Origin of the sequence: Vreelandella neptunia (assembly GCF_034479615.1) — a bacterium.
Classification (GTDB): Bacteria; Pseudomonadota; Gammaproteobacteria; order Pseudomonadales; family Halomonadaceae; genus Vreelandella; species Vreelandella neptunia.
In genome coordinates, this window is the sequence record NZ_CP140255.1 from 3557358 (window position 1) to 3615028 (window position 57671).

The 57671-nt window shown below is 50.9% G+C and carries 32 protein-coding genes, 1 pseudogene and 1 other annotated feature (2 of these 34 cut by a window edge); of the genes and pseudogenes, 15 read left to right on the forward strand and 18 right to left on the reverse strand.

Going from position 1 to position 57671, the window contains the following annotated elements; genetic code table 11:
- A protein-coding gene (locus SR894_RS16560; RefSeq protein ID WP_223289134.1) for a hypothetical protein crosses the window boundary here: on the reverse strand, positions 1-507 show its 5' portion. Its footprint begins 213 nt before the window's first position; only the first 507 of its 720 coding nucleotides appear in the window; its start codon is at positions 505-507; its stop codon lies beyond the left edge, outside the window.
- A gap of 522 nt (positions 508-1029) precedes the next feature.
- Here SR894_RS16560 and recC point away from each other — a divergent pair.
- The 8 genes from recC to SR894_RS16600 all read left to right on the forward strand — a co-directional run bounded on the left by recC (position 1030) and on the right by SR894_RS16600 (position 14736).
- The gene (gene recC, locus SR894_RS16565; RefSeq protein ID WP_223289135.1) at positions 1030-4674 is read left to right on the forward strand and encodes an exodeoxyribonuclease V subunit gamma; all 3645 of its coding nucleotides are present in this window, start codon (positions 1030-1032) and stop codon (positions 4672-4674) included.
- Positions 4674-8447, forward strand: a complete 3774-nt coding sequence (gene recB / locus SR894_RS16570) for an exodeoxyribonuclease V subunit beta (RefSeq protein WP_223289136.1) — start codon at positions 4674-4676, stop codon at positions 8445-8447. The genes recC and recB overlap by 1 nt, the downstream gene beginning before the upstream one ends.
- Positions 8447-10489, forward strand: a complete 2043-nt coding sequence (gene recD / locus SR894_RS16575; protein WP_223289137.1) for an exodeoxyribonuclease V subunit alpha — start codon at positions 8447-8449, stop codon at positions 10487-10489. The genes recB and recD overlap by 1 nt, the downstream gene beginning before the upstream one ends.
- A gap of 121 nt (positions 10490-10610) precedes the next feature.
- The gene (locus SR894_RS16580; protein WP_223289138.1) at positions 10611-12728 is read left to right on the forward strand and encodes an AAA family ATPase; all 2118 of its coding nucleotides are present in this window, start codon (positions 10611-10613) and stop codon (positions 12726-12728) included.
- Positions 12729-12769: 41 nt separating this feature from the next.
- Positions 12770-13141, forward strand: a complete 372-nt coding sequence (locus tag SR894_RS16585; protein WP_246638307.1) for a gamma-glutamylcyclotransferase family protein — start codon at positions 12770-12772, stop codon at positions 13139-13141.
- Positions 13142-13158: 17 nt separating this feature from the next.
- The gene (locus tag SR894_RS16590) at positions 13159-13359 is read left to right on the forward strand and encodes a poly-gamma-glutamate hydrolase family protein (protein ID WP_223289139.1); all 201 of its coding nucleotides are present in this window, start codon (positions 13159-13161) and stop codon (positions 13357-13359) included.
- A complete protein-coding gene (locus tag SR894_RS16595; RefSeq protein WP_223289140.1) occupies positions 13319-13786 on the forward strand; it encodes a poly-gamma-glutamate hydrolase family protein in 468 nt (155 codons plus the stop codon). Before SR894_RS16590 ends, SR894_RS16595 begins: the two co-directional genes overlap by 41 nt.
- A gap of 44 nt (positions 13787-13830) precedes the next feature.
- Positions 13831-14736: a 3'-5' exonuclease gene (locus SR894_RS16600; protein ID WP_223289141.1), complete on the forward strand. Its 906-nt coding sequence runs from the start codon at positions 13831-13833 to the stop codon at positions 14734-14736.
- A gap of 444 nt (positions 14737-15180) precedes the next feature.
- Here the strand turns inward: SR894_RS16600 and SR894_RS16605 are convergent, their stop codons facing one another.
- From SR894_RS16605 to SR894_RS16655, 11 genes are all read right to left on the reverse strand, one after another.
- Positions 15181-17301 (reverse strand): UvrD-helicase domain-containing protein, encoded by a 2121-nt coding sequence (locus SR894_RS16605; protein ID WP_223289142.1) that lies wholly within the window; start codon positions 17299-17301, stop codon positions 15181-15183.
- A 1-nt stretch (position 17302) separates the two neighbouring features.
- Positions 17303-23752, reverse strand: coding sequence for a DEAD/DEAH box helicase (locus SR894_RS16610; protein ID WP_223289143.1), 6450 nt, complete (start codon positions 23750-23752; stop codon positions 17303-17305).
- An 87-nt stretch (positions 23753-23839) separates the two neighbouring features.
- Positions 23840-25741: a tetratricopeptide repeat protein gene (locus SR894_RS16615; protein ID WP_223289144.1), complete on the reverse strand. Its 1902-nt coding sequence runs from the start codon at positions 25739-25741 to the stop codon at positions 23840-23842.
- Positions 25738-28623, reverse strand: coding sequence for an ATP-dependent DNA helicase (locus SR894_RS16620; protein WP_223289145.1), 2886 nt, complete (start codon positions 28621-28623; stop codon positions 25738-25740). The genes SR894_RS16615 and SR894_RS16620 overlap by 4 nt, the downstream gene beginning before the upstream one ends.
- Positions 28620-29828 (reverse strand): hypothetical protein, encoded by a 1209-nt coding sequence (locus tag SR894_RS16625; protein ID WP_223289146.1) that lies wholly within the window; start codon positions 29826-29828, stop codon positions 28620-28622. Before SR894_RS16625 ends, SR894_RS16620 begins: the two co-directional genes overlap by 4 nt.
- A gap of 226 nt (positions 29829-30054) precedes the next feature.
- Entirely contained in the window at positions 30055-32028 is a 1974-nt protein-coding gene (locus SR894_RS16630; protein WP_223289147.1) for a DUF262 domain-containing protein, read from the reverse strand.
- Between the two features lie 3 nt (positions 32029-32031).
- Positions 32032-37092, reverse strand: coding sequence for an Eco57I restriction-modification methylase domain-containing protein (locus SR894_RS16635; RefSeq protein ID WP_223289148.1), 5061 nt, complete (start codon positions 37090-37092; stop codon positions 32032-32034).
- Between the two features lie 30 nt (positions 37093-37122).
- A complete protein-coding gene (locus tag SR894_RS16640; RefSeq protein WP_223289149.1) occupies positions 37123-40053 on the reverse strand; it encodes a DEAD/DEAH box helicase in 2931 nt (976 codons plus the stop codon).
- 259 nt (positions 40054-40312) lie between these two features.
- Positions 40313-40981, reverse strand: a complete 669-nt coding sequence (locus tag SR894_RS16645; protein ID WP_223289150.1) for a hypothetical protein — start codon at positions 40979-40981, stop codon at positions 40313-40315.
- 204 nt (positions 40982-41185) lie between these two features.
- Positions 41186-42886, reverse strand: a complete 1701-nt coding sequence (locus SR894_RS16650) for a hypothetical protein (protein ID WP_223289151.1) — start codon at positions 42884-42886, stop codon at positions 41186-41188.
- Between the two features lie 19 nt (positions 42887-42905).
- Positions 42906-44372: a hypothetical protein gene (locus SR894_RS16655; protein WP_223289152.1), complete on the reverse strand. Its 1467-nt coding sequence runs from the start codon at positions 44370-44372 to the stop codon at positions 42906-42908.
- Between the two features lie 308 nt (positions 44373-44680).
- Here SR894_RS16655 and SR894_RS16660 point away from each other — a divergent pair, with 308 nt between their 5' ends.
- Together SR894_RS16660 and SR894_RS16665 are read left to right on the forward strand one after the other, a co-directional pair.
- On the forward strand, positions 44681-46678 hold the full coding sequence (locus SR894_RS16660) for a DEAD/DEAH box helicase (protein ID WP_223289153.1): 1998 nt from the start codon (positions 44681-44683) through the stop codon (positions 46676-46678).
- 407 nt (positions 46679-47085) lie between these two features.
- Positions 47086-47256, forward strand: coding sequence for a transposase (locus tag SR894_RS16665; RefSeq protein ID WP_223289154.1), 171 nt, complete (start codon positions 47086-47088; stop codon positions 47254-47256).
- Between the two features lie 365 nt (positions 47257-47621).
- Here SR894_RS16665 and SR894_RS16670 read toward each other — a convergent pair whose 3' ends face one another.
- Entirely contained in the window at positions 47622-48530 is a 909-nt protein-coding gene (locus SR894_RS16670; RefSeq protein ID WP_223289155.1) for a DUF4116 domain-containing protein, read from the reverse strand.
- A gap of 99 nt (positions 48531-48629) precedes the next feature.
- Complete coding sequence (locus SR894_RS16675) at positions 48630-48764, reverse strand: hypothetical protein (protein ID WP_275951338.1); 135 nt, start codon at positions 48762-48764, stop codon at positions 48630-48632.
- A gap of 349 nt (positions 48765-49113) precedes the next feature.
- Here SR894_RS16675 and SR894_RS16680 point away from each other — a divergent pair.
- Positions 49114-50330, forward strand: a protein-coding gene (locus SR894_RS16680; RefSeq protein ID WP_159342931.1) for an IS3 family transposase whose coding sequence is annotated in 2 segments (ribosomal slippage) — positions 49114-49399 and positions 49399-50330 — 1218 coding nt in all. Because the reading frame shifts where the segments join, the coding sequence is not laid out codon by codon here.
- Positions 49389-49505 (forward strand) — a sequence feature (AL1L pseudoknot). It overlaps the preceding gene by 117 nt.
- Positions 50331-50599: 269 nt before the next feature.
- Here SR894_RS16680 and SR894_RS16685 read toward each other — a convergent pair.
- From SR894_RS16685 to SR894_RS16695, 3 genes are read right to left on the reverse strand one after another with little or no spacing between them, the layout of a single operon-like run.
- Positions 50600-51100 carry a GreA/GreB family elongation factor gene (locus SR894_RS16685; RefSeq protein WP_223288985.1) on the reverse strand — a complete coding sequence of 167 codons (501 nt, stop codon included), beginning with the start codon at positions 51098-51100 and terminating at the stop codon, positions 50600-50602.
- Positions 51101-51102: 2 nt separating this feature from the next.
- Positions 51103-51678 carry a nucleoside/nucleotide kinase family protein gene (locus SR894_RS16690; protein ID WP_223288984.1) on the reverse strand — a complete coding sequence of 192 codons (576 nt, stop codon included), beginning with the start codon at positions 51676-51678 and terminating at the stop codon, positions 51103-51105.
- Between the two features lie 4 nt (positions 51679-51682).
- Positions 51683-53251, reverse strand: a complete 1569-nt coding sequence (locus SR894_RS16695) for a hypothetical protein (protein WP_223288983.1) — start codon at positions 53249-53251, stop codon at positions 51683-51685.
- A gap of 327 nt (positions 53252-53578) precedes the next feature.
- On the opposite strand from SR894_RS16695, the gene SR894_RS16700 reads away from it, so the two are divergent.
- From SR894_RS16700 to SR894_RS16715, 4 genes and pseudogenes are all read left to right on the forward strand, one after another.
- Entirely contained in the window at positions 53579-54469 is an 891-nt protein-coding gene (locus SR894_RS16700) for a BrxR family helix-turn-helix transcriptional regulator (RefSeq protein WP_223288982.1), read from the forward strand.
- Positions 54469-55473, forward strand: coding sequence for a hypothetical protein (locus SR894_RS16705; RefSeq protein WP_223288981.1), 1005 nt, complete (start codon positions 54469-54471; stop codon positions 55471-55473). The genes SR894_RS16700 and SR894_RS16705 overlap by 1 nt, the downstream gene beginning before the upstream one ends.
- Before the next feature lie 231 nt (positions 55474-55704).
- Positions 55705-56187 carry a HEPN domain-containing protein gene (locus SR894_RS16710; protein ID WP_223288980.1) on the forward strand — a complete coding sequence of 161 codons (483 nt, stop codon included), beginning with the start codon at positions 55705-55707 and terminating at the stop codon, positions 56185-56187.
- Positions 56188-56789: 602 nt separating this feature from the next.
- A pseudogene (locus SR894_RS16715) lies at positions 56790-57026 on the forward strand (integrase core domain-containing protein); the annotation flags it as partial.
- A 447-nt stretch (positions 57027-57473) separates the two neighbouring features.
- Here the strand turns inward: SR894_RS16715 and SR894_RS16720 are convergent.
- A protein-coding gene (locus SR894_RS16720) for a GTPase (protein ID WP_223288979.1) crosses the window boundary here: on the reverse strand, positions 57474-57671 show its 3' end. It continues 1347 nt past the right edge of the window; the window shows 198 of its 1545 coding nt (coding positions 1348-1545); the start codon falls outside the window, past its right edge — the gene reads right to left on this strand; the stop codon is at positions 57474-57476.

A 57671-nucleotide genomic window follows, 5' to 3' on the forward strand; every position in this document is an offset into this window, starting at 1 on the left:
CTCGTTGAGCGTCACATATGGCACAATAAAAGTAGCTGCATACCTGTGGTTAGCTTCATAGACCTGTAATTTCCCAGCGTCATCCCATGCTTCTTCCAGACCAATCCCCACATTAGCCCAACCTGAAGGGCTTTGACGACCAATAGATTGCCAGGCCTGTTTAGCTTCAAATGCGAAAGAGGTATTTTTGTTGCTAACGTACAAGTCACAGCGCCCAAGTCTATCCCTTGGATAATCGGGCTCCACCCCCCCTTCTTTTTCTTCCTTAACCGAGTGATGTTTGTTAGCAATAAATTCTTCCAGCGCTACCCAGGGACCTAACTTCTTTTCACCTCTCCATGCAGCCCCCGCCAATATGCTGATTGAAGCCCGTTCGTTGTGCCACCAGCAATTTTCTTCGTGCTTATGAACCTCACAATAGTCATGAATGGCATCTATCCATGATTCAAGTAGAGGTTTCAGTTGCATGTACTCTGCTTTGCTCTCGATTTTAACCAAGTTATCCACTCAACATCTCTCTCAATTATTATGTTTTCGATACAGCACCACGACTGCTTAAGGTACATCTTACCTGCCAAAATTTAATGAGCCAGGACTAAGTTGCAAACATTTTGTAAAGAGTGAATAGACGCGTATGCGTACGCAATAGATAAAAGGTTGCATCAGAATATTTCCAGCCACCACGCATTCTGAAAGATTAGGGCGTGGTTTTCTGGTTCGGAATTACTTCGTTGTGTCCGCAAAATTCGGCATAAGAAAACGCACCTGTAACAGGACCATGACGCCCTGCGCGAACAGCAGAATGCATCCATAGTCTCTCCCAACAGATGTAGTCCAGCCAGAACCCGCCGCCTTGGTCAAAGAGCCAAAAAGGCCATTAATCAGGCCCGCCGGCTGTCCCAGCGCTACGATGTGTAGTCGTATTGACGACACCCTTTGTCGCACAACACACTTAAGCTAAAGATCTCATTAGGCTTAGTTTTTCGATAAACTGTTTGCCTTCTTATTTTTCTTAGCAAGGACGTGTGTATGCCTGCTCCTGCAATCGGTAGTGCCAATCATGAAAAAACCCAGGGGCTCATCGTCCTTCAAGGCAATCGTATGGAAGATCTCCGCGATGTCACAATGGCTTGGCTTGCCCACCGCCCATTGCACCCGCTGGAAAAAACTACTTTTTTAGTACAGAGCAACGGGATTGCTCAATGGCTAAAAATATCGATGGCAGAAACGCAAGGCGACGCCGGGCGCGGTATCAGTTTGGGAGCAGATGTAATGCTACCGGCACGGTTTCAGTGGATAGCCTACCGGCAGGTGATTGAAGCAGTTGAAGGTGAAGGAAGCGTGCCCTCCCATTCGCCTTTCGATAAGAGCCAGCTACGTTGGCAGCTACTTAACCTACTGCCGGAGGTGCTTGATGACCCGCGATTTGCGCCGTTGGCGCGCTATTTAGAAGATGATCCGGATACGCGCAAGCGCTACCAACTTGCCGAGCGCATTGCAGATTTATTTGATCAGTACCAAGTCTATCGTGCCGACTGGTTAAACGTGTGGGAGTCAGGCAAGGATACGCTGACTCGCTCCTCTTTTAATACCGCCGGAGTGGGTCAGGCACTGGACGAAGAACATCTGTGGCAGCCAACACTTTGGCGAATGCTGGGCGACGAGATTGCAAAGCGCCTGGGTGAAACGGCGCGCCAAAGCCACCGCGGCGCGGTGCATCAACGCTTTAAAGCGGCGGCGGCCCAGCTGACCGAGCGGCAGGATGGGCTGGCTCAGCGCTTGGTAGTGTTTGGTATTTCCTCATTGCCACAGCAGATGCTAGAAGTGCTCGCCGCGATCGCGCCGACTACCGAAGTAATATTGTGCCTACTCAATCCCTGCAAGCACTACTGGGGCGATATCATTGAGTCCCGAGAGGTTTTACGACGCCATCATCGCCAGCGGCGCAAACAGGGAATGCCCGCTGATCTTCAAGCGTCGCCTGAAGCACTCCATTTGCACGCGCACCCGCTTCTCGCCGCTTGGGGCAAGCAAGGACGAGACTACCTTCACCTGCTTGGAGAGCATGACGATACCGAGCGCCACCTCGAAGCCTTCGCAGCTCTTCAGCAACCGGTGGATTGCTTCGTAGCACCGGATACGCGCTACCTACTGGGTCAACTGCAGGATGATATTCTTGACCTGCGCCCGCTGGCTGAAAGCCGCCATTGTTGGCCAGCCTTAATGCCGGATGATCGCTCCATTGCCTTTCACGCCTGTCATGGGCCGCAACGTGAGCTTGAAGTGTTGCACGATCAGCTGCTAGCGGCCTTTGCTGAAGATGCCACCCTGCAGCCGCGCGACATTATTGTAATGGTGCCTGACATCAACGATTACGCCCCCTACATTGAGGCCGTCTTCGGACAGTTTTCCCCCTTTGAAGAGCGTCACCTGCCCTACCACCTTGCCGATCAGCAGCGTCGCCATCGCGAGCCGCTCCTGGTAGCACTGGAAACGCTACTCTCGCTGCCACAACTGCGCTTTCGGGCCAGTGAGGTACTGGATCTTTTGGACATCCCGCCGCTACGCAATGCATTTGGCCTAGCAGAAGGCGATATGGCGGCGCTGCAACGTTGGATCCACGATGCCAATATTCGCTGGGGGCTTCACGCCAAGCAGCGCACATCACTTGGACTACCGGAACACGACGACCTGCACACTTGGCGGTTCGGTTTAGAACGGATGCTCATGGGCTACGCCGTAGGTGAACCTGACTTACAGGGTGACGACTGGGAAGGCATCGTACCCTTTGATGAAGTCGCCGGGCTGGATGCACGACTTGTCGGTTCCCTCTACCGCCTGGTGCGCACGTTGGACACCTACCGCGAAGACCTGGACGTCACCCAGGGCGCCGAGGCATGGGCGTCCACCTTGAGCCAACTGCTAACTGACACGCTCGCCCCGACAAGCCCGCGGGAAGAGCAACTTTTAGGGCAGGTGCAAGTAGCGCTGGAAAGCTGGCAGCAAGAAATCCAAGAGGCCGATGTCACACTAGCGCTTAATCTCGCTATCGTGCGTGAAAGCTGGCTTGATCGCATAGATGAGCCACAACTGGCTCAGAACTTTATGGTCGGGCGAATCACCTTCGCCACGTTAATGCCGATGCGCGCAATCCCTTTTCGTCAGGTCTATATGCTGGGCATGCAAGATGGCGCCTACCCACGTAAAAGTGAAGCACCCGATTTTGATCTGATGGCTATTCGCGGGCATTACCGCCCTGGCGACCGTTCACGGCGCGATGATGACCGCTATCTCTTTCTTGAGGCGTTACTTTCCGCCCGAGAACGGCTGGTGATCAGCTGGTGCGGTTTCAGTTCCCAAGATAACAGCGAGAAGCCACCCAGCGTGCTGGTCGGCCAATTACGCGATCACCTAGCCGCAGGTTGGCAACTGCCTGCCCAGCCCGACCCATCCATGCTGACGTTTAGCGAGCGCGAAAAACACAAGCAGGCATTACTGGCCAAACTGACCTCAGAGCATCCGTTACAGCCTTTCGGACATGCCTACTTTGACGCCGCATCACCGCTTTTTACTTATGCGCGCGAGTGGCAAGCAATCCGTCACGGTATCCACAAAGACACTGCCCAAGAGAACGCACCACTGCCGCTATGGCAGCCGGAAGGCTGCATCACTCTGAGTGCCTTAACCGGGCTTTTGCGTGATCCTGTCAGTGCTCTATTTCAGCAACGTCTTTCTACCACCATGCGAGACGAGCGCGCCGATAGTGAAGATGACGAACCCTTCGCCTTTGCAGGGCTAGCCAAATGGCAGCAGCGAGAGGCAATGCTGCAACCGCTCGGCCAACGCGCTGCCAGCGACCGCGAAGTGGATATCGACACGTTATTTAGCCAAGTCGAAGACCAGCGCCAGCGCGCCGGTGACTACCCCCCTGCCCCGGTCGGGCCGATCATGCGCCGCGAGTTATTAGAACGCCTACCTGAGACGCTCAGCACGTATCGTGAGCAGCTCGCACGCTTTCCTAGCCTCATGCAACCGGCTCCAGCCGTCACACACGCCTGCCAGGTATCTCTACCGAACCACACTGACGCTATCCACATCAGCCTCGAAGACACTCTCGATAACGTCTACTGCAATGAAACCGAGGTAGCGCGAGTGGTATTACTCACCAGCCAAGTGCATCAAGGCGATCACTGGCACTGGGCACAAATCACCCGGCACTGGCCCGCGCATTTGGCACTGCAGATAACACACCCGAATGCCTCAACGCTTTTGGTATCTCCCAGCGGCACGCTGGAAATTCCTGGCATGCCCACCGAAAAGGCCATGGCCTGGTTAGATACGCTTATCGAGCAATGGCTTGGCGCCATGCAAGCACCGCTGCCTACCTACCCGTCGTTGGCATTTGCGCTACTTGATCACCTGAAGCCCAGCACCGATTGGCCTGACATCGATACATTGCGCGAGGACCCCGATCTTATGGAAGCGTGGAAAGAAACGTTCGAGACACTCACCGAGCGCAGCCCGCTCACTCTTCGTGAGCTGCCCACGTTAGAGACATTTTTCGACTGCGCTGACTTTTTGCCCGCCTGCCAAGCACTTTATGGTGATCTACACCGCTGTATCACCAATGCCGCAGCGGCAAACAATACCGCCAACGCTGAGGAGAACACCTGATGCCGCCATCCACCACATCATCTTCATCCGCGGCCTCTCAGTCGTCTTCACGCCCTCTCGCGCTTGCGCTACCGCTGCGTGGAAGTCAGCTGATAGAGGCCAGCGCCGGTACCGGTAAAACCTTCACCATTGCCCTTTTGTATGTGCGTCTGGTGCTGGGTCACGGCCAACCCGATGATGATAGCCATCCCCAAGTTAACGGCTTTCATATGCCACTAGTGCCACCGGACATCCTAGTGGTGACGTTCACCGAAGCCGCCAGCCAGGAGCTTAAAGACCGAATTCGTGCGCGGTTGGTACAGGCGGCCGAAGCATTTCGCCCGCATAACGAAAGCGAAGACTTAAGCCAAAGCGATCCTCTACTTGCAGAGTTACGCAACGACTACCCTCGCGCCACCTGGCCTCACTGCGCCCGCCGGCTAGAGGTCGCCGCCGAGTGGATGGATGATGCCGCTATCTCGACCATCCATAGTTGGGCACAACGCATGCTCAAAGAGCATGCCTTTGATAGTGGCAAGCTGTTCCAACAGGAAGTCGTCAAAGACCTTGCCGAGATGACCCAAGAGGCGGTCTTCGACTACTGGCGTACGCGCGTCTACCCTCTCAGCGAATCGCTAGCGGCCGCCATGGTGGCGCTGTTTGCTTCGCCCTTTCAGTTACACAAGGCGCTGCGTCCATTACTGCAACGACGCGATGCCACGCTATGCTTGGGCGGGGAGCCCTTGCAAGCGGGCGATATTCAGGCCCAACTGAACGCGCTGATTGAGCGGCGCGAAGAACGTCAAAGAGCCGTGGCAAAAGCACGTAATACCTATTTAAAAGACGCCAATGCCATCCATCAGGCACTCCGCGATTTGCGCGGCCAGCTCAACGGCAACACCTTCCGGGATAAAAAAGACGACGCCAAATTTGATAGTTGGCTAGAGGAACTAGCGGCCTGGGGACGTGGTGAGTTAAACCTGGATGACACCAGCTTCGTGCCCAAACTAGCCACTAGCCGTTTCAAACTCAATAGAGGCGCCACCCCGCCTACGTTTGAGCTTCATAGCACACTAGAAGAATGGTTAAGTATCGATACATCGGTTAATGAGCAGGCTCAGACGCTCAAGCCCCACGTTTTAGCCGACGCACGCGAGTGGGTCTCCACGCGGCTTGCGGAGCAGCTCGCTCAGCGTGCGCAAATGGGCTTTGACGATATGATTCAAGGGCTGGACAAGGCGCTCAGCGGCGATGGTGGCGAAACACTGGCTAATCGGCTGCGCGGGCAATTCCCCATTGCGATGATCGATGAGTTTCAGGACACCGACCCCGCGCAGTACCGTATTTTTGATGCCATCTATCGGCTCAGCGATAACGATCAAGCCTCTAGCCTGATCCTAATTGGAGACCCAAAACAGGCGATCTACGGCTTCCGCGGCGGTGATATCTACACCTATCTCGATGCCCGCCGTGCCACTTCCCCGCGCCACCACACTCTCGCTACCAACTTCCGATCTAGCGAGGCCGTTGTCGCTTCTGTCAATCAGCTGTTTAGGCATGCTGAAGACACCTTCCCCCGTGGCGCCTTTCGTTTTGCCGTGGAAGGAGGCGAAAGTGATAACCCTATGCCGTTTCATTTTGTGGAAGCTAACGGTCGGGCAGAATCGCTCCTGCTCAATGGCAATCCCTCCCCCGCGCTAACGACATGGCTGGTGGGCGATGATGACGAACCCATTAACACGGAGCGTTATCTTGAACAGGCCGCGCGTCACTGCGCCAATCAAATTGCGACGTGGCTAAACCAGGCATCTCACGATGAAGCGGGGTTTCAGCAGGCGGATAAACCATTCAAGCCGCTAAAGGCGAGCGATATTGCCATTTTGGTACGTGACCGCAAGGAAGCTGCGGCCATCCGTGACGCGCTAAGCGCACGCGACCTAGCCAGTGTGTATCTCTCAGATCGTGACAGCGTCTTTGCAACGCCAGAGGCCAGCGACCTCTGGCGTTGGCTGAAAGCAATCGCGGAGCCGGATGTGGTTTCTACACTACGCACTGCGCTGGCGACACCGACGCTCGGGCTATCGCTTTACCAACTCGACAACTTACAACGCGACGAAATGGCCTGGGAAGCGACTCAAGAGCGTTTCGCGGGCTATCGCACCCGCTGGCAACAACGTGGTGTGCTTCCTGCGCTGCGCCAGCTGATGCACGACTACCAAGTGCCCGAACGATTGCTGGCAAACGCTAAGGGCGAGCGTCGTCTTACTAACCTGCTGCATCTGGCCGAGTGGGCACAGAATGCTAGCGACGCGTTGGACGGCGATCACGCGTTGATTCGTCTACTCGGCGAACAGATTGATGAGCCCGGCGGGGATGAACAGATCCTTCGCTTAGAAAGCGATGCTGAGCTGATTCAAGTCGTGACCATTTTTAAGTCTAAGGGGCTCGAATACCCTATCGTCGCGCTGCCCTTTATTTGTTCGTTTAAGGAGATCAACGGCAAGTGGGGTACACCACTGTTCCATAGCGATGATGGCCGGCCGCTGCTAGAGCTTTCACAAAAGAAAGATGAGGCAAAAGCTAGCTTTGAGGCTGCCAACGACGAGCGCCTTTCCGAGGAGATGCGCCTACTCTACGTCGCGCTTACGCGAGCCCGGCACGCGACGTTCATTGGCCTAGCACCGCTTAAAGTGGGCAATAGTAAAACGGCCCAGCTGGATAAATCCGGCATCGGCTACTTGCTCGCCGGTGGTGCAAAAATTGCTGATTTGTCGGCCGTAAAAGCTGCCTGGCAGACGCATACTAAAGCCTGCCCGGGGATTACGCAGGCAACCGCGGACAGCGACGATGTCCTCTATCAACCTCCGGTAGGTACTCAAGCGCTCAAGTCGGCGCTGGCGGCCAATCATCGTGCCTTTACGCCGTGGTGGATTGCCAGTTACTCATCGTTGCAACAAAAAGGGGCCAATGCGCCAGAAACGCCCCAAGCCGAAGTAGAGAGTGAAGAGCACCAGCCGGTACGCCCCGCTCCTCTTACTGGCACGCCAGAAGTAGCTACGTTGCACGCCTTCCCCCGCGGCCCCAACCCCGGCACTTTCCTGCACGGTGTGTTAGAAACGCTCGCGAATGAAGGTTTCAACCTTGCCGAGCGTGATTCATTGGTGATTGCCCGTATGAAACAGGGTTGCATTGTGCGCGGTTGGGAAACGCACGCGCCCGTACTGGAAGCCGGTATCACAGCGTGGCTCAACACCCCGCTTGCGGCACAAGGCCACGATGGCCCGACGCTTTCTTCGCTTACCCATTACCGTGCTGAACCGGACTTCTGGTTTGCTACTGCAAATGCCAAGACGCCGGTGCTCGACAAACTGGTTAAGCAAACACTTTTTCCCGGTGAATCACGCCCCTCGCTGGGGTTTCAGCAGCTCAACGGTTTGATGAAGGGCTTTATTGATCTGCTGGCAGAATATAACGGTCAATACTACGTCATTGACTGGAAGTCGAACTGGCTAGGACCGAATGACAGCGCCTACACCCAGGACGTACTCATGCGCGCAGCCCTTGATAAGCGTTACGACATGCAGCTTTCGGTTTATCTGCTGGCGCTGCACCGTCACTTGCGCCAAACCCTGCCCAATTATGATTACGACAGGGATGTAGGCGGCGCGATGCTGGTATTTCTGCGCGGCATCCATGCACCGAGCCGCGGCGTACTCAACATCAAACCGCCGCGTACCTTTATCGAACGCCTGGACGCCATGATGGCGGGCGCCAGCGACAAGGAGGTTTCCTGATGAGTGTTGCCTACATCAATGACCGCCAGGCACTACTGACACTGCTGTTCCAATGGAGCAGTGCAGGCTGGATTCGCGACCTTGACGCTGCGTTTGCCGATCAACTCGCTCAGCTCACCCCAGAGGCGGATACCACCTGCCTGCTCGCGGCCGCGCTTGTTAGTCACTTGGCAGGGCAAGGCCACCTGCTACTTGATCTTCAGCAACTGCAGGCACACCCGCGTTCTCTGATTGCAGTACAGCCGCAAGAAGCTAAGAATGACCTCGCCACACCGGAAAGCTTTATCGCTGCACTCGCTGCTCACGACTGGGAAAAAGAGCTCCGCCGTTGGACCGCTGTCGGTGAAGGTGACGGTAACGAGCCACTCGTGCTTGACGGCTCCCGCCTCTACCTTCGCCGCTACTGGCGTCACGAACAGCGCATCACCGCTAAAATTGAAGCCCGAGTTACGCAAACTACTGAATGGGCCGCCGAAGACACCCGTGCCCTTCTTGACTGCCTTTTCCCGCGCGATGACACCAATGCCAGTGAGGCCCGCTGGCAGAAAATTGCGTGCGCTTTAGGGGCTCGCTCACCGTTTGCAGTCATCACCGGCGGCCCTGGCACGGGGAAGACCACCACGGTCATACGACTCTTGGCACTGCTGCAGAGCCTGAATATCAAGACGGGCAATCCAGCTTTGCGGATTGCCTTAGCAGCCCCAACGGGTAAAGCCGCTGCGCGGCTGAATGAATCTATTGCCAAGCAGGTTGAAGCACTCAGTGAACTTGCATTGCCTGAAGGCGCACAGGCGACGATTCCCAAAGAAGTCAAAACGTTACACCGGCTATTGGGGGCACGCCCGGACACCCGCCATTATCACTATCACGCACGACGCTCACTACCGTTTGATATGGTGGTGGTCGATGAAGCCTCGATGGTGGATATCGACATGATGGCCGCCCTGCTTGATGCATTACCGCCGCACGCGCGATTGGTGCTACTCGGGGATAAAGACCAACTTGCCTCCGTCGAGGCCGGTGCTGTGCTGGGCAATTTATGCCAACGCGCGGACGTTGGTTATTACAACGACGAGATCGCGCACTGGATCGAAACCACCACAGGCTTCGTGTTAGAAAACGATTACCGAGATACCCGCGGGCGCGCCTTAGACCAATCCGTCGCCAAGCTACGCCACAGCTTCCGGTTTGATAGCCAGAGTGGTATCGGCCAGCTCGCTCATGCCGTCAATGCAGGCGACGCATCTCAAGCGCTCAAGGTTATTAAAGACCAGACATATACCGACCTCACCCACATTAAGCTCTCAACAAAGGCGCCATATCCAAAACTGACGGCGCTTGCCGTGGCAGGCCGTAAAGATAACGCGAGCGCACTGGGACTAAGCCACTACTTGCAACGCATTCATCGTCAAGAGACACGGCCTGCTATAAGCGCTGGTAAAGCACGTTGGGATGCCTGGGCAGCCGATATTCTTGATGCTCACACCGCCTTTCAGCTGCTGACACCGTTACGCCAGGGACCTTGGGGAGTCGAGGCCCTCAATGAACGCATTGAGCAAGCGCTGATGCGCGACAACCTGATTCATAAAACGGAGGACACCAGCCATTGGTACGAAGGCCGCCCGGTGCTTGTCACGGGTAACGATTACGGACTAAAGCTAATGAACGGCGATATCGGCATTACGCTCAACGCGCCGCGCCAATTCGATACGCAAGCCACAAGCGAGACGACAGACGATAGCGGCCTCACCCTTCGTGTTGCTTTCCCTGACGGCCAAGGCGGTATCCGCTGGGTGTTACCTAGTCGGCTGCAGCGTATCGAGACGGTCTACGCGATGACCGTGCACAAGTCGCAAGGCTCGGAGTTTGCTCACACCGCGCTGGTGATGCCCGATACTCTGTCTCCAATTCTTACCCGAGAGCTGATTTACACCGCGGTCACCCGGGCTAAGAGCACGTTTACACTGCTCGATGCCAACGAAGGCCTGCTAGCGCATGCTATTGAGCGGCGTATTCAACGCCATAGCCGACTATTTGCGTAGTACCACTATTTGCATCGTTTCACTATCAACATAGCTCCCCTCAGTCACCACGCCCTAGTGCGACATAGAACGTCGCACTAGGGCGTTATGATGAGACGAGTGGGCAACGAAGGAGTCGGCCATGCAGTGGGAACACATCTTAGACGTGAATGCAGCATCCGCAGCCGATACGAACAACGATCCGCAGGAGCGCCTCCTGGCACAATTAATCACAGTGCGAACGGTGATGTTTCAGGGCAAGGATTGCGGGTTGGATGACATGGACTGGCAGGGCCTCTTTAGTTGGCTAGGCATCAAAGTACCCAAAGACGCCGAAGGAAGCCATCACTATGGTGATTACTCTCCCACCCTTAAACGCTGGTGGAAGCGCACCTCGGCTGCGCTGGATACAACAACACCTGTACACAACGCGCTTACCCTCCTATGCGAACATATCGCTGATCTACTGCAGCTCGGTGTGTTAGAAACACGCTTGCTAATGCTCACCTGGCTGAGACTGCGCTACCCGCAGATGAACCCGGTGCTAGCGTGTGTAGAACACACGCGAACCAAAAAACTGTTGGCACAGCTGACAGGTCACAACAGCGATGAGGTTCATTTATGCTTACAGGAGCACGGTCGCCTATTAATGTTGGGGCTACTTTCTTATCAGCATAACTTACGCGCGTTGGATCTCGATGACAGCCTAACAGCAGGCCACATGCTGCTCAGCCTGGCGCCGCTGGTCAACCACGATGTCAAGGCACTCTCATCCAGCGCGCTGCGGGGCTATATCACTGAGCGTTTGATGAGCCTGTGCCCCACACAGCCGCCAGGGGCATTCACACTAGCAAGCTTTGACGCCGTTCCCCTGCGCCAATTGACCGTTGATTATTTACGCCAGGCGCTTGATACCCAACAAGCGGGCGCTAACGTGTTGATCTATGGCGAACCCGGGGTGGGTAAGACCGAGCTGGTAAAAGCGTTAGCGTCGCTGTTGAGTGTGCCGCTTTACGGTGTGCCAGTGGTCGACAATAACGACGAGATGCTCACGCCAAGTAAGCGTTTAAGTCGCTACCAAGTAGTGCAAAAGCTTATCGATCGGCGACCTGGGCTGATCATGTTTGATGAGATTGAGGATGTCATCAACGATGAGGAGGCGCTCCCCAAGGGCTGGATGAACCAACTGCTGGAGAACAATTCCACACCTGCCCTGTGGGTGAGTAACAGCGTGCACTGGCTTGATCCCGCTTATCTACGCCGTTTTGACATGATCATCGAGGTAAAAGCCCAGCACGGCGAGCAGGCCAAAGCCCACTATTGCCAGTTGCTCAACGAGCTACCGGTGACCCCTCAAGGGCGCCAGCAGCTGGCGCTACAACCTTGGATGACCCCCGCTGCTGCTGATCAACTATGCCGTTTAGGGCGCTTGTTCAACCCACGTACACCAAAGCGTAACGAGCAGCATATCGACACCCTGATGACACATCGCCTGCGTGCGTTAGGAAAATCGCTTTCGCGTACTCAGAACGATAAGACACTTGCCACAGGCCCCACTATGCCCGCGTACCGCATTGAGTGGCTGAATACGCGCCCAGGGCTTGAAAACATTGTGCAGCGCCTAACCCGACGCCAGCGTGGCCGCTTGTGCTTGCATGGACTACCCGGCAGCGGCAAGACAGCACTGGCGCAGCACTTAGCCAAGATTCTAGGTTGCGAGCTGATCACTGCCCATGCCAGCAGCCTGCTAGATAAATATGTGGGTGGTACAGAAGAGAAGCTTGCTGCGCTGTTTGCCCAGGCGCGTGAGAAAGGAGCCGTACTGCTGCTAGATGAAGTCGACACCCTGCTCATGCAACGCGACAACAGCATGCAGAGCTGGGAAATTTCTCACACCAATGAGCTATTGGTACAGATTGAGAATTTTGACGGCATTTTGCTGGCCACCACCAACCGCGTGGATAGTCTGGATCGTGCCGTCATGCGCCGCTTTGATCTTAAGGTGGAGTTTCTGCCACTAGCACCCGAGCCATTACGTGATTTGCTCAAGGAAGTGCTACCCGCGCGTGACCATCAGCGTCTGGCGACCATTCCAAATAGCCACTTAGCACAAAGATCCCTTACTCCAGGGAATGTGCGCACCGCGCTAGACCAACTCGACCTGCGTGGCCTGCCCATCCGTTTGAACACACTGATGGACGCCCTGGCCCTGGAAGAGCGTGAACAGCACGGCAAACGCCAGCCAATAGGGTTTGTGTAACGAAGCCGCTGATAAGGGAAGGAGACAACACCATAGATCACTTGCAACGCGATATACAACGCTGCCCTCGCGTCGCTGTATATGGCACGCTCAAGCAAGGTTGCCACAACCATTATTGGCTTGACGGCGCGACCCTGCTCGGCCGTGACCGCCTAACCGCTCTCACTCTCTATGACCTTGGCCCTTACCCAGGGGCCAAAGCGGAGGTGTCAGCTGGTGCGGTGGTCGAGGTCTACGCCATCAACGCCAAACAACTGGCCTTACTGGATCAGCTGGAAGGCTACTTCGCGCATGCCCCAGGTCAAGGGCTATACAACCGCGCAATTTTTCCTACCCAACACGGCGAGGCGTGGTGCTACCTCTACAACGCCGAGACTAAGAACGAGGCACGTATCGAGGACGGGGAATGGTAAGGAAGCGTTTACAGCCCATGCTCGGACACGTGACCGTTTGGCTAGGCCGAAAGGGCTGGATTCGCCAGCATGGCGACCGCTATGACAGCTTTGTGGCGTTGGAAAGCGAGCAACCCAACGGGGCTTTTTCGATTGAGACTGCAGATCGAGGCTCACCGATCACCATCATGGCCATCCATGGCGGCAAAAATAGAGCCGGGCGCATCGTCACTTGCTAAGCGGATCCCAGGTAATACGTTTAATTATTACAATTTTAACGGACAAAAGAGGCGTCACAACTGGTATTTGCACAGCACCAGCACCGAGTTTGACGAGCCAATCGCCTTAGCGTTTGCAAGCGGCTCAACGGTAGCAGTAACGCTTTATGGTTGCATGGGTCGAGGCGCTATTGCCTATAACCGAGGCGACAACGTTGAACTCCGACACCAGCTTGAAATTAAGTTGAAACGCACCGGTATGAAAAGCCGCCCGCATCCTATGTTTCACGGCTGTGGAAGGCACAATATTTGTAACCGGGGCCAGCGCGACCTTCAGCTTGAGCTAACCCCGCGGCTACGCCTCTGCCCTTTTGCCTGGGGCAAACGGCGCGTCTTCATTGATCGTGTGCGGAAAGTGCTGGGCGACGATGATAATCTAGACAGCTAGGCTTCAACCCCCGAGCCACCGACCAATTGACAAGTGAGGCTGGTATGTCATTACCCGAGGCATTTCCACTAAAAGATATTCCCCGTATCGAGGCCAGCCCCGACGACTACCGGCTGATTGAGCGCGTTCCGTTTACTAAGCCCGATGCTGCATTTCCATTAACGTTACACCCGGCCGTCGGAGATGAACGAACCTTCGTTGTAGCCGATGTGGAAACCACCGGGCTAGATACGGAAGCAGATAGTATCATTGAGTTGGGCTTAGTCCGCGGTGAGTATAGCCCCAGCGGCGCACGTATAACGTCTATCACTGATGCACTCAGCCGCTTTGAAGATCCTGGCAAACCAATTCCTAAAGAAATTACCCAAATTACCGGTATCACCGATGCTGATGTCGCCGGCCATCGTATTGATGATGAGGAGATTGCTACGTGGTTTGAGGGAGACCCACTGGTCATTGCACATAATGCCCGGTTTGATCGTCCCATAATGGATCGACGATTTCCCTTTTTAGCAGAGCGCGGTTGGGCATGTACGGCCAGTGGTATTCCATGGAAAACGCTTGGGTACGAAGGACGCAAACTGGAATACCTGCTGCTGAAGCATGGTTATTTCTATGGTGGACATCGCGCCGAAGTGGATTGCTTAGCCACCGCTTGGTTGATGCATATTAATCAGGAAGCGTTTTCACAACTACTTACCAGCGCGCGCCAGCGCACAGTAGTTATTCGGGCGTTTGGTGCGCCTTTTGATGTAAAAGACACGCTCAAAGCCAGAGGGTATCGCTGGCATTCGGGCGATAAAGGGCCTAATAAAGGCTGGTGGACAGAAGTGGATGCCAATGCTATCGAAGAGGAGCAAGCATTTCTAAATGCCACCTACTCCCAAGGGTCGGAGCATGCGCACTATGAACCACAGACAGCTCGCACTCGCTTCAAAGGTATGAAGTAAAATGGAACTGCCTACTCAGTGAAATTGTTATCCCCTATATCATGACTACCTCATCGCGTTCGTGCTCTAAACCTGGGAATTGCGAAACTGACCATGCTGCGCGCTGCGTTCAGCATAAGATTTAGAGGTCGATACTATTCACAATGCTTCGACTACAGGAACTAAAAAAATCATAGTGTTCCGAGACAGAAGGCATGCTCTCGTATTACAACCAGCAGGCCTTATCCGCAGCAGAGAGTTGCGCTCAGGCTTGCGTAGTGTTGCCAAGGACGTGTGGCACATATGGCCGTGTCAGTAGACGCCACTCCAAGCCTTTTGGCACTGACCTCATCGGCCAATTCATTCTTCACCGACTTTATCACTGAGTCGTGCCTAATCAGATGCTCGCGTTCGATACAGCAGGTATTATGAAAAGAGCTTTGAAATAAACGTGGTATCGCAGCATCAGGCGAACCAGGGGCTCATGTGACCATATCCAAATACGAATGCTAGCTTACGCGCCCGAGTTAGGCTCACATAAACCAGAGCTCGCTCTTCATTCTCTCGCTGGCGGCGGGTAACGGCATCTGACGCAGCGCTCACTACAAAATCGAGCGGAAGTAGTCCTCGGTTAACCGAGGCGATGAATACTGCATCAAACTCAAGACCTTTTACCCGGTGCATAGTGGCTAAGTTCAGAGCGCCATCGGGTGTGCGCGTGCTGCGGCCATCTAACAAGTGACAACGCTGTTGACGGCTTTCTAACGCATGTTTTAGTTCTGTGACTTCTTTGCGTGTTCGCGCAATCACACAGCAGGCCTCTGGTACTAAAGCATTATCTTCTATGGACACTAATATCGCCTCGGCTTGCTCGTCCATGCTATCGAAGCAGCGTATTTCTGGCGCAGGCCCGTGCATCAAAGAGTGATAAAACGCCTGGGTATCTTCACCGCCATCTAAGTCATCAACGGCGACACCTTCTAATACGCTCACTGCTAGTTGACGCGTTTCATCAGTGGTGCGGTAATTCACTTTTAACCGCGCACTGCGGCCTCGAATGTTGATTCCACACTGGCCTAGCACCACTTTGTTTTTGCCGTAAATCCGCTGGTGACCGTCGCCCACCATAAACAGATCATTTTTACCTTCAGGCACTAATGCTCGCAGTAGCATAAACGCCTGAGTGCCCATATCTTGGGCTTCATCAACAATCACGGAACTGATGGCAGGCCGCAGATCAGGGTTAGCCTCCAAGAGCTTGCGCGCGTCGCGGTAAGCATCATCAGCTTCTTTGAGATGGTTACTGGCCAATAAATGACGATAACGTTCAAACACTGGCCAAATCTCCGCTCGCTGCTGGCGATTCAGGCGCGTACCACGCCCCAAGCGTGATGCTTTTTTATAAACCTCTACCGTCGTCACTGACTGAGGCTGAACCACCCTGGCCCACTCTTCTTTGAAAAATGCCACCGTCAGGTCTGAGCTAGCGGGCTTTTCGGCGTAGGCATCATTCCACAACCTGTTTTCTTCTTTAGCATTCATCAACAGGCCATAGTCATAGCCCACTTTTTTGAGAAAGCTAACTACCCACGCATCTAAGTTCACCACCTCGATATGTTTTAGCACTGCCTGTGAACAAATCTTATTTAAATTTTGCTGAATATCGGCGGCCAAATTACGGGTAAAGGTGGTGAATAAGACTTGACCCTCGCTACTCCCTTGCTTTTCAGCAAGTTGCTCTGCCAACCATTTAGCACGGTGCATCGCGACGACCGTTTTGCCGGTACCCGCACCGCCTAAGACACGCACTGGGCCGTTTTTATCGCCAGTAGACAAACGCCGCTGGGCTGGATGCAAGAAGACACGCCATTTTTCCAACGACTGACTTAGCACTTCTTGCAAAGCTTGTTCATTATCGGCCACCGCGAAATGTGCCCGCGATTCCGGCCGCGCTAATGCGGTACTGAAGTCCTCAATGTCCACCTTATCAGGAACTGTTGGCACGGTTTCTTGATACGCCTCTTCAAAACTCGCCCCGGCCATCAACATGAATAGGCCTTCGTAAGCATCTGGAGGGAGCTGGTCATTATCGCGAGCAATCTCAAGATCTGCTTCAATTTTCATACTGCGTATTAAAGGAATCGTTTCTTCCGGCACGCCTAGCTGCATCAACTGCCTATCACGAATCGCATCAAACAGACCAGCTTGCACTGGGGGCATGGGTTGATGGGCAGGGTTCTGTAAAACTCCTTCTTCAACGGTAAACATCTGCAAGCTGCCGGTATTGGGGTTAACTTCCACCTTTCGCTTTGCCGCCCACGTATAAGCCGGTTCGTGATGGTCCACATACAGCATTAAATAGAGGTTTTCTTTTTCGGCAGCAGCCAAAATAATGCGCACGTCTTGATTGGCACGTATTGAGCGCAGCTTGTTGTCTTTAAACGCGGTCAATCGTTCATAGTGCAACCCACCATGCTGAGGATCCTGTTGGAACAGCATCACCGCCTTGTTAGCTTGGCTCTGTTCATTGGGTGTGAGCTTTAACAGGCTTTCAAAATACTTTTCGGAGAAGGCTACGCTGACCATTTTAAGCTCCTGAGTCCAATTCATGTAAGGTGGCTGCCAACGCGTCGACAGACGTGCAGATGTGCCAGCCATCGGCTTCCAAATAAGGTCTTGCGGCGGCTTGATCCTCTATTTCTTCTAACAACAGCGCGACCTTTTGAGCGTCGAACTGAAGCTCAACTTCCCCCACCACCTCATCGAACTCTCCTGCAGTCAGTTCTTCAGCCACCCGCGCCTGAGCGGGCCATACAATATCGTGTCCTTTAAGTGCCATCGCTAGCGATTCATCTAACAAAGTAAACCACTCAGGATATTGCTCGGAAGAAGCCTTCTCTAAAGGTGCCTGCTGCTCTGGCCATAGAAAACCCGCCGCAATACCACTGCTTTTCGACTCCGGCGTCCATGCATAGAACACCGGCAAGAACTGTAGGAAATTAAAGGCTGTCCATAAGCGCTGCCATTGATAGCGGGCAGCATCTTCACTGCTGTTGTTAATGTCGTAGACGAGCGTTGCCATCACGCGAGTCAAATCTAAAGTGGTCAGCAATTCTTGAGCAGCCACTACCTCTAAGGTCAGCGTGGCAGGTCCATGCTGATCTAACAGTGAAACGCTACCCGTGAGAGCTACAGGTTCAGGTGTTAGGTCAGTAAACGAGGCGGGTAAACCCCTTAGGTTATCCAGCACCCGCTGCTTGATAGCGGTGTCAGCCAGAGATTTTCCAGGCAAGCACTGAAAGAGAAACAGTAATGCCTGTTTTGCCAGGGCGTCGGTATTCTGTTCGCAAAGAAAATGCAGCAACAGCTGGAAAGTCGATTTACTTAAATGTTCCGCCGTGTTGCTAACTCCAGCCTTCACGGCCAAACCTGCAATTGCCTGATGATTGTGTTCAGGGGATGTCATTCCCGCTGGTAGGGGCACATCCATGGCTTTATCGCCCATCACACTATTGATGTCGTACCAATTGAGCGACCACACCACAAAACCTGCATGAACAAGTGCTTGGCGCTTGAGTAAGTCATCGTTAGCGGTACGAGCATGGTATCGATAGCCATCTAGGAAAATAGCCACCGGTTTTAGCTCACTACGTGCTGGCCACATCACAAAATCTGGGCGACTGGCAAACTGAACACCTTCAGGAGCGCCCAAATCTACCTGTGGCTCCAGCTCATAACCTACATCGCCTATCGTCAGACGATAGCCGTGCTTACCACGAACCACGTCCTGAGAAACCCGTACCTTCTGCTCTGCTACGCAGGAGGTGCCCGAAAAACGCGTTAAGGCTTCAGGAAAACGCGCTTCTAGTTCGCTGTCTATCCAGGGGTTGCCACCCAAGGCACTCAGTGACTCTGCGTTCTTGACCCACTCATGGCCCCCTTTTACTACCTCTTTAAGCATTTCTAGCGCCAGCCCTTTGCTGGTGCTCTCCATGCCGTAGGCATTGCGATATTCAAGCAGGCAGCGGTAACAACCATCCATGGTGTTGTCGTAACAATCGCAGCGATCCATCACTTCATACGCCATCTGAAACACGGCCTGCATGTTCTCAGCGCGGCTTAAAAGCTCGTGCAAATAACCTGTTCCACCAGGCACCGAGTCATATAACACAATAAAGTGTCTACGCTCGTCGGTTTCACCTATTGGCTCGCTTTGATATGCCACTCGCAAGTGATCAACCTTACCCCCAAAGCGGCGCTTTAGCCCCAGCTGTAAAGCTGCCACAAAGGAATTAACCTGCTCCTCTGTGCCACCCGTCGCCAACCTGGGCAGTAAAATTCGCAGCCCTTCCGAGGTAAAACGGCGGTAAAGATATAGGCAATTTTCGATGCCAAGATCTTCTTTACCGCTCGCTAGCTTTTTAGGTCCACGGGAGTAGCGGCATGACTTTAGGTGAACAGCCTCCTTTTTACCGGCGGCTGCCGCTTTTGATTGCACCGAACCGCACTCTCTGCAAATGGGAAACCCAGTCCGTTGGATATGCTCACCGGCCACATCAAAGTACATCTCCTCGCCCTCTCGTCGGCCAAAATTCACCTCCAAGAAGTTAGCCGCCCGGATAAACTCAAACCCAAAGGGCTTATCCTTATCATCCAGCACCCAGGTAATCGTGATGTCTGACGGTGCAAAGTCGATCAACATCTGCTTATTGAAGAACACCGGCTCGCGATCATCAGAGCGATCGTCCAACTGTGCTTCTTTCGCATTGGTAAACGCATACACCTGGGTCATTTTCAGCATTTTGGTGCGTGCGCTTGCATCACCCCACTGATTGGTACGGCAACGCGGGCAGGTTTTATCACTAAACCCAGCGCTGGGGTCATCCGCTGGGGCGGAGTAGTGGCAACGGGGGCAGAATCGCCAGTCTTGAATATTACGGCCTTTAGCCGTTTCCACACGGGTTACGGTGACACGTCGGCTACCCGCATAAAACACCGATTCAGGAGCCAGCTCGGTGAGTGCCGCCTGGGCAGGACGCTGGTATTCATATTCGCGCTTGATGAACTCGCGCTCGGCACCGCTGCCCGCGACGGCTTTATCCGAGCGGAAAATCACCGAATGAAGTGTCGCGCCCTCTTCGGGAAACGCGTAATTCGGTAGTAGGCCTTCATCGGTAAAGAAGTTAAGCGTTTCGCGCTTATTCATGCGTATCCGCATTCCCCGGTAGCCTGCTGACTCCCGCTCCAGCTCCATCATTTCTGCTTGAGTATGCTCATCCTGAGGTTGCTTGCGCAGCTTTTCTAACTGCTTGTCTAGCTCTTTAATTGTACCCGCCATTCGCTGACGCTCATCGGCGACCAACCTGAGTCGATTCAGCACATAGAGCCGCAGATGATCTTCACTATGCTGGGGGCCACCAAACAGATACTGGCGCAGTAGCTCTTGGTCTTCATCACTTAATTGGGTTGCCACATGGCTGACAAAGCCATCCCACACTTCCTGCATGTTGTGTTCAATAAAAGTCAGCAGCGTGTAGGGAAAACGATCTTGCTGCGTTTTCTCAACGACATCCAATACCGGCTGCATGCCGGCGGGCACAACGTTTTCGCCCTTTGCCGCACGGGTCCAGCAGTCCATCGCGTAGGCCAACAGCTGGCGGCGCAACACATGGCGTGCTTTTAGGAAAACAGCTGGGGGTTCTACCGGTGTATCCAGCATTCGGCTGGGGTCGGCATAAAACACCAAATCATGGGGTCGACCGTTAGCTACGGTTAACACAAATGAGTTGCCGTCCCGGCGACCACCGCGTCCTACCCGCTGCAAATAATTGGCTTGCGCAGGTGGCACGGAACATAGCAATACGCTGGACAGGTCACCAATATCAATCCCCATTTCCAGCGTCGGCGTCGCTGAAAGCAGGTTATATTCCCAAGGTTTGTCACCTTTTATAAAGCTGTTTTCCACCCGCACCCGGTCACTACTGGCCAGCAAGCCGGTATGTTCGTGAGCAATCACGCGGTGAATTTCACCGTGTCGGAATAGCGTACGATACAGCGAATCACGCAACGGTCGAGTATGCTCATATACCCGACGTGGGTCGGATGCGTTGAGCAATGGCAATCCTATCCACTGGGCAGCATGGTCGGCAGGTAAATGAAGCGGCCGATAACCTGGGCATTCTACGGCCTGTATATCGCAAGTAATGGCTAGTTGTTCTGGGTTAAGAACCCAAAGCGCAACACCACTTTCGTTTTGTTCTTGCCGAACTAACCCGGAAGCACACAGCGCTTCTAAAGCAGTGACGATAACTTGCTCACGCTGCTTTTTATCAACGAGCGCTTCAGGATTTAAGCACCCTAACCAGCGCTCGTACCAAGTTTGAACATTATTGCTGTGTGTAAGTAGCTCGTAGCCTTCACCGTTACCCGTCGCTGGGTATTTTGGGCGCGGCGACCCAGGCCCCAGCGGGGGAACATAGTGCAAAAATTTAAGTAAATACGCAGTACCCGATTTTTCTCGGTAATATCGCAAATCCTCTAAACCAACCGCACCTAAATGGGTCATGTGTTGCATCAAACCCACCATAAACCCAGCGGCTGCCTCACGATCGATTCGGTAACCCAACGTATTATCTACCGTCTCAGCCCAATGCGCGGCGGCTTGTTCAACCCGTACCAACGGCCAATCCAATGCCGCTATGCCCAGCCGATTGAGTGACCGCCCCACCTGGGAACGCCAGGCCACATCCTCCAATGCCTGCCACAACATACGCTGACGAATTAACTGCAGCAGGCGTTCCGGGGCTTTCACTTCGCCGGTTAATTCAAAGTGCTCAAAATCAGCGCTAAAGCGCTGGTCGGGTGGCATAAACTCACGCAGATAGTAGGGCAGCGACAGCCGCCCCTGAAGGCCTGCATGGTTCAGCCAGAACGCTTCAAACTGCTCAGGTAGCTGCAGAATGGGTAACGGCTCAGCGTGGCTTTCAAGCAGTTGGGTTAACGCCATACGCACGTTATTTTGCCAGGTACGCGCAGCGAAAAAGCCTGCCCGATGGGTGGCATCCTGCACCGAGTCACTGAAGGTCAGCAGCTTGCGATCGTCGTTATCACGGCTGCTAAATAGCTGATGAATGGCCACTGCGCTTAGGCTGGCAGCCCGCGCACCAAACACAATTAACGACTTTTTAGCCGCACAGTAAGGGCAGCTGTTTTCATGAATCACGCGATTCACGCCACCACGGGTTTCTTCTTTTAGCTGGTGTGGTTTGCTTACTCGCACCAGCGCTTCATTGACTGCCTGGCACCCTTTACATGCGCCAGTAAAATCGGCTGCTGCTGTTTTGCCACACTGGCAACACACTTTAAAATTATGAAGCACCGTGCCAGCAGGAGATTGTTTTTCGCCCTGCTGCCAAGGCAGTAACAAGGTGGTTTCCGCATGGTGGCTAAAAAAGCTGGAATAAATAGCTTGAAGCTCTGTTTCCACCACATCATCGGTGACAGCTCCGCCTTCCATACGGGTTAACCACGCAGTGCCATGGCACTCACGACACTGCACCAACGGCAAGCGCACCTGGGGCTGGTCTTTGGGCGGCTGGTCGTCACCAAACGACAACAGCGGAGCATGTTCTAGAGCGCTTTCTTCTCCTTCGGATACATGCCCTGCAGATATGTGAACAGTGACATCAGGCTCCCGAAGGGTTCCCACAATCCGTCGTAGTTCCCGAGACCACAGCTGCATACGCAGTTGCACAAAGGGCCGCCCGACCTGATCTCTCGCATGGGCCACCAACGACAACAGCGCCAGCAACGCCTGCTCAGGCTGGCGTGCAAACTGCTGTGGCACCTGCGCCGCTAATTTATTGACTAGTGCTTGGAACGTTGGCGTACCGCTACCCAGCTTTAACTGGCGCAGCAAGTTAGCCACTTGGCCATGCTGCTTTAATTCCGCCCCTAATGCTTGGCGTCCTGTCTCTGTCGAGAGCGCATCATCAGGTGCCTTACTGAAAAACAGCTGATAAGCCGTATACAAATACGTATCTAACCCTTCCTGCAACGCCACCTGTAACGCTTCTGGGCCAATTTGCGGATTTAGGTTCAAAAACGCGATGTTATCCAGGAACTCGGTGTCACTCATGCGCTGCTCAGCAATCACCGAATCACGCCCAAACGGGCTGGAGAAAATATCCCCCGCATACGAAAGCAGCCCGTTAACACTGTCATCACCGCCCAGCGTTGCAGAAGTGCCTACACAAATAAGCTGCTCGGGCTGCATATCAAAGCGTGCCCGTAAACGACGGATCAACAAAGAAAGATCTGTTCCCTGGGCACCATCAAAGGTGTGTAGCTCATCGACCACCAAATAACGCAGCGTATCTTGCCCATTGTGCGCCCACAGCTTTTGATCTTTTGGGCGCATCAGCAGGTAATCCAACATTTTATAGTTGGTAAGCAGTACGTCTGGTGGGTTATTGCGCAGGGTGTCTTTATCCGTGATGACCTGATCTGGCCCCATCATCTTACTCCCCTGGCCATCACCGCCAACAAATAGCCCAACTCGCAGACCTTTTAGCGCAGGTTGCTGGTAAACCTCTTTGGCAAAACGCTTAGCTTGGTCAGTCGCCAGCGCGTTCATTGGGTAAATCACGATGGCTTTAATACCAGGGTCATTCGCCCGCTGGCAGTGATCAAGCACCGGGTACATAAAACACTCGGTTTTGCCTGATCCTGTGCCGGTAGCGACTAGGGTATTCGCCGCTTTTCGATCAGAGGCCAGGCGCTGCCACGCCTGCTCTTGATGAGCATAAGGAGGAAACTCTGTTTCAAACCCCTTAAAAAAATCTCGCCCCGATGCGCCGATTAAGAACGGCAAGCCCACCGAAATATATGGCCCTTTAATAAACGCCTCACCGCCCTGCTGCTCTTCCACCAAGCGCTGAAACTCGCCTTTGAATGGCACCGTTTCGGTTTCAAAACCAGTCACAATAAATTCGCGCAGGGCGGCAGAGACTTCACTAGCAAGTAGGCCGGGGATCATTTTTATATCCTTAAAGGGCAATATAATTTAAAATTTACAAACAAATCGCCATAAATTTAAAAAAACCGTATAAAGGTTAATGTAAATTTAATTGAAATTATTAATAGACACAGCCTTCCATCCCCATTCACTACGTTTTTTATTGAAGGTCAGAAGAGCAACACCTTCCACCAAACCTTCGTCTTTAAGGTTATGTATTTTCACCAAATCCGGAGGGATAAAAATCTCGGAAGAAGTAAAACCAAGCCCCGTATCATTAATCCTCACTAGCTCCTGAAACTCTTTTCGCAATGACTGAGATGCCACTGAGCAGCTCTTTTTCGCTGAAAGCACCCGATATCTGGTTCCATCCTTGGTCGTATACTTGGAGAGTCTGACTAAGATAGAGTCACCTACTTTGTACTCTTCATTTAAATTAGAAAAAGGTATAGTTCCGTCAATTTTTGTTTCTACTAGAAAGTGAATTAATTTTTTCTGTTGATTGACGTTATCTACTACTCCAATACGCTCGAAGAAAACATCCCATTTTACTTCTGAATTTCGGCTGGAAATTAAATGAATCTGAAATCTATTTTGGGCATCCCACTCACCTTTAACACGAATTGCACTCCCAGCTAGTGAATTCTGAATATTAAATTTACTTTCAGGAATGACCACTTCTATTGGATCAGAAGCTGTTTTCAGATACAGTTTCCTTTTCGGCTTGCTTTCTTTTCCTGGAATAGTGAACATTTCTCCAAGATTCGCTGTAATCCATGGGAGCTGACTAAACAAAAGATCCTCTGCTGACCCTTTTTGGCTGCGATAAAACTCATCATTTGAAGCTAGAATTGATGCATCTAAATACCAATCCTCAGTAATATAATCTTCAATTTCAGCAGGAATTTTTGTTCCCTCTTTTTGTTTAGCTTCAAGAGTGCGTTTAATCTCATACTTCGCCTCTGGAAACTGGCCTCGTTCAATCATCAGTGTAGCTACTTTTAACCTAATTTTACTTGAATATCGATCATCCGGTGAACACAAAAGTGCTTTACAATAGCAACTGAGGCTTACTTCATCCCCCTTTTTTGCGGTAATATTACCTAGCAGCTCCCAGGCCCAGTATTCGTTGGACTTTGCTCTAGTTACCTCAATAGAAAATGCCAAAGCGTCGTCACTTCTATCCAACTCTAAAAGAACTTTAGCTTTATTCAAAACAAGCCAAATATTGTCTGGATAAGTTGAGATCGCCTTGCCCAAGTAAGGGAGTATATAAACTAGTGAATTCTGATCATTACCTTTGGCAGCATCCTTGCTGGCCTGCTGAATTACCCTCTCTGCCAGCGCTGGAAGCTCCTTACCGTCATCCGTTTTAAATCGCTCCCAATCTTCTGGACGTAAGAACTCTAGATTCCACAACTGACAGAAAGCCGCCATATTAAATCGATCATCACTAGCCAGCTTTGCTGCCACCTGCAGCATCACAGCATGAAGCAGCGATGGCTTTTCAACATTAAGCTTCATATATTGATTAAGATTCTTCTTAATTTTTACGAGGTTATTATCGCCTTTGCTTAACAAGGGCTTTGAAAGACGGTACAGTTCCCAACCGAACGATATTGATAATTCTGGATCCCCGGGGTTATCTTGTAAGAGCTTCTGATACAGTGCAATGGCATTGTCGTGTTGCCCCGCCTTACTCAACTGTCTGGCTTCGTTGACGAGTTGACCCTCGGGATTACATAGAGAGATGGCAAGCTGACGCTGTTTAGTTAGCACATCATCGTTCTCGGGCACAGCAATTGCTTCAAGCTGCTGGCGGTAATGGCTGAGATTAGTCTGCTCTCCTGCTTTAGCGTCCCGCTTAATCAAATCAATCAAGCACCAGCCGAAAGCCCGATCATCCCACTCATCTTTATTGGGGACACTCATTCTTTGCAACGCCATTTGATAGGCCTCATCTATCTGGCCAGCTTTCCGCTTCGCAAAAATGTCTTTACTGGTAATCATGAACTCAGCCCCTGTGTCAGCATCACCTCAACATCTGGCAATAAAGATCCTGGGCTACAGGCAGTAATCAATGGCTGGTATTTGGTGAAACGCTTCTTACCATCAAAAAATATGTCGCATACCGCCACATCATTACCCCGGGAAAAGCTATAGCGAACATGCCATTGATACTTCTCAGCATTCTGTATGTTGATATCCTGCTCAGCCGCAAGCGGGAGCAAACGCTGATGAAAATCATTGATGAAATCATCTTCGAAATGAATTTGGTCAGCGGGTATCACAGATCCGACAGCAATTGGCTGCCCCACCAGCGGAGATAAAAGATTTTGAACATGGACTGCAAGGATTGACGGTATTGTTGCAGTTACATTCGTAATTTTTCCCTTACTATCGTATGCAATATTCACCCGCGCATATTCATTGCCCCTATGGAACGTGTACGCTTCCTGATGTTGGTTATGGGCAATAGAGTTGATAGAAATGGTATGATCAACTATCAGTTCTCGAACCCTACCAAGCACTCCAAGCAGAAATTGCGCTTCTGCAGGGATTCCGTATGTTTCATCAGAACTAATCGGTTCATTTGCTTCGGCAACCGTAGGTGGTGTCACCATCTCACCTACTCTCAAGTGTTGATCTATTTGGCCAGATTGACTTGCTTGGACACCAGTCCCAGTTGAAAAATTAACTGGTTTTGGCTCCGAAGTTGGCACACCAAGGCCCGGCCGCCGAACTGATTTCAGTCCGTCACCGATCTTGATGTTCGGTGAGTCAAGTAACCACAAGCGATCTGAGGTCCGTGTAATCGCTGTATAAAACCAGCGAAAATAATCCTCTGTGAGTTGATTTTGGTTAGTTTTACATTTAACAAACACATTATTCCATTCGCTACCCTGAGCCTTGTGACAGGTAATGGCATAGCCATATTTCAATCGCAGCGCATTGAAATATGGGTCGGACATTAACGTGTCCTTAAACTCCAAACTGCCGCGTTTGAGGCCCTTATTGCGCATGCAGAAGTCGACGTACAAAGCTTTGCTCTCATCGGAACTTAACGAAGGCAAATCACTGTATAACAAACTTTCGAATATCTTCGCCTCAAAGAATTTTGCATTTCCATCGAGATCCCTGAATCCTACAATGACGTCTTTAAAGGCGAGAAAAATATTAATACTTTCGACTTTGCCAGTATCACTATTTCTTCTTTTGATTGTTACACTACGACTCTCGGTGGCTCCCAGAACCTCTCTAACCAGCCCGAAATCACCATTAGAAATGAAAAATCCGTATGCACTGCTGTTACTTACAGCCATAACCTTGTCGCCGGCCTGAACGTGCTCGCGCCCTGGGAAGAAATGCTCCCTGATCCGACGGTTATAGGCCGCAACATCGGCATTTGAATAGGCGATCACAATGGACTCACCGTTGATCCTGCCACCACAGGACTCAAGGTACCGATCCATCAAGTTACCATGGCTGACTGGCTGTACGTCCGGTGTACTGAAATCTACCGAAAGTTGATTAAAAACACGCTTTTTCAACGCATTACGCAACATGATGGAATTCCCCATTACGCCGCTAACTGCCTTTTGCCGTACAACTTCTGTCAACTCATAGCTGGTTGAGCGTACACTGTGCTTTTTAAGCAAGTAATTCTCGTCCAGCGCCGGAGAGAATGACATACCAACGGGTGGCAGCTGCGCATCGTCGCCAATAAAGATGACCTTTTTGCTATGATCGTTATGGTCGAGATTTACATACTTCAGAAAGTCTCTGAGCACATACCCCGAGCCGAAGCGAAAGAACTCCGCTTCACTGTACGCATCAGAAACCATGGATGCTTCATCTACAATGAATATGGTATCAGCTGGAAGCTCATTTACCGCAAGCTCAGCGTAAAACTTATAAGTTTCAGTCCCATCAACATCAGCATCTTTATATTCCTGAATATCCTTGAAAGAATAAATGGTTCGATGCAACGTATAAGCATTAGATTTCGTTTTATTTGCGATAACTTTCGCAGCTTTACCCGTCGGAGCAGCAAGGACATAGTTGCGTCCTATAGATCGGAAATACTCTGTTAATCCCTTGGTAATAAAAGTTTTACCCGTGCCGGCATAACCACGTAAAAGAAAAGCGCTATCATCGTTTGATGACAAAAATTTACCTAGCTGTTTGATCAGATCAGCTTGGCCATCAGTCAGGGTATACTCCCCAAATGCATCTTCAATTTTCAGAAGCCTGCGCGTTGCTTCCTCTTCAAGATTTATGTTGCTGGATGCACGGGAAGCAGCATTGCGAAAAGCTGACAGGCGAGCTTCATCCAGCGATGAGTTCAAATCATCGATTTGGGTACGGGCCTTTGAAGCCTGAATATTGCCGAGCTCCCGCTTAGCTTCCTCTAACTGCTGTGCCAAGCGCTGGTTTTCCGCATTCAGATCACTTTCGATCTTCTCTGGCGGTACTGGAATAACAAAGTCCGGATACTCGCGACCACCATCCTCGCTATAAGTAGAAAACAACCACCGTCCGAGCAGATAAGCTTCTTTCAATAGCCGAACAGCTTGCTCATTATTAATGTCACCGCCATGAGCCGCTTTGTTCCCGTAGCATCGAATAGCATGCAGCTTTTGCCGGATAGGGCTTTCCACAACAGATTCAAATCTTTCAGTCTTCAACTGCTCGAACAGGCCGTCACCAGGCTCACTTCTCAATTCCAGTTCCTGGTACAACAAGCCGACCAAGGTCTCAATAAAACAGCGTAGCTTTATGGTTGCAGCTGCCGGATCATCATGAACATAGCTTTCAGCCTGAATCGCGTGCTTGCACAGTTCTGGCCACCTGGATTCTAATTGGCAGAAATTTTGCGATTTGTTGTTCATTTCGATATCACCCTAAGCCCTTTCCTCAATAGGACCCGCTCAAATACATAAAGGCCATGTGGTACAAAATCATTCTCTTTAACGAATTTATTGATCTCCTTTTTTCTCATAGGGAGAGGGATGAACGAGTCAACTTCTAACTGCTTATCTCTCGCAATTAGCGGAGCGATATCCTTTTCAAAATCAAGCTCAAGCTCGAAAACAGCGGAGACACCTATTTCGAAGTTATTCATTTCCAAAAAGAAGTCGTAGAAGGCCGCCTTGACTGCAAGCTGGTAAATATTTTCATCAATACCAAGTTCTTCAAGCAGGCCTCGCTTGAAACAGAGCTCTATATCAACTTTCCCGAAAGGGTCTTTGTCTGTTCTCGAGAGGCCTTCGTTCATCGTGATATGATATTTGGATTTCCCACCGGCAACCCTCGCCGACCTCTTACTCAGTACCACTTCCTTGCCTTTCCCACCGTCACAAATCAGAAGACAGTTCACTCCAAACGATGTGAAAAATGGTCGATAATTTAGAAACGTGTCTGAATTCGCTTTGGCTATTTCATGCCCTCTCTCTTTCAGCTCATGGTAGATCGATCGAAAAACCCGGTGCGTAAAATAGTCTGTTTTGAAAAGATCGATTTCAACGCCGGGATTTTCCTCTTCGCCAAACCGGGTAAATCGAAGGTTGAAAACACCGTATTTGTCACCGTTGAAAATCATTCCCTCAGTTGCTTCGAGAAACTTTCGCCCCACGAGCACACGGTGTTTTCCTATTAGCTTAGCTAACTCTTCAATTCCGGTGATTTTGACAAGATCATTAAACGAGCTGCCACCATCAAACGAGGTGTCTTCGTGAAACTCGGTAAACTGGGAATCCATATAACCGAGCTCTTTCTCTTTGGATCGGAGTTCGTCCTTGAGGTGTTTTGGCATGTTGATATAAAGGCACCGCTTCTCACCAAAGCGCGATATTTCCCGTGAAAAAATGTTCCTTTTTTCAAATTCAGGATCTCCAGTCGCCAGATCAACGACGTTGATTGCCTCTTTCTTCTTCCGGTAGGCCAAAATCTCTGAACGAACTCTTCTCCGGAACATTGTCTTGCGAATACCGGCATAAACCTGCTGAATACAGAACAAAATGACAGAGCCCACTAGCAGGTAGAACAGCTCCGAAGTGCCATCATTCGTTATCCGGTCAATAAAAGCCTGAAACATCTACTTCTCCGTTTCTGAATTAGCAAACGCTACCCAAGCTTTCCGGTACTCTTCTTCCTTGCTCGGCTTAAAGAACGAGGCTTTATATTCCACCGTCCGCTCTACTGGCCTGTCAGACAAAGCATCGTCTAAGTAAAATTTTATTACCGTGCCCTTGGTCAAGTCCCGCTTACACGCTTTGTTAACCAAGCCTGTATAGCCAACTTGTGTATTGCTCACTGGCAAACTATCCATGTCGAACCTCACCGATGATTGCGCTCTCGCTCAATTCATCCTTAAACGCCCATCGTTTGCACGCAAAGTCGATCATGCGATTCTCTATGCGGTCCAATAGCCGGACATACTGGTTAAACCGTTCTTCATCCTGCACATCAGGGCTGACCCAGTTCGTTGATGCGCCAAACACCTGATTGAAATCCTTGATGACCTCAGCTGTTTGGGCAAGGATTGCTCTTTTGGAAGCAGTCTCGTTCTCTTTAAGATGCTTGAGTTTTTCTTCAATCGGCTTGTTGCTGAAGCTGGCATTCACGCCCCACTCCAACAGCATCAAATTACCGAGCCGACGTTTTTGATGGCTGGTTTTGACTGGATCATGACCATGAAAGGGGCACTGTCTGGCATAAATATGCTCTATCTGCGCATAGTCATTATGGCGGTTGGCCTTGCTAGCCTTCAGCTGTAGGTCAATGCTGCTGGTGCGAGTCGCGTCTAGCGCTTGCTCATAATTCGCGAGGAAATAACGTAGACCGCGCCATGTCGCAAAATCCATATTCTGATCAAGTTCACTCAGTCTGAAGCTGGCTTTAAAGGCATCCAATGTTTTATGGCCATAAGACTTCACAAAACCTAATAGCGAGTTATGACACTCATTGACGGCCTCTTGGATGCTGTGTTTATTGGTGGCTCTGGCGACGTTGTTATAAACAGCATGTGCAATATTGAAGAGCTGCCCGTGACCACTATCTGCCCGCGCACCACCGACAGGCAGCATATAGACACGGAAATTGACCCGCTCAATCGCCTGCAGCAGCTCAAGCAAGGCATTAGCTGTAATGTGTTTTTTATCAAACAACCACATACTGCATAGGTACAAGGGGAGCACACCGGAATGAGCTGTCTGGACCCTGATTAAATCAACAACATCAGCAAGCTTGGCCTGATCGCCAAAAAATGTAGACCGGTGTTGCGACTTTGCATTGAACAGCACTTCGTAATAACGCGAACAATCCGACAGAAACTCGACAAACTCTTTCAATTTTTTCGCGTCAGCGTCCCCACCCTTTTGTAGAGAAAAAGCGGATTTAAGCTTGTTATAGGCAGCGTTGCTTTCTTGTTTTCGGAAGCCGAAATAAACAATCACCGCTGAACGCAGCAGCTGTTGTTTGTCGATATCTGACAGGTGATGCGCGAGCGCCAAATTCCTAAGAATACGCCCCCACTCCGCGTTGATCGTATCCTGCAAGCCTTTGAATCGTTTTTTGATCGCATAATAGATCAGGTAATTTTTGACCTTTTCCAACTCGGTCAATGGCTTGCCGCGGTTATTGATTACTTCGAACATCATGCCGGCTTCGTCGGCATTCTGGGGTTGATAGGCAATCATGCCTAAGCGCATGGTGACAATATCAACCCATCGAAGGGCCTGATCAGCGCTGTAGGCCGTGCGTTGCGTCCACTCCTCAATCTGCTTATAGGCTTCTATGAGTCGCTTCTGGGACAAGTACTCGATTGTCTCCTTTTCAGCGTTGCCTTTTAGCAGCGCCCGAAAAAAAGCCTCAATATCGCTGTTGAGCATCAAGACAGGCTGAAAATCTTTTAATTCTGAACCTCGCCCGATATACGACTGATAGAGGTCAGACTCGCCAGGAGATAACGCAGTGGGGTGTTCAACAACAGTCACCAGAGCATTTATCAACATAGTCAAGGTGGTCAGGCGTTGCTGCCCATCAACAATGTCGAAAACGGGGTAGTCAGGCGTGTGATCTGGTCCAGGTACTAATACCAACGTCCCAGTATAATGCAAACCACTGCTTTTCGATTCTGCCAAGACCTCAAGATCATCCAGTAGCGCTTTGACCTGTGATCTCTCCCAGGCGTACCCACGCTGGTAGTCCGGAACGCGAAAGTACCTACCAGGAAACAAGGCCGCCAAGGACGTAAGCGACTGGATAACCTGATCTCCCCTAATCATGGACTGCATTGACTATTGCTCCTTGTCCTGTTGACTGAAGATCTCCCACGCCACGCGGTAATCTTCTTCCCTGTCTGGCCGGAAAAACGGAGCTTTGTATTCCACTGTGCGCTCTGAAGGGCCGCCCGGCAGAGTATCGTCTAAGTAGGTTTTGCTTACCGTGCCTTCGGTCATGTGTTGGATATTTTCCCAGCCGAGTGCGACGTTTTGTGTCGTTTGTTCAGAGGAGTGGATGGCGAAGTGGGTGCCGTCTTTGAGATCGCTGGCGCGAGCCTTGCGCGGCAGGCCGACGCCGGCGATGCCGATGTTGACACTGAAAACAACTCGGCCATTTTGGTCATACCAGGTGTCGGCTTCGTTCTGCTGAAGAACAGGGAACTGTACGCGGTAGAGGGTGAGCAGTTCTTCCAGCGTGAGGCCGAGGGCCTGGGCGACGAGGACGTCGATTTCGACCAGGGCCTGACGGCGGGCGAAATCGGTGCGCAAGGCGTTGTTTCTTTGCCATTCGAGGGTGAGGTTGGCGAAGAATTCCTGCGGTAGTGCTGCAATGGGTTCTCGGGTGGCCCACTGCTGCTGACGGAAGCTGTCTTGCCAATTGGATTGCCAGAGGTCTGCGTAGTGGTTGGTAAGGCAGCTTAGCGCCAACACCCTAACAACCATAAATTGAAGCAGACCGAGATTGTTCATAACAGGGAGCCCGCGCAAAGTATTGACCCTTGCATGCCCCATACCCGTCGTCTTAATGTAGAAATCAATAGGTAGCGACAATCCCGCCGCACTAAAGGCCAAGAGCTCACTGCTATTCAGGAAAGCCGATGAAATTACCGTTGATAAATTCCGGGGTCCCGGAGGAACTATCGCTCCGATGAAGGTACGTTCTCCAGACTGGCTCAACATATCGCGACTGACAAAGCGATAATACTCCGTCACCAATTTTTCTCGATGCTCCCCCTCCTCCACCCACGTCACACGCGGGGTACGGTCACGGTAGGTGGCAGGGTTGCAGGCGGGCACATAGTTGGTACGCGGCAGGTAGTCGTCCGGCAGGGTTTGCAGGTCGAGAGGATCGTAAGCCCTTGGTGTATTGCATTCCTGCCGAGGCGTTTTGTAAAGTGGGTTGCCGACGAAGAAATGGGGTCCGGAGAGTATCCAATCTTCAGGAAGTTGCGAGAATTTTGTATCCCGCTTGATGGTACCGTCTTTCTGACTTGCAGTTTCATCGAACATGTAGCTAGAAAAGTACTCACCTTTCAGATCTGCCAACCGCCGGGGCTGGGCGGCGAACTTATCCAGTACCGCCATCAACTGCCGAGCGTGCAAGGCTGGCATGCGGGCTTCCAGTGCATCAGTGCCGGCTTCGTCGTAGAGCTGGGCAAACAGGGCCAGTTCGTGCTGGCCGATTTCAATGATGCGGTCGCGGTGACCCGCTAACTCCCAGCTCCCCTTTAAACTGTCCCCTTCTCCAATACCGCTTTTAATGCCAGGCACGGGCCCAGCACCACCGCTTTGATAGCACGCATCTACTGTTGAGGGGTCGAACACATTTGAAATTGAATCGAATTTTGTTTCATCTCGGCAAGGTCCGTAAATGTTTACCGAAAACTTTACCCATATCATGATTTCGGCAAAAAGCAGCCGTACGTTGGTGTATTGGAAATGCCTACGAAGACGGTTGTATACCTCCCGCCGGAATCCTCCACCTTTGGGGTCGTCATAAATCCCCTCCGGATGAAGGAAGCCACTGACGCCCTGTCCGTTCACATTGGCCCAGGCAAGGGGCAGGAAGCATTTATACAGGTTGGCCTTTTGCCCCGCGAGCTGGGGGTAGTTCTGGGTAGCGTTCAGGAAGGCCTGCGAGCCTTCCGCTTCTGCCAGTTCGGCAAACCAGGCATCCTGCAGTTGTGGGCTACGCTCAAAAGCCGCTTCGCGCTCATCGGTTAGCTTCTTGGCGCTGAGTTTGTGCAGTACAAAGCGAGGGTTGTAGTCACCCAGCACACCGCCTTCTTGCCATTCCACCTTGCGCCAAGGCGGGTTGCCCAGGGTGATATCAAAACCGCCGCGGTGGGCAAAAATATCCGCAAAGGCTAGCTCCCAATGGAAGAAGCGGTACTGCTCGTCTAGCTGGTGGGCAAACTTTAGGTTGGCGAAGAAGGGGTTTTTGAACAGCTTTTCCAGGTTTAGCTCGCCGCGCTGATTGCTGACTTCCCGGGCGGCTTGTGTTTCGGGGCGGGTTTCGGCACGCAGGGTTTGCTGCAACTCGTCAGCAGCGAACAGATCTTCCACCGGTTTGGCAAAGAAGTTTTCCTGGGCAATAGGCGCGTCTTCTAGTGCAGCGTCTTCGCCTAGCAGGCTTTCCTGAGCGGGTGCGAAATCGAAAGTGCCTTGGGTATTTAAAATCGTGTTGAGTTCAAACAGCCAGGTGCTGCGATCGGGCAACTGGTCGACATTTTCCAGCGGCCAGAACCACAGCGCGCACCAGTAATCCATGGCCAGCTTTAAGCGCCGGAATGGCGAGGCAATACGGGCGTTGGTGTTGAAAATACCCTGGGTGCGAATCGCGTCTTTTTCGTAGGTGCTGGTGTGGTGTAGCACATCACCGGTTTGTCCCCATAAAGGGAATGTGTCTTCGGTACGCCTTCTGTCTTGCGCCAGCATTTGGGTGTGTTCCCGCCACAGGCGGTCGACGGCTTCACTGAGCAGCTGAAGCGTTTTAATCTCTTGAGCATCTAGCGGGGCGCAAAACGCTTTTTGCCACGCTTTAATTTTTTTAAAAGCCTCTGGCCGCAGCTGCTTGGCGGTTCTATCGCTGTACCCCACCATACCGGGGTCGGGCAGCAGGAAGTGGTAAATTTCATTCGCTTTGCGCCCGTTTGGGGAGCCTTCGCCTGTGGTTGGCGTTTTTCCTGCTAGCAGGCTTTCCGGTGCGAGGCGGCGTGGAGCGGTGTTGTACCACAGGCCATCTTTGTGCTGTTTCTTCAGCGCACTGGCGGGGTACACCTCGCGGCGTGCACCGATCAGGCTGTTGCCGGTAAACAGCTGGTAGCCAAACCAGGGCACGTTGTGGCCGCCACTGAGGGCGTTCAGCCACAACGAGACTTCCGCCAGTTCCACGGCGATAGGGTTTAAATCCACCCCATAAACGTTGTGGTCGGCGATGTGCATTTTTACCCGTTGCAGCGCCAACGGGTACTCTTCATGGGGTATGCGCTGGTTTAGCTCTTGCTGTTTACGGGTCAGGTAGGCTTCTGCCAGCTGGTTAACGGCTTCATTCAAGAACGCGGCGCTGCCCATGGCGGGTTCGCAAACCGTCAGGTTAAGAATCTCGTCGGCGGTAACGTGCTCGGTTAAGCGCTCTTGTAAGGTGTACTTCACCAAGCTTTTGGTTAGCACTTCCGGGGTGTAGTAACTGGCGGATTTTTCCCGGTCGCGCCCGGCCATGCGGTAGATGAATTTACCCTTTGGGTGAGTCCGCAGGCTAAGTTTTCCTTCTACCTTGTCGTAGACGCGCTCTTTTTCATCGAACTCTTCAAGCTGCTCGCGAGTGACGAAGTAGCCGGTATCGAGTTCGTCCGGGTTAACGTTCTCGCCTTTGGGGGCTACTTCATAAAGATCTTGGGTGGCGAAAAAGCCCCGGTAGCTCAGCAGCGCTTCGTACACCGCGCCTAGCTGGTTAATACCGAGCTGGGTGTAACTCACGCGGCCACGGCGTTTGCGGCCCCCTCTTCCTGACGTACTGGGCCTTGTCAGCGACATGCTCTGAATCACCTGCTGCAGGGTGTCGTTGCTGAAGGTGACTCGGTTGAGCAGCGGCGTTTTAGCGGGGTCGAACAGGTGGCTGTCTAACCCTTGCAGGGTAAAGGCGTTGGCGGTGCTTTCGTGCAGCTGATCGCCCTGACGGCTGGCGCTGTTGCCGTTATAAATTAGGCCGAACATGCGCTGCAGGCTGTGGTGAAAATAGTGCCCACGGCGACTTTCTTCGCTGGTTAAGCGCACACTTTCCAGCTCGCGCAGGCTTTCCAGGCTGTAGCCCATTCGCCAGGTTTCGTCTTCGGCGGGCAGGTAGCCGAGTTCCGGGCGCGCTTCGATATAGAACAGAAACAGAATGCGGTACATGGTGCGCAGGCATTCTTTGGATAGCTGGTCGGGGTCTAGCGCGTTGCTACCGCTGTAGATGCCTTCTTTGCGGTCCCGGGCCTGTTCGATGAGTTGTTCGGCGGCTTCGTTGCCCAGCAGTTCGATGGCCTGGCGCAGGGCGTATTTGAGGTCGTCGGAGACGGCAAAGGCGTGCTTGTGGCTGTTTTCGTCCAGGCTGTCCAGCCGGCACTCTCCTTGCTTTCCACCGTTTCCAGGGGGAGCTAGGCTTTCCCGGTGTAGCAGAACCGCGGTGGCTTTTAGGGTTTTGTCCTCCCGGCGGCCAAGAATCTCTTCCCAGTCAAAGCGCAGCATGCGGTTTTGCGACCACTTGTAGCGGTCAATCAAAATGCCTTGGCGGTCTGAAATCAGCAGCACCCAGCGGGGCGGGTTTTCGTTATACGGCGCGGCTTGGCGAAACACGGCATCGTTAAGGATGCTGTACCAGCTGGTATTGGTTAGCGCATCACTGTGCGGCCCTTCGCCCAAAAACTGGTTGCTGTGCAACTGCAGGGAAAGCGGGTCTTCGCCTTCGTTGTTGGCATCGAGCGCCCCCAGCACCCAAAGCTGTTCACCCAGAGCAGACAGCACCGGCAGTTCGGTATTCGAGGCTAGCTGGCGGTTTTCCGGCTGGTAGGGAATACCCAGCACGCCCATCAGCGTTTTAAAGAACTCCCGCTGCAAGTGAATGCGCTCGCGGGTATTACGTTCGGTTTTTAGGGTGTGGCGCAGGGCAAAATAGCGCTGGTTCAGGTTACGCAGGCCGCGGTGAGGGCTTGGCTCTTCCCTGCCCGCTTGTTTGGCGGCGTCTTCGCGGCTGTTCCACTCTTCAATGGTGTTGGCAAAGTCGCCTTGGAATACTTCTGCTAGGTAGTGCGCGCTGAAGAATTCGTTGTCGTTGGTTAAGCCAACGAACGTGGCGACGGTTTCTTGTACGGCCATCTGGTGTTGCTCCTTAGCCCACCCGGGCGTTTAGGCGTTTTCCCGGGTAAACACGGCGATGATCTGAATAAACGGCACCGGCTCGATGGTCAGGGTGTCTTGCACCCAGGTTTCATACTCGTTGAACACCCGTTCGATGCGGTTCAGGCGCTCTTCCTTGCGGGCGGCTTTAAAGTGTTCGGCCTGGCCGGAGCGCTCTAACTGAAGGCTTAGCTGGTTAACCTGGCGGCTTTTTAGTGCGTTAAGTGCCGTTAGCTGTTCGGCAAGCTCTGCTTGTTTGGTCGTGGCGTAGGCCTGCTGGCGCTGCTGCATTTCGGCGTTGGCCGCCTGAATCACTGCTGGGCGCAGGGCTTCTAGTGCGGCTAGATTGATAGGCTGAGCACGGTTGGGCAGTTTGTTGTTCAGTTGCAACAGCTGCAGCCACTCTTCGGCGCTTTGTACTGCTATCACGCCTTGCGCTTGTGAGGTGCGGCAGCGAATAGCAAACCATTGCCAAATAACCGGGTGGGCTTTGCGGTTAGGGATCAACCCGCTGACGAGAAAGACGCTTTCATCCGGCTGTAGCGCTTGAGTAACCGCCTGGGTATCTGGCAGGGCAAGCACTGGCGCACTGTGACGGGCTACCTGGGCCAGCAGCTTATCTTCCAACCACTGCATGGCGGGGTGCTGGGGCCATAAATAATGCAGCTTGGGCCAGGCATTTTCATCCTGCCGGCTGCGGCGGATCTCGTCTTCAAAGCGGGCTTTATCGGCCGTGAGAATCAGGCTGCCATCGTGTGGGCGAATTTCTGGCGGTAGAAAGCGAAAGCGGTAATCCAGGTCGTCGGGTGGCGTTAGCGTCAGCGTTTGCCGCTCTTGGTTGGCGGTAAAGGCCACTTGCTTGCGCTCACGGTTAATTGCCTCTAACGCTTGGTGGGCAAACGCGAAATCACTGGCAAACAGGCTGTAGCGCTCTGTGGTTTTTTGATGCGTGTGCTGTTCGGCTTCTTCTGCTTTGGGTGTGCTGTCTTCTGGGTTAAGAAACAGCGCCAGCAGGTCGTCGCCTTCGCTGGTGGCATCGGGTTGGTACTGAGCATCGAAGGCACTGGCATCGGTGCCGGTGGCCATGGCTTCTATGGTCAGGCCTTCTTCGGCTTCGGCATCGTGCACCTTCATAAAGGTGGCTGGGTCACCGATATTCTTGTAAGCCTGCTCGTCTTTCTCTTTGAGTATTTCAAGAATGCGCTGGTCGCCGCGCACCTGGGGGTTATCGCTCTGGTTAATCAGGTAGGTAATGATCGGTGTTTCGGTTTGGCCGTAACGGTCTACCCGGCCATTGCGCTGCTGGAATACCATCAGTGACCAGGGCAAATCAAAATGCACAAGCCGATGCGACAGGTAGTGCAGGTTAATGCCCTCGCTTGCTACATCAGAGCACAGCAACACGCGCAGCTTGCTTTCCTGTTTACCAAAGGCTTCTACGATGTCTTGCTGTTCGATATCGCTCATGCCGCCGTGCAGTATTCGCAGGGCATCTTCTTTGAGCTTGAGATCATCCATGAGCTGGCCGTGCAGCCAGTTAAGCGTTTCGATACGCTCGGAGAAGATCACCAGGCGGTCTTCAGTGTTGGTTTTTTTCCAACCAAAGGCACTGCTTTTCAGCAGTGTGAGTAGCTCGCGGTATTTGTTGAAATTGTCTGGTGTGACGTTACGCAGCGCTAGCAGCAACGAATGCAGCGATTGAATTTCATGCTGTTCGTCTTCGCTTATCTGCTGATACTCAGCCCCGCGGCCTTCTAGCTTTTTAATGCGCTGTTCAACCGACACCTTGGCCGCCGCTGGCGAGCTAAACAGGGATTTCTGCAAACCAATACGCACTAGCTGCCCGTTTTTGGTTGCGCTGTGCTCGCCCCTGTAGGTGAAAGGCACCTCTAACAGCGCCTGGTAGGCGGCTTCTTCTTGAGGCGACGCGTCCAGATAAATATCGTTCACTACCCGCTCTTTGAACTCTTGCTGTACTTGATTGCGGATATCTTTCTTAAAACGGCGAATGACCAAGCCTTTGTCGCGGAAATCTTCTTTGGCGTAGTCGTCGGGGTCGGAGATCGCCGTGGGATCGAGCATGTTCATCAGGCTAGCAAAAGAACGCGCTTTGCCGTCGTGGGGCGTGGCCGAAAGCATGATGAGGGAGTCTGACCGCCCTGCCAGCAGCTGAGCCAATTTGGCACGCTGAGAGCTTGAACCGCGCTCTGCTACGTTATGGGCTTCATCAATCACAATGATGTCCCAGTAGGCTTGCTCTAAGTGGCGGCGGTATTCGTTGTCTTGCTTGAGGGTGTCGATGGAGATAATCGACTTGTCATAGTAGTAAAACGGGTTATGGTTACCCGGAATATTGTTGCGTACCCGCTGTAGACCAGCAGAATCTAGCCGCGTGAGCGGGATGGTAAAACGGTTCCACATTTCTTTTTGGAACTGGGTCATCATGCTTTTCAGCGTGAGCACCAGGATGCGCTTGCCTTTGCCACGTCGCATTAGCTCGGTCATTAAAATGCCGGCTTCTAGCGTTTTGCCTAACCCCACCGCATCAGCAATCAGAATACGCTGGCGGTTCTGCTTGAGTGCCTGCAGCGCGGGGTTAAGCTGGTACGGCACAGGGTCCATCGCGGCCTTGTGGCCCAGGTGAATATTGTCATCTGCTGGGGTGATCTGGCGCAGCTGAGTTTCAATAAACAGGCGGCTTTTTTCAAAGCCTGGGGTCAGGTCCTGCTCTAAGCAGGTTTCGGCGGGGTCGAGCACGCGAATAGCATCTTCGGCTTCTTCAAGCTGAGTGAGAAAGCGGGCGCTTTTGCCACTGACCAGTTCGGAAAGACCATCCACGGTGAGGATATAGCCCCCGTCATCGCTGGCATCCGCGCGGCGAACAATCCATTCACAGTCGCGGATAACCACACGCGCACCGGGGGCGTAGAGAGCTGACATGTCTGTTTCCTGGACGTGCTGAAGAATTTATACCGCAAACAGGGAGCGATAGAGAACGGAGACGATGACACACATACCCGACATCTTTTTCGCATTAAATCACTTCATTGCGAAGAAAAGCACAATCAGATTAGGATACCACTCTGTAAAGCTCGGGCACAGCACGCAGATCAGCATTAACGTTTGGGTCAAGTACAAACCTAGAAGCTATTTACCTTGCTAAGTGGAAGTTAGCTGCCGATTCCACGCGGGGATCAGTTTATCGAGACGACCACTTCATAAAATCGTGCAGCGCTGGGACCTGCAACCCCATGTCGTCGGAAAACTGATATTCATCCTCTGACATCATGTTGGTAGCGTAAGCCCGTAACCAGAACTTGCGTTCATCTGCGGTCAGAACATACCCCTTGTCCTGCTCACTGCCTTTTAACCTATCAGGTATTGCCCAGCCGCGTTTTGAAAGCCTAGCAATTGTAATGACTAAATGAGTCATCAGTTCTTGTTCAGGAGCTACATATTCATGAAATTCTGGCCAGAATTCCTCATCACCGGGTGACCCTTGCCAGCCTTTAATACGGTTTACCTCATTAAGGTCCTCATAAGGATGAGAATGAAAGGTACCTACCAACTCAATGTTTTGCCAATAGCGCTCAAAAAACTGCTTCTTGGCGATAATAGAGTCGAAATTAGGCTGAACCCAATCTTCATGACGGGTTGCAGACGTTTCAACCGTCGCCATAGTAGCGATGATACGTGCTGGTAGGTTTCCTTTTGCAGGTATGGAGTATCCCCAAAGTAAACCAAAGGTTTCCAGTTTGAGATATCCTTTTGACCGTTCTCGGCCACGATGCTCAAATTCATAGGCTTCGAAAGCAGTAGTGAAGAGTTGAGGCACTACATACTCTTCAATATATGTCACTTTATCCATCGATTAACCCTTACTGAGTTTATAGTATGAAATCAAGACGTCCTGAATATCGGACAAAAACAAAATTCCCCAGTTATAGGTTAAGAATATGTGCGAACTCGACTTTGTGAGGAAGCAACGTCCAGAAAGACGAAACTATGGCCAAGCCAAAGCAGGCATATTTCAAACTGCTAAAGCCTCGTTGTCATTTCCTTAAGTAGATGTCTATTGGCCATGCGGTTGAATGACATTCTGCCTTGCGCCTCCCAGCGATACGGCGATGCGGGAGAAGCTGTCGATAAGCTCCGGATAATCTTCTTCAATCCACTCAGGGCAGGGTCGTGCGGGTACTGTTTTGATCGACACTCCGTTAACTTCCAGCTCCCATCCGATCACATTCTGTGCAAACGGCAACGTGGCGCCGCCACCTGTTAATACAATCGCCAGTTCATGCCGTGGTGCGTTCTCCAGATAGTGCTTTGGTGCTCGCTCAAGGATTTCTACGATGGTGTTTTGCAGTGCTTGCTGGAAACGCTGGATAGAAGAGGACTCCATCACTTGCTCCAGTGTGACTTCGACAACGTTGCCATCAATCAACGTGACGTCCACATTTCCATCGTTAAAGAGATCTTCCTTATAGCGCCGAATGTTACGCTCCAAGGCATTGTAGATGCGCCGATAGTTAATAGTTTGTGACGTCACGCCTGCAAGCGAAAGCACCTTATGTGTCAGGACCCTGTCAATATAGTTACCTGCCATGCTGAATCCGGCGGTGGCTCCGGGAATTTGCAACGCCACAAAGTTATCGTGCTCCGGATCCACACGAATACGGAACATACTGATATCGGTGGTGCCTGCTCCGATGTCGATGACCATCGAGAGGTTATTCGCTTTACCATCTTCACTGATCAGCGCTGAAGCAACACCGAGGGGCTCCGTGATGGCGAAATCAACAAAGGGGTATTGATCATTTTGTGACAGAGCGACATCGCACACGGCTTTCAGATCACTCAGAGGTATACCTTCGTGAAACGGATTTTCCATTTCTTCGTTCAAGAAGCCATTGTGCTCTAGGCCAACCATTGCCACATAAGCACCTCCCAACAAGTCTGAGAGCAACCTAGCGTACTCATTAGCCTTGCCATTGTCGAAACAGGGCATGGCGTAACGGCGCAATAGCGCGGTGTCATAGCTCTCATCCAAATCTTTCACACATTTACCGATGACCCAGGTGAGATAAACCAAGTAGTAGAACAGAATGTCTTTAAAGGTAATGTCGAGCTTTGTCGGATTGAAGACCTCCACGAGGAAATCATCTATGCCATCTTCCGACAGGAAACGCTTAATGTTGTCGACCCGCTTTCGGGCATCATCCTCATCCGCCTCCTGATCAGAAACTTCCAACGCGCTTTTACCAAAATAGACCTTACCGTCATTGCCTATGTACACCGACGAAATTAGCAGTTCCGGGCCGCCATCTATTGGGTCTTGACCAGCGATTTCACCAAGAGGCAAGACTTCGATAATATCCCCGCCATCATCTCGCTCTCCATCATGTACGAAGGTGACTTTAGACATTGCCGTGCCAAAGTCGATACAGATTCGGTAATCAGGAGATATATCATCTAGCTCGATTTCAGGCACTTTGATCGACGGACCCACTACTTCGATGTCAGGTTCTTCGATCGGCGGGCTCACTACTGGAGGAGGTAGTAATCCACCTTTTTTCTCACTAGGTATCTTTTGCCCAAACTCTTCATCATCAACCGGCTTTGCCGTCTCGCCTCCAAGCGCTTTAACGGCTGCTTCTAATGCCTGTTGCTCGGCTTCAGTAATTACGCCTGTGATTTCTTTTTTTCCGTCATTTCTTTCCGTTAGACGGTCAAGCAGATTTTCCAATAACCACCTGGCCTGGTTGTGCTCCATTCCCTTCGATTCCTTAGAATTATGTGTTTTTTTGTTCTCGGGCAGGCTCGACCAGCGCCTTAACAACAATACGCTCACGCCCATTTAACACTTGTACCACCTGGTCGCGTATCACCCTGACCTGGGTAATGCCCGGCTGATGGCCACCATCCATTTCATGGCGCGTTCTGCTGTAGGTCATGGCCTCCCCTTGCAAACCGGAAAGCTCGATACGCCTAAAGCGACATAACTGACGAAGTAACGTCGACATTTCCACAAAGCCGCTCAATCCCTTTTGCAAGGAAGCGAATACGACCGGATCGTGAACGAACTCTTCAATCAGCGGCATTAAATTAATCCGCACATTTTCCAAGGGGCGTCGGGTAGCTTCACCTTCCAATAGCAACTGCCCAATCAACATATCGGCATCGGCTTGTAGTTCTCTATTCTGGGCATTACCTGCCATACGCTTTGTACCACCAGATATCCACCAGTCGGAAATCTCGCTGTCCAGCTCATGATGGCCTACGAAGTGTCGCTTGATATCAGTAGTCATACTGGTACGCGTGGCGTACATCACTTTCATCGCTTCCAGTAAGGCCATATCCGTTTGCCCTTGGCGCGCCAGCACAAGGCAAGCCTCTCGCAAGCAGGTAAGTACCCGTGGCCTCACCTGAGAATGACTACGGAGATGCGTCCACAAACGAGCGCCAAACTGGGCTTTCATCATCCTGACCGCAGCATAGGTGTTAGCTTCCAACGCATAGGAGAAACGAAGCTGTACGACACGCAGCAGAAGCTCCAGTAAACGATCCCCCACTTCCGTGGCCAAGTCCTCGTCTTTGGCCTCTTTAACGTATCGCAGTGCTGATCGCACGACGGCGCTCAGAACTTCACCAGGGTTACTCTCCAATGGCCAGAAATGATCCCGAGACACCTCTTTCCAGGCGTCTAAAATCCGCTTGAGCCTTCTTAGACGGGCATCTGGGGCTTCAATTGCTAAGTTGTCGAAGCCAATGGTCATGGCATTGAGGACAGCAGCGTAATCATCAGCACGATCTCTGACGATAGCTAGCAGCGCTTTGCGTGCGTTTTCTGCCGCATCCAGTTCAAAAGCCTCTGACACCGCATATTTCATCAACCAAGCTGGTGCGGGATCCAAGTACCCCAGCGCTGCTGCGGCATAGGCTTTCTCGTCACCGTCTTTTAAGGAGTCCAAAGATGCCGGCGGCGCTTGCATCCAGGATTCAAACCCCTCGAAGACTTGATCTACCCGTGAGCGCACCACCGCGCTTAGACGCCCCAATAAGGCAGCCAACAGTAAGCGCTCTTCAGCGTTTTGGGCATTGCAGAGTTGGTAAGTATGCTGCACCAGCTGGGAAAGCTTTTCGTCTTGAAGCAGTGTTTGTAACTGATGTGCTGCCATGGCAGCGGTCAGCACATCATCTAGTGCTCGAAGTGTCGTCGCTTTTTCAATATCTTCCCATTGAGGGGTGGATGAAGACACATTTCTTCCTTGTCATTTGCTGGTAATGCACCCTGTAGGTTAGGCACATATCATTCAAATCAATGCTCAAAGCTCTCGCGAAGACTTCGATACGTCAAGTATTCTTTGGTGGGCGTACCATAGACAAAGCTCATATAGTGCCAAGGCATTTCAGCACATAAAGCATTAATTGATTGATTAAAAATTAACGTTACTACGACAAATCTTGTCGCACCTATCAAGCATAATTGCGGCTGAAAATAGAGTTGAGAGATTTAGGTTCTCCTGATACTACTATTTTTATCATACTGATGGGGCTAGGAGGCACCATGCCACATTTGCGGCAAATCAGGGAGGCGATCAGCGTCGAAGAGCTGGCTCAGCGTAATGCATCCATTTTCCACGTTGCCAGTGAAAGGCGCCTTTCTCATCGAATTGGCGTCTTACGTCTTAATACCAAAAAGCACCGTGGACAAAGCGATGTTTTGAGCGAAGCATTGGAAGGGGCTAATGCCTGGTGGCCTCTACCAGAGCAGCAGCATGGTACCGCCATCGTGCTATCGGTCTTTCCGGAAGATAATGAAATACAACTGACGAATGTGAAGGGCGCGCTACCTTCAGCAGATACCCAACTCCGAATCTATCCTCCGAATTTTATCGAGCCGCTACGTAAGCTCTATCATCACGAGAAATACGCCACGGCAGGGCTAAAAATCTTTCGAGCCTTTAGTCGTAAAGCCCCCGTTGATGATAGAGCTCTCCCTGTTCCTGGGGTCATGACATTACGTAAGCAGCAAGAGAAAGCACTGACCCTACCGTACCAAAGCCATGCGTTGCTCTTCGGCCCGCCGGGCACAGGCAAGACATATACACTGTCTGCGCTTATCGCCCAGTTTCTGCTGCATGAACCCGACCAGCGCGTTTTGCTTCTTTCACATACCAATGCCGCCGTTGATGATGCACTGGTCAAAGTCGATAAAGCCCTTGAGCGACTGGAAGATTACGACCGCAGCAAACGCTCCGTACGTATCGGTAAGAATTTTTCTATGCAGGCTTATAAGGAACGCGAACACCTGCTGCCATCGAACGAGGCGCTTACCTCACAGCTGGCGAAGCTGGAAAAAGAAAAGCCTGAACAAAAGGATGCGATCAAATATGACGCGTGGCTGACCAAGCGCGACAACCTGCGTAAAGAGATTGACGAACACACACAGAAACTCTTGCACAAGCGCCCACTGGTGGCCACCACCGCGGCTAGCGCGGGGTGGCGCTTTGAACAGCTTATGGGAGGTAACTTTGACTGGGTAGTATTTGATGAGGCCAGCCAGGTCTCTCTCTACCAGGTCATAGCTTTGTTGCCACTGGGTAAACGCTATCTTTTTTGCGGTGATGATCGTCAACTCCCCCCCGTTTATGTCGCGCATACCAATACGCAAGCCCAGCGCTGGATGGGGAAATCCATTTTCAGTAAGGCCGACCAATTCCCTGAAACATCGAAAATATTTCTTGATGAGCAGGACCGCATGCTTCCTGAAATCTGCGAACTAGTCAGCCACCAGTTCTATGAAGATCGGTTAAAAACCGCAGTGCCTCATCAAGATCAAGCGCGAACGCAGTGGCAAAAGAGTCGCCAACGGCTACATAAGGACTATCAGAAAGCTATCGACATTGTGTTCGTCGAGGACCACGCTCGCTGGCGTCAACGCTTTATGGGCGAAGTACGCCATGGCTCTGCAGAGAAAGTGGTCGAAATTTACCAATCACTGGCTGATGAGCGCGATACGCTTGATGCAGAAACCGTTATCCTAGCACCGCTGCATTCACAACTACGCCTCATTCGTGAAATGGCTAGAAAGCAAGGAATCAGTACTATTCCTTGTTCCACCATCCACAAGGCGCAAGGTCGGGAGTATCACACCGTCATTCTCGATGTGATAAACCTATCGGGTAACAACCGCTTCCTATCAGAAGTGTTATCCAAAGAACTCATCAATGTCGCTTTCAGTCGGGCTAAAGCCAGGCTGATTGTACTCGCTAACGAAAAAGACCTTAACTCTAAATATATCAAAGCATTGCAACCAACTTTTGTTCTGTCAGCGCCATTGCTAAAAGCAGAGCCTAACGCCAGCCTGCCCTATCTTGCTGACTATGCCCCCATCGGGGAACACAACGTGGAAGCAATACGCAATCAACTCTTTAACCTTCTACTCCCCAGCGGCGATTACATACAAGTCAAGCCGCTTGCCATTCAGGATCAGTATCTCAGGGTAGAAAAGCATTCTGACGGCCAGCTAGCCAGCTATCGACTTACCATGATTAATGGTTAACACACTCTGACAAACAGCCTATGGAACAAATCACTCACATAGCCTGTTTCCTGGGTGCTGAGGGAACGCTTGTTAGATAGCAATTTGAAACTTTGGTCACTAGCTTTTAGTCATTGATTTTGAAAAATACCCAGTCGATGCCTTTGAAACAATTGACACGCAAATTCCACATAAGAACCAAGGCGGACTATACCGATTACAATAGCTTTTACTAATCGACGCAGATATTGAACATCGTACGAAGTAAGTATCGATGCTTGGGTGGAAACCACATATCAGCGCATGGAGATATTTCAGACATAACTACCAATTACTGTGAGGGAATTTTGCCAAAGTGATATAACACCCTATGCAGGGGGCGGCACCTCTAATAGTAGAGTTGCATCACTTAAAAAATTTGTGATGCGGTGAACGACCTGTGCTGTAAGCTGGGCATTTCAAGCAGCACCTTCTACAACTGGCGTAGTAAGTACGCCGGCCTTGAAGTGAATGAAGCGAAGCGTTTGCGGGAGCTTGTGACAGAAAACAATAAGCTGAAAAAGCTTTTGGCTGACAAGCTCCTGAAGTCGAGGCTATGAAGAATGGGCTGTCAAACAAGTGTTAACGTATACAGCCCGAAAAGCGATTGCTCGGCATCTGGTTGATTGCCACCAGATCAGCTAGCGTTCCGCCTGCCAACTTGTTGGCATTTCTCGAACAGCGGTATCGGTATCAAGCGCTGGATAAACAAGGCGATACTTTAAGAGCGCGTCTTAAAGAGCTTCCCACTCAGCAATCTGCCTACAGCTATCTTCTACTATATCAGCTGTTAAAATGACCATCATTAAGCGCCAGCCAGCGGATCTGTTTCGGATGAAACAGAAAAAAGTGATGCATTACACACATGAACCCAAGCCCATGGGAGCGTTTTGTTGTGCTGAATAAGATTGGGATACAATACGGCTCACCCACCTTTCCTTGCAGCTTCTTTGACTGCTTTTCTCAACATAATCTTAAAATCTTCATCTTTTTTGAGAGATATAGATGCATATTTTCTTACATTCTGGTTATTTCTAACTGCTTCAATAACAATCTCTTTATCATTTTTAAAACATTCATCTAAATATTCCAATACCTGCGGCCTTTCTCTAACTGCCTCAAGAACAAACTTTCGATCTTTGCTAAAATCTGTTGAAATAAGCGCAATAGCCCGTGGGTTACTTTTCACTGCTGCCATAGCAATGCTGTGATCATTTTTAAGCTCTTCACAAGCATATTTAATAGCACAGCCATCATTCATAACCGCCTTAAAAACCAACTCCCTATCATTTCTCAATCTTTCGGATACCCACTCCAGAGACAAGCCAAGCTGGCTTACAGCTAAGCTAGCAATTTCTTTATCATCCTTCAATCTAATTGATGAATATTTAAAAGCCCATTGGCTTTTACTAACAGAATAAAAAATAAAAGAATAATCATCTTTTAACGAGTCATCCACATACTCTATGTACCCTCTACAGGCTTTTGCTATATCAATGTCAGACTTTAATTCTTCCGCCGCATATACTAAAACCCTAGGGTCATTTTTTACAGCCAAAAGAACAATTTCTTTGTTCCCCTTAATATTTTCTGATGCAAATTTTAAGCTTCGACCATCTCTACATACTGCTTTTTTCAAGACCTCAACATTAGATACTGTTTCTTCTGGCGCATACTTCAAAGCATACTGACCTGTTTTAAAAATAACCTGATCGACAAAATCGTTATCCTCCCACATCTCATTTGAAGATTCTTTCAACGACTTACCGCTCCAATCAAGGCTTTCAATAATTTCCTGTTTCTTTCTTTCAATTTCTATATTTTTTTCGCTCATCAAAATGTTCCTTTCCACCTTTACTGTATATTTAGAGCGGTCTTCGCCCTTTACGCCCCACATGCAACATTTTTGGATTCTCTGCCCAGCCGCGCCAATCTACCTCAGTAGCACTTGGGTTACTTCCAGACCTATAAAATCCAGCGCACGCAGCTGCCGGCTTACATTGGCTTCAGCACGCGAAGGCAGTGCTTCCAGCTCGATATTGCTGAGTCGTGGGTAAACCTCAGCCAAGTTACCCCCCTGTTTAATCTATGTTCACTGCTCGATTAAGACCGAATCCTACCTGAGCTAAATGTATTTTGGTATTCTACTTAAAATAGTTTGAGTGTGCATCGCTACTATCATTTAACTCTTCACAAAGATTTGTTAACTGCATCGGACCCGTAGACCTATATGAAGCAGGAATTCATGGAAAATCGTATAAAAGAACGCATACAGCAGGCCATTCAAAATACCTCTGAATTGACGCCTTCGGAAAGTACAGGGGTCGCCTTCCATATGACGGACTGGCTGGGTGACCTAGATCGCTTTGAACCGCCCCGGCTTTACCGGAGACTCCATATCTTGAGAGGATGGAGTTATGAACTCACCAAAACGATATTCCCCAGAAGTCCGGGAGCGAGCTGTTCGATTAGTCCTTGAACAGCAAGGCGAATACCCGTCCAAGTGGGCGGCGATCTGCTCCATTGCCAGCAAGTTCGGCTGTACACCAGAGACTTTGAGAGCCTGGTGCAAACGCACAGAACTCACGCAGGAAAACAGCTCGGTTAACCTGTCTGAACATGAACGGCTCAAGCAGCTAGAGCGTGAAAACACCGAATTGAAGCGTGCCAATGAAATTCTCCGTAAGGCGGCTGCTTTTTTCGCCCAGGCGGAGCTCGACCGCAAACCCAATTGATGGTGTCATTTATCGACGAGCATCGTGCTCAGTTCGGGGTCGAGTCGATTTGTAGTCAACTGCCAATCGCCCCATCGACGTATTACCACCACAAGGCACTTGAAGCTGATCCTGAACGGCGGGCAGACCGGTATCGGCAGGATGCGTTTCTTACCGCTGAGATTCAGCGCGTGTGGGAAGAAAACTTCTGCGTCTACGGTGCCCGTAAGGTCTGGCGGCAACTCCGCCGTGAAGGCGTTAATGTTGCTCGTTGCACTGTAGAACGGCTCATGCGCCGCCTAGGAATTCGCGGCGTGGTGCGAGGCCAACGCCCCTTCACGACCCTCAGTGATCCCGGCCAGAAACGGGCACCTGATTTAGTGAAACGTGACTTTACGGCTATGCGTCCTAATCAGCTTTGGGTGGCCGATTTTACCTATGTCGCTACCTGGTCTGGCTTCGTTTACGTTGCGTTCGTTATCGATGTTTATGCACGCTGTATCGTGGGTTGGCGTGTAGCGACGTCGATGAGAACGGCACTGGTGCTGGACGCTCTGGAGCAAGCTCTGTGGGCACGAAAACACAGACAAGGGTTGATCCATCATAGTGATAGGGGAAGCCAATATCTCTCGATCCGCTACACCGAGCGTATGGCTGACGAGGGTATCAATGCCTCAGTCGGCACCACCGGCGACTCCTACGACAATGCGCTGGCTGAAACCATCATCGGCTTGTTCAAAACGGAGGTGATCCATCATCGTGGCCCATGGAGGGGACTGGATGCCGTTGAGTATGCCACGCTGGAGTGGGTTGACTGGTTCAACAACCGCCGACTGCTGGAACCCATCGGAAACGTTCCACCAGCAGAACGAGAAAGGACGTATTATCGTCAACTGGAAGAGTCGGGTGAAGCTGCCTGACTCAAACAAACCGGTCTCCGGAATAACCGGGGCGGTTCACTTAGTAGAGTTCTATTCAGCTCCAGAGCAATTCAACGATCAGGAGGTTCACAAATTATTAGTAAATTTTCTGGTGCATGTACCCAACCATGTTGCTGCTGCGGCCACGCTATTAGCGGACTTCCCAGTGAGCGATATTTTTCAAGTGGGTGCTGTGCGAAACGACGAACAGACCTAGACAGATTATGTAGCAATTTTTTTTATCTTGTTTCGAGGGTGAGGCCCCGAAGCTACTCCAGATATGGGGATCGTTTGATATTTATGATCTCGTAACGGATCAGTTTGCCGCGCATGGGAAGTTCGACCTCATCCCCAATGGTTCTGTTTAGTAGTTCCGCGCCGACCGGGGAGAGGTAGGAGACAATACCTTTCTTAGGGTCGCCCTCCTCATAGCCGAGGAGGGTATGGACTCGTAGTTCGCCATCTTCCGTCTCCATCTCGACTTCCATACCAGGCATGACTTCGTAGAAGTCCTCATTCAAGAGATACTCAGCGTCTTCGATCAGCTTGGCTTGTCGGATCACGTTCTGCAGTTCGGCAACCCTGTTTGGTAATTCGTAGGTCACTTTGGTGCGAAGTTGCAGGAATTCAGGATTCTCCCGAAGATCATTATCCAGTTTGGCGGAGTGCCCCATTGCACGGGTGCATCTCTCGATTTCTTTGGAAAGTTCTTTCTGCTTCTGGCAAAGAGCATTAAGTCCCTTATGCGTCACATAATAGTGGTTAGACATATTCAACTTAACCAAGGAAGAAAAACTACAGCTTTCTGTATGGCATCTTGTATATCGTCGGTGCTGTTGTCGACCACGTGAAAATGGTCTGCATAGCGCCGGAACTCGGCTAGGAAGCACTCACGGATATCTAGATCATCCAACACCTTGTCTAAACCGCTCTTGCCCCTGAGAGCGATGCGGTTCTGTCGAACGTACTCATCAATATTGACAAATAAGGTAGCATTTGGCTTTTGGAGGGAGTATCCCATCCCTTCATAGATCGGCTCGATATCCATACCAGCGACGCGGTGCGAGACTACTGTGTCGATGAGGTAGCGCACGCAGTAAACATTGTTTGTCTTTCGTAATTCGCTAATTCGGTCGGAGGCATACACTACAGAAGCCAAATAGTAGAGGTAGTGAGCGGAAGGCGATAAGGTTCGCACCTCACCATCGAAAAGCTCGCGAGCTTCGCCAAAAGGCCCATCAGGTGTCTTGAGCAGCACGCCATGAGGATCACGCTTGCACAATGCTTCGGCCAGGCTTGAAGTGCCGGATCCGTCCAAACCGGTAATAACAATGAGCTTGCCTGCCATCTCTCTACTCTCCTTGCGTATGACCGGGAATCACAGGGAAATTTTGGGAATCCCGTATGGTGATTCGTTCGATGTTCTCCGTGTTTAGGAAGAATTTTTCTCTGGTTTGACCTTCTGACGTAGCGGTCATCGAAAGATCAAGACGCTCCACCAGTATCGAAGGAGTGCCCCTGTAAGTGTTGCGTTCCCCGCGCGCACTGTTAGTCGATGAAGCATCTAGCACCGGGGCGATTGCCAAACGCCAAGCCTCGCCCTCTTCCGCCAACTCGCCTATTAGACCGTATGCTCGCTCGTGATTAGGGGTTAGCGGTAGGTCAGGCCTCGAAGCAATTATCTTGTATTCGTGGTATGCGCGCCCCAAGTTACAGATATGTCCTGTGTCTACGCTGAGATCCTTGTCAAAGAAGGCCGTAGACGGATAACTCGCCAGGCGCAAGACACGAACATAGCTCTCAACCACTTCAATAACCTGCTCGCGGATGTACGTCACCGCTTTTGGGTCTTGATCATCCAGCCTGTCGGCCAGATCGTGCAGGGCAGCGATGATGTTATCGATGTCACTCCACGTTTGGTTCTTGCCATTGACTTGGGCCTGGATTAATAGGTTGAGCAGGTAGCGTTCACCATCGATATAGCCCGTGCCTGGGCGCTTTTCGCTCTTGGGATAGAAGTATTTAGCTGTCACACCGTTGAGCCGACGTTCTGCGTCGATTGCTAAGTATTCACCGTCTTCATTCTGTAGTCGATGAAGGAGGGCATCCCTGCACTGGAGTGTGTCCGGCAGAGCACCGCCGTGCAGTAGGGTAGCGACCAGGCCTTCAGCTCCTTCACTAATCGATTGTTCGCTTCCATAAACCAGCCAACATGGCTCGCCTGGTAACGACAGCTCGGTACCATGGCTTTTCGCATCAGTAATCGTAGCTACTCGCAAATCGGGCTTGGGAGCTTTCTGCACTACCAAGTAGGGTCCGGAACGAATCACCAAATGATCAGCCACTTTGCGTACTTCAACCTCAGAAGGCACCACAAGGGGACGAAATCGTAGCTCGACACAGGCCCCTTTACGGCCCTTACGTTCCGACAGGAAGGTGCCCCGATAGGTATCAAGCATGGTGGCCACATCGCGCTCGAAGTCATTACGCGAGGCTGCGCCAACGCGTTCGGCAGCCTGTGTCCATCCATAAGTATAGGGTGAAAAAGATAAGCGTAGGCCGGCAATACCCGGCATGAGGTTGCTGCTAATACGCTCATGCATCGCCTGAATATCAGGGTTGAGACGGCTGTATCCCACTGTGGCAATACGGACTTGCACGCCTAGGTCTTCATGAAGCCAATGAATCAGGTCATCGAGGTGTGGGTAGGCGGCTGGATCGTTGTCCAAGTAGCAGTAGATGACACCAGGGCGGTCTTTACGCCTGTTGCCTATCAAGCCATACGAGGGCATGACAAACTGAGAGGAGAAGAGCCCGGTATCATCTAGCGGCTCTGCACAGACCTCTCCATCCTCGCGAGCCCATTCTAAAGCGACAGTCTTCAACGCAGCCACCAGATTGGCCAGGTCCTGTCTGCTCATGTTCCAGAGTGTAGTGCCAGCGCTTTGGCTACAAAAACTACAGCGATTTAGACAACCGACCTGAGTCTGAAAGTGTCGCATAGTCTGCAGCGCCTCGCGCGGTAGCGCTCGCAACTGCTCAATTAACTGTTTACGGCGGTACTGATCATCAATTGATAGGGGGCGTTCGGTGCCTTCGCTTTGTAATAACGCCAACGGCAGTTTGTCACGCTTAAAGCTAGATTTAGCTAAAGGATCGAAAGCTCTACTACCGCTGGTCTCAGCAACTTCGCCCATGACTTTTGATCCTTATTCCTGTTGTGTACTAATAGTGAATATGAGTATCATATGACCATGAGCAAAGCTAAGTCAAACAACCCTTTAGCCATCTTGGATTCCATGCGAAACGGCGTCGTGGTACGTCAGCGCTTGCAATGGATGGAAGATCACCTATGGTGGGCGGGAGCACTCAACCGCTCCGACTTGATGCTTCGTTTTGGTATTTCACCACCGCAGGCCACGAACGATTTCTCGCTTTATCAGAAAATGGCACCGGCCAATATCCAATATGATTCCAAGAAGAAGCTATACATTTGCAGTAATGACTTTGCTCCGCTTTTCCCGAAGAATCATGAACGTTGGCTTAGGGAAAACATGTTGGAAGACCAAGCCCTACAGACCATTCAGCTGGTCAGCGTGACCTCGCTCAAGCGTGGTATTGGCTCGACGCTCATGCAGCTCATATCAAGAGCCGTCCGTAATAAGACTCCCCTTCGACTTATCTACCAATCAATGAAGTTGGCCGAACAGGAGGAGCGCATCGTCAGCCCCCATGCTATCGTTGAAACACAGGTACGCTGGCATATCAGGGCTTGGGATGAAAAACGTGAGTCCTTCGTTGACCTGGTTCCCTCCCGCATTATCGACGCTACGCCATATTCATCTGCGAACTGGGTGTCACAAGAGCATGATGAGCAGTGGAACCGGATAGTCGACGTCTTATTAATTCCTTCTCGAAAACTAACTGACAATCAGCGGCGAATCGCAGAAGCGGACTACCAGATGACGAATGGTTGCCGGATCCTTCGGGTGCGCGCCTGTCTAGTCTTTTACCAACTCTCGGCCATGTATTTAGTGGATGCGGTTCGCTATCACAAAGGGCAGCCACAAGAGCGCGACTTAGGAATCGCGGTGAAAAACTGGAAGGAACTCCAGCCGCTTATTATGGAAGTATACTGATGGCTTTAACATTAGATGACCTGGAAATGATCACGGCTAGAGTCTCGGATACGACCCAGATTCCAGATGTGGATGTATTGAAGTCAGCCTGTGCGTCTGTTTGGGTGGGCTCCGGCCTGGCTAAAATTTCAGCGGCTTATGGTGCTGCACTGACCGAGCAGTACACGGGGTATCCCAGTCATGTGATGTCAGCGCTGGATTTCTGTCAGAAGCCTTTCCTGAGGTCACTCCCAGTACTAGTATCTCTCAAGGGACGTCATGAAGATGCGGTAGATGTAGCTAAATCCGTCGCTAGGCGTTCTTCGGGTAACGCCATTCTGATCACAGGTGAGCCTGAAGGACCGGCAGCATTGGTTCTCAAAGACGGTTCCCTAACATCCAGTATCGTGACGGCGAGTTTCCCTGAACGGGATCAGCGATTCGTGAATTGTGGCTCGATATTTATGTTATCTGCCTTGGTATATCAAGTAATTAGGCAGTCGTTGGGCATGGATGTAATCGGAAACATCGACGAGTCTAAACTGACTAAGGCATTCTTTAAGGCGGGAGAAGGTGCTTATATGATTGCCCAAGGTATAATCTCTATCGAAGATTGGCAAAACAGGCAACTCATTATTCTGGGACAAGGGCTTGGGTCGGATTTGATGCTGTCATGGCAGTCGGTCTTTGCGGAAGCCGGGATTGTGACCCCCATTTTCCTCGACATCAAAGATTACACCCACGGCGATCACCTGGCTGCCGCGCGTTCTAATAACGTCATTTTCTTGGTGATTCAACACCCAAGCATTGAAAACATCTGCCACATTTTTGCGTCTCGCTTCTCAACACGCTTTCCAGTTATGGTGATCCCGCTTGAGTCTAACGGCCCTGTTCGTTTCTGGGAGAACCTCTTCTATTGCTGCAATACTGCTGATGCTCTAACAAAAGCATTAGGCTATCATGGCAAGCGTCCACCAAAGGATCCGATTATCCATGGCTGGAGGGAGTGGGGAAAACTTGAATAAATATTGCAAGAATAAAATTCACTCTCGTTTCTTGGTTAAAGACTATACCGAATGACATAATTGCTCAGAAAAGGTTAGGAAGAAAGAAGTTCGCGTATTACTTACCGCCCTTTGGAACGTGTTAGAAATCAACTTTCCTTTTTCACACTGATGAGTGCAACCTTACAGTACTGCGGATGCTCTTGAAGTCTAGGTTGATATAATGATCATTTTTAAATGTTAGGAGTAACTGTGCATATAGGTAAATTTAGGCATCAAATTAATGTGTCAAATGAGTTTTCTCAATTATCGAGAGATGACGAAGAAGCTGCTTGTATGCTTGCTGAAAAAGGGCATTTTCGGCAAGCTTGTTATTGTATAGTACAAGCTATGGAGAAGCTAATTCGCGCGAAAATTTTTTCATTAGTAAATGCAAATATTGAATATTTTAGAATCAGAAACCAAACTCATTCAATTGATTCGGCAGTTGATTTCTTGATAGAAATAATTAGTAATGATCAAACAATAAGAGAGCAGGTTTCATCTCAACTTAAATACCATGTTCTTGGCGACACTAAATATTCTTATTTACATAACAATTTGAGGTATCCTTCATATTTCAATAAGTACAACTCTTACTCAATTCTGGAGGTCGACTTTAGGGATTTTGAATTATTAATGAATCGTTTTAAGTTGCTCAAAAAGTTTTTACATGACCTACATAAATTTTCTTAAAAATATATTTTTCTAGGCATCCAATAGATAAATTTACATTATTCACTAGTTAATAACTGCATTTACAATGAATCGTCTAGTTTTTTTCTCGAAGGACCTAAAGTCTGAATATTTCAGTTATCAATTGATGGGCGACAACTCAGTTTCGTTCCCCGTGACAGCACTAACAACCCTCTAATAGATCGCGAACAGGAACTAGATAGCAATATAGGCTAGTAATGGTTATACACCTGCCGCCAGCTCTCCACCCCTGGGAGAGCCGATCACAGCTTATTTTCAAATGCCTGACTAGGTGAGGTAGTATAAGCGGTTTGAGATTCAACTTGCTGCCGTGGTCGCCACTGTTCGTGTTGGTGTAATAATATTTATCTTCTAACTCAGGTTCAGATAGATGCTGTTCGCAGCGATATGACAACATTAAAGTAGATCGCTTCAATATAGCAAGCTGTTACGCTGTAATAATAGGAAGCCACTACAACGTCAGCGATTGTGAAACGGTGACCGGTCAAGAAATAGACGTCTACCCGATCTTTGACGTGATCAACAACCGCATAGAAAAGGGCCTGACTGATCCGCAGCGAAGAAAGCGATGTTCTCTCTAAAGCAAAGAAGCTATGGCGCCACTGGGCTTTATCCAGCCGGATAAGCCTACTCAGAATGCCTTTGTGGAAAGCTTAAACGGTAAGTTCCGAAACGAATGTTTTAACTACTATTGGTTTAGGACGTTGGATGAGACAAGAGTAGGAATAGATGCGTGGCGAAACCATTACAATCACGTTCACCCTCACAGCTCACTCAATTATTTGCCGCCCATTGAATATGCTCAAAGGACGGCATAATATGGAGAATCTCATTTGGCCAGTGATACTAATCCAGGGGAAAGGTCACCGTTTTCCAGCTATTTTACCTCCTTCATCATCAGTAATGGGGTCAATACGCCATTATACTTGAGCACATCGATTATACCTGGGAGTGTATTCAGGTCGAACTTCCAGCGTTGACGCAAGTGGTTGGCAACCCCCTCCAGCTCGTCTTAATGAACAATAGTCGCAGGAAGTTATCCAACGTCGTCGAATCCAGATATAGGCAAAACTGGCCATATATCTACAAGTTAATGCCACCGTTCCAACTGTTGGAGAACATTAGCCTCGATACGCTTCTATTAAGCCTCCACTGTTCTCGCTCGTGTGCGATATTTAGCCCGAGTGTTGTTGACCAATTATGGATACTATAGTTTACAAATATAGCTAATTCAGCATGATCGAAAACCACAATTAGACAACTTGCTAGACTTGTACAGCATCCAAGCCGCTTGCCAAGCTTTTGACATATTCCCTGTCTCTAATATGCTGCTCACTACTTTCTGTAATTTTTTTGATGCTGGCATCAAGATCAGTAAGAGATTGCTCTTTCGATGAAGAAATCAATTTTCTTGATTCATCCAAGATTGCGGAACCGATGTCGCTAGCGATGCTCTCGATTAA

Excerpts from the sequence above, each read along its gene's own strand:
- SR894_RS16615 (WP_223289144.1), bottom strand. The coding sequence starts at position 25,741 with ATGATTACCAGTAAAGACATTTTTGCGAAGCGGAAAGCTGGCCAGATA.
- SR894_RS16705 (WP_223288981.1), top strand. The coding sequence starts at position 54,469 with ATGGCTTTAACATTAGATGACCTGGAAATGATCACGGCTAGAGTCTCG.
- SR894_RS16625 (WP_223289146.1), bottom strand. The coding sequence starts at position 29,828 with ATGTTTCAGGCTTTTATTGACCGGATAACGAATGATGGCACTTCGGAG.
- SR894_RS16660 (WP_223289153.1), top strand. The coding sequence starts at position 44,681 with ATGCCACATTTGCGGCAAATCAGGGAGGCGATCAGCGTCGAAGAGCTG.
- SR894_RS16620 (WP_223289145.1), bottom strand. The coding sequence starts at position 28,623 with ATGAACAACAAATCGCAAAATTTCTGCCAATTAGAATCCAGGTGGCCA.
- SR894_RS16640 (WP_223289149.1), bottom strand. The coding sequence starts at position 40,053 with ATGTCAGCTCTCTACGCCCCCGGTGCGCGTGTGGTTATCCGCGACTGT.
- SR894_RS16605 (WP_223289142.1), bottom strand. The coding sequence starts at position 17,301 with ATGGTCAGCGTAGCCTTCTCCGAAAAGTATTTTGAAAGCCTGTTAAAG.
- recD (WP_223289137.1), top strand. The coding sequence starts at position 8,447 with ATGAGTGTTGCCTACATCAATGACCGCCAGGCACTACTGACACTGCTG.
- SR894_RS16690 (WP_223288984.1), bottom strand. The coding sequence starts at position 51,678 with ATGGCAGGCAAGCTCATTGTTATTACCGGTTTGGACGGATCCGGCACT.
- recC (WP_223289135.1), top strand. The coding sequence starts at position 1,030 with ATGCCTGCTCCTGCAATCGGTAGTGCCAATCATGAAAAAACCCAGGGG.
- SR894_RS16635 (WP_223289148.1), bottom strand. The coding sequence starts at position 37,092 with ATGGCCGTACAAGAAACCGTCGCCACGTTCGTTGGCTTAACCAACGAC.
- SR894_RS16630 (WP_223289147.1), bottom strand. The coding sequence starts at position 32,028 with ATGCAGTCCATGATTAGGGGAGATCAGGTTATCCAGTCGCTTACGTCC.
- SR894_RS16700 (WP_223288982.1), top strand. The coding sequence starts at position 53,579 with ATGACCATGAGCAAAGCTAAGTCAAACAACCCTTTAGCCATCTTGGAT.
- SR894_RS16595 (WP_223289140.1), top strand. The coding sequence starts at position 13,319 with ATGGCGGCAAAAATAGAGCCGGGCGCATCGTCACTTGCTAAGCGGATC.
- SR894_RS16685 (WP_223288985.1), bottom strand. The coding sequence starts at position 51,100 with ATGTCTAACCACTATTATGTGACGCATAAGGGACTTAATGCTCTTTGC.
- SR894_RS16600 (WP_223289141.1), top strand. The coding sequence starts at position 13,831 with ATGTCATTACCCGAGGCATTTCCACTAAAAGATATTCCCCGTATCGAG.
- SR894_RS16695 (WP_223288983.1), bottom strand. The coding sequence starts at position 53,251 with ATGAGCAGACAGGACCTGGCCAATCTGGTGGCTGCGTTGAAGACTGTC.
- SR894_RS16610 (WP_223289143.1), bottom strand. The coding sequence starts at position 23,752 with ATGATCCCCGGCCTACTTGCTAGTGAAGTCTCTGCCGCCCTGCGCGAA.
- SR894_RS16580 (WP_223289138.1), top strand. The coding sequence starts at position 10,611 with ATGCAGTGGGAACACATCTTAGACGTGAATGCAGCATCCGCAGCCGAT.
- recB (WP_223289136.1), top strand. The coding sequence starts at position 4,674 with ATGCCGCCATCCACCACATCATCTTCATCCGCGGCCTCTCAGTCGTCT.
- SR894_RS16590 (WP_223289139.1), top strand. The coding sequence starts at position 13,159 with ATGCTCGGACACGTGACCGTTTGGCTAGGCCGAAAGGGCTGGATTCGC.
- SR894_RS16650 (WP_223289151.1), bottom strand. The coding sequence starts at position 42,886 with ATGGAGCACAACCAGGCCAGGTGGTTATTGGAAAATCTGCTTGACCGT.
- SR894_RS16670 (WP_223289155.1), bottom strand. The coding sequence starts at position 48,530 with ATGAGCGAAAAAAATATAGAAATTGAAAGAAAGAAACAGGAAATTATT.
- SR894_RS16645 (WP_223289150.1), bottom strand. The coding sequence starts at position 40,981 with ATGGATAAAGTGACATATATTGAAGAGTATGTAGTGCCTCAACTCTTC.